This window comes from Streptomyces sp. NPDC056296, assembly GCF_042268605.1.
In the GTDB taxonomy this organism is placed as follows: Bacteria; Actinomycetota; Actinomycetes; order Streptomycetales; family Streptomycetaceae; genus Streptomyces.
The window spans coordinates 1-40,507 of sequence record NZ_JBHJRX010000069.1 but is presented as its reverse complement, the minus strand read 5'-3'; the positions used below and the strand labels follow the sequence as shown (position 1 = coordinate 40,507).

The following is a 40,507-nucleotide window of genomic DNA, read 5'->3' as shown; positions in this document are numbered from 1 at the left end:
GTCCGTCGTCCCCATGGGGAATTACGTGACCGCGGGGGTGGGGAATTACGTGACGCAGAACCCGCCCTGCCTGAGGAATTTCATGATCGCTCACACGCAGGGTCATGGCGTTGCCCGATCCGCGATTCAGTACTCCCCGCGTGCTGGGCGTGTACGACTTTGCGATCCGTCGCGGCCAGACCTACTCCACCGTCTTGACCAGCGTCGAAGACCATCGCGTGGTCGACGTGCTCCCGACCCGTGAAGCCGGGCCGCTGGCAGCTTGGCTGGACTGTCATCCCGGCGTGGAGATCATCTGCCGGGACCGGGCGGGTGCCTACGCCGAGGGCGCGCGGCGCGGTGCACCCGGCGCTTTGCAGGTCGCCGACCGGTTCCATCTGTGGCAGGGCCTCGGCCGCGCCGTGGAGACCTGCGTCGCTGCCCACCGCGACTGTCTGCGCACGCCAGCGCCCAGCGGCACGCTGACAGAGGCCACCCGACCGACGTCAGGGGGATCGCAAGACGACGCGGAGCCCGTCGGCCGGCGGGCCTCGCGAAAGAAGGCCGCACACGCCCTGGTCCACGAGATGCTCGCCCAGGGGCACTCGCGCCGGGCGATCGCCCGGCATCTGGGCTGGGGCCTCAACACCGTCCTCCGTACGCGAACGCCTCACGCTGGCAGGACACCATCCGCGAGAACCGGCCCCGGCCCAGCAGACTCGATCCCTACAAGCCCTACCTCGAACGACGATTCACCGAGGGATGCACCAGCGTCACCCAACTCCACGGCGAACTGGTCGCCGAGCAGGCTCCCGTCACCTACGGCATGGTCCGAGCCCACATTGCCACCTTGCGCAGGGACCCGTCCGCCGCACCGCCACGGCCAGCGACCGTACGGCAGGTGACCGGCTGGCTCACCCGCCACCCCGCCACCCTGAGTGAGGAGGACCGCATCGGCCTCAAGGACCTTTTGACCCGTTGTCCGGAACTGGACACGGCTGCCGCACATGTCCGCGACTTCGGCGAGATGCTCACCGACCGCCTCGGCGCCACGCTCCCTGCCTGGATCGACGCAGTCGAAGCCAGCCGGCTGCCCGGGCTCACTGGCTTCGCGCTCCACCTGCGGCGAGACCTCGACGCTGTGATCGCCGGCCTCACCCTGGACTGGAGCTCGGGCAGCGTCGAGGGAGCCGTGAACCGCATCATTCTGTGGAATCAGAATTGTCAAGCTTGCTGTGCTTTGCCCTGGCGGACGTTGAGGATCGGCAGAAGGTTGGCGCCGGCCGGGACGTCGAGCTGCCGGGGTGTCGGCCCGGCCGGGGTGGGGGTGTCAGCGAGTCTGTCGAGGAGGCGGTCAAGTGCGCTCTGGCCGTCGGTGACGGCTGCTTGCTCATCTTCGGTGAGCGGGATCGAGACGGCCATCCTCTGCAAGTTGCCTTTGGCTTGCAGGAGTTGGGCTTTCGTGGAGTCCTTGGGGGTGTAGAAGTCGCAGCGTGCGCAGGCCATGCGGTGCTGGCACTGCTCGAAGAAGGTATAGGTGCAGTAGCCGTGCCCAAGGTCGTAGTGCTGCCAGGGTTCGCCGGTCGCGGCGGCGCCGGAGGCGACCGCGTCGCGGTCGACCAGGACCTCGATGGTGCGGACGTTCCGCTCGAAGTAGCCCGCTTCGGAGTACGCCTTGGACAGAGTGTTCGGTGTGATCTTCGCGTAGTACTGGGTGGATTGCGGAGACCGGTGTCCGAGCCAGGCTTGCAACTCGAACAGCGTCATCGGTTCCTTGGCGTTGTAGAGCTGGCTGGCGATGGTGGTCCGGGCTCGGTGGCTGGTGATGTTCCCGCGGACGTCGGCGTCCGGGACGCCGGCCTTGCGGCAGAGCATCGGGATGATCGTGTTGTTGATGTAGCTGGTGGAGACGCGGCGGGCGCGGACGGCGAACAGCAGCTCGACGTGCTCGCCGGTGCGGCGGTCGGTGAACTTCGGCTGGTCCGGGCGGACGGCCTGCCAGGCGTCGACGGCCTGGCCGAGGATCGGGTCGACCGGCTTGGCGAAGGCGGTGCCGGTCTTGTGGGTCGGAACGTCGAGCAGGCAGACCGCGTCGCGGGCCAGCACCTGTTGCGAGTCGCCCACGATCGAGTTCCCGTCGTGCTGCCACCGAATGCAGCCGAGTCTCAACCGGGCGATCGCGTTGCTGCGTTGGCCGGAGAACAACCAGGTCAGCGTGACCGCGCGGACCAGTTCGAAGGGGTAAAAGTGCCCGGACCGGGTCTGCGGAAGATCCGCAGGGTCGAGGTTGAGACCGGCCCACAACAACTTGGCCCAGATCTCGTCAGCGATCACCCGCGGGTCGGGGCCGAGGAGGGCGGTGATGCTGCGGGGGATCGCCAGAGCGCGTAGTGGGTCGAAGCGGCGGGGCAGCCACTCCCATTCCTGGCAGTCCCGGAAGAAGGTCCGGAGCGCGGCGATCTGTCCGGCCTTGGTGGGCGCCTCCAGCGGCTTGCCGAGCCGGTCCCTGAGGCCGACCGTGCGCTGGACGTAATCGCCGACTTTCATCCGGTCCAGTGCGGCGATCCAGGTCGCGCAGGTCTGCCGGGTCCAGTCGGTGGGATCGGCGGCATCGGGCTGTTCGGCGGCGATCCACCGGCCAACCCGCAGGAGGGTGGAGCGGACGCTGCCGCGGACGCGCGGAGTGAGGGTGGAGGTGTCGTGCCAGCGGTCGGCCCACTGTTCCCAGATCTTGGCGCCGCCGGTGGCCCGTGCCGAGTGGCGGCCGGTGCTCTGCAGTGGTGGATCACAGAAGCCGAGCTCGGCGACTGCCCGCTGCAGAGCGTGCAGGGTATTCAACTGTGAGCCCTCCAGCAGCCGGTCGCGGCGGACCCGGTCGAACAGCGCAGTGTCCATGTCTTCCAGGTGCGGGCTGTGGTTGAGCAGGAACAGCTGGCAAGCGACCGACGGCAGCAGCGTGTCGTCGTCCTGGCCCAGCTGATAGCCCCAGGTGCGAAGGACCGTGCGGATGCGGGTGATCTCGCTGGTGACGCGGTCGCGTCCGAAGATCCGCCAGGACAGTGTGAGGCGTTGAAAGGCGCCGAGCTGGTGGAACTCGTTGAAGGAGCCGAGGAGGTAGGCGTGCGTCGCGAGGTAGGGGCGGACTTCGTCTCCGGCCCAGGCGGGTGCGTGCTGGCGGAACTCGGCCTGGGTGCGGCCGAGTAGACGAGTCCATTCCTGCGTGGTCCAGCCCCAGTAGGTCCGTCCGGTCTCCGCGCTGTGCGTCAGCAGAAGGGCGATCACGTCGAGCATGGCCCGTCGGCGGTGTGGGGTGGGCGGCGAGTCGAGTGCGGCGTTGACCGCCTCGAGCGGACTCAGCAGCCGTGCGATCACGCGCCAGCCCAGTGCGGCCGGGTCTGATACTGCAGCCGGCGCAGATTACGGACACCGTGTTCGCGAACGGCCCGTGCCTCAGCAGGACGGACCGCGAAGGCCGTGTAGTAACGGTCCGGGACGATCGGCCAGGACCAGCGACCCGCGGCGTCCTCGGTGGCGATGACCAACGACGGTGCGGTCATCGCGACACCTCCGCCGTCGCGCGGGCCGGGGCGGTGAGCATCTGTATTCGCCAGGCATGAATGTGGTCCATGCCGCGGGCCAGCTTCTCGGCCAGGTCCCGGCCGGAGAGGTGGATGTATTGAAGGGTGGTGTCGGTGTGACGGTGTCCGGCAAAGGACGCGATCGCGTGCAACTCCCAGCCCATGCGGGCCAGATCTGTCAGACACAGGTGTCGGGTGGTGTGCGTGGGGAACCGCTCGACACCGGAGTCCAGCGCGAGCTTGCGGACCACCTTCGACCAGGTCCACAGGCTCAGTGGCTGGGCGTGATTGCGCCGCGACTCCGACAGGAACAGCGGCCCGCGGGCCCGGCTGATCCGGGCGCGGTGGGCGAGGTAGTCCGAGAGCAGCACCCCCGTCGGTGCCGAGTAGGGCACCACCCGCTCCAGCCGATTCTTCGTCGTTTCCGCCCGTATCCGCAGCGTGCGGTGGGCCGGATCGACGTCGTCGGTCCGCAGCGAGCACAGTTCCTCACGCCGCAGGGCGGCGTCGCAGGCCAGGGCGAGCATCACACGGTTGCGTACCGGCTCGTGTTTAGCGACCTCCAGGACGCTCAGCCAATGCTGTTCGCCGGGAATCCACGGCAGCTTCGTCAGCCGGGGCACCAGGCCGCGCTGCTGACCACCGTCCCGTCGGCCGGGGGTGTAGCGGCCCCGACCGACCGGGTTGGACTCCCGCAGTCCCTCTTCCATGAGGAAGTCGTAGAACAGACGGACCGGCACGAGCCGCTGCTGAATCGTCGCGTTCGCCAGCCCTGCCCCCGAGTCGATCGAGATCACGTTCGCACCCCGGCGGTGCGGCCGCGAGCTCAACTCCCGTACGTAGAGCGCGACATGGGAACGGTTCGCGGCGACCGGGTCGACATCCTCCCGCTCGCACATCAGCAGGTACTCGGCCAGCCCCCGGCCGTACGCGTCGATCGTGCGCGGTGCACGTCCGAGATCAGTCCAGACCGCCAGCCAGGACGCCGCCTGTTCGTGCCGACCGAGCACCGGCCACTTCTCCGTGAGCACCATCATGCCGTTCAAGCCATCTCCCAAGTCCGTGGTTGCACCGGGGAGACATGATCACCCCCAGCAGATTCCACGTAACTTTTAAGAGGATCAAGAGACAGCTCTACGGCCGAGCCGGCTTCCACCTGCTCCGGAAGATGATTCTGCTGCAGTAGTGCCTCGCAGTGGCTATTCGAGGTGCGACTCCCGATACCTTTCCTCAGGCTGTTCCTCCCAGTGAAAGCGGGCAGCCACGTCCGGCTTGCGCGACTTGCAGGACAGGGACAGGCGGCAGCGATGTCATGCTTTGGCATCGGGCATGCCGCTGGTGACGACGATCGCCGCCACGTCGCCGGTCTTCGTGCGGCCCAACCAGACTACGCCGCCCGACTCGGCCCCGAACGTGACCAGATCGGCTTGCTGCGACTCATCGCGTACCCGTTCGCACTCGTCGGCCAGCTGCTCAGAATCGCGCGGGGCAGGGACCCCGTCTATGAACGTGCGAAACGGTGCGGACAAGGTTGTCCACGCGCCTGCATCGGCGAAGCAGCCGACATTAGCATCGGAGAAGAAGCGGGGCTCCTCGCCCGGCTGAAGCCGGGCGAGGACGTCCTCGACACTCAGGCCCATCTCCCATCCGACGACAGGGTCGTCGCTGATGCACAGGCGCGTCGCGGCGCACTCAACACCGTCGACGTGCTCGCCCATGAACTCGTACGGGCCTGCCGTCCACGCGATCTCTACCCGGTAGACGCCCGGGGGAATGCGCACCGCCAGCTCCCGCGGGGGCGTGGTTGGCAGCCCCCTCTGGTACTCCCAGACCTGGTCGTCGTGCCACGGCGCATCGACGACGAGCCGGCCGCTCGGTACGCGGATCGTCGTCAGCTCCTCGATGCCCGTCACGATTACCGGAGTTGTCGGATCGTCGTACACCGTCCCCAGGTGAGCACCGGGCGTGAAAGCCGCCTCCAAGTACCAGGTGGCCTCAGGCCCGGCTGCCAGCCGCGCGTCCCTGACCCACTCCATGTCTCACTCCCTCCTCGCCACCCGGCCGGGCGGTCAACCGAAAGCTACGTGGGCCCGCTGACATCGGCACTTCTTGCATCGTCGCCTTGCTGGCGGGGTCCCTACTGGGAGGCACACCTGTCTGATTTCGCTGTTCGATCCGCTCGCTTCACTTCACCCGTCCTCTTTGCCCTCGGCGCACTGAACGCTTGGTCCGGTCAGGTGGCGGGCGACTACGGCGTGATTCCACCGGACTGTGCGTTTGCGTCTGTGCGGCGGCCTGTTCGGCAAGGACCTATTGCAACGAAGCTACTGTCGTGACCGTGCAGCCCTCGCGCACGTTGCGGCGCACCCGGGAGCTACAACGCGGCACGTGGCCCGGACGCAGGGGTCTCTGAGTGCCTGGCGACATGCAGCCTTGACTGCCTCACGGATGACGGTCTGCTGTAGCTCGTCGCAGGTGTCGCGACTCCGGCCCTGCGCTCATACCGACTGGCTTCCTGACTGCGGTCAGCCCGGCACGCTGCCGCTCCGCCGGATGCGGCGCGCAACATAGCCGATGATCGCCGGTTAGCCAAACCGGCGATCATCCGGAGTATTGATGTTGTTCGCACCGGCTGCTTGGCGGTGGACCTGGAGCGGACAGGTCCTTCCCGGTGCCCAGTTGTCGTCTATTGCAAACCTGCACCGGACTCGGCCGGCGGCGGGCAAGAAGTGGACCAAGACGGGCGCGGTTCACGACGATCGCGGGCTGAAGAACCGGGAGCCGGAAGAGGTGCGGCCCACGCCGCTGCCGCCGCAGCTTGTCGCCATCTGGCGTGAGGGCATCGACACTTTCGGTACTGCCGATGACGGCAGGCTCTTCTTCAACGAGCGTGGCGGCCTTGTGGGCTCATCCACCTATTCGCGGGTTTGGAGTGAAGCGCGGCAGTTTGGCCTACCTCCCGACCTTGTCAATAGTCCGCTCGCCGATCGCCCCTATGACCTACGCCACTCGGCCCTGTCGACGTGGCTGAACGCGGGGGTGGATCCGACCGAAGTGGCCGCGCGTGCTGGTAACACGGTGGAGGTGCTGCTGGCCCGATACGCCAAGTGCCTACACGGTCGCCACGTCGTGGCCAACAAGAGGATCGACGATCTCTTTCGTGAATACGTGTGATCATGATCACATTGAACGCCCCGAAGCTTTGGCTTCGGGGCGTTTGTTATGTCCCGGTTTTAGCGTTGCGTCACGCAGTGTCCGGTCCCGCGTATGTCCCGCAGCGACTGTCATAGGGCTGCTTTTGCTGGCACTTGGCTGCACATGACAGCAGACCCTCTGATCTGGCGTATGGCCTGATCAGAGGGTCTATTTGGCACCTGAACTGCGGTGCCCCCGGCAGGATTCGAACCTGCGCACACGGCTCCGGAGGCCGTTGCTCTATCCCCTGAGCTACGGGGGCGTGTCGGTCGCGTTCGGTGTTGCTCGCGGCGACGGGTAGAACACTACCAGCTCCCCCGGAGTGGTCTGGAACGGGTTTTCGCGGGTCGTGCCGCCTGCCGGGTGTCAGTCGAGGGGGCGTTGTCCCCCGCACGGGGTGGAAGTGGGGAAAACCCGGACGCGGTGGCCGGTCCGGACCTACTCTCGAGTTGTGCCTAGGGCGTCTGGCCGGGTTCTTGTTGTGGACGACAACAAGGTCATCCGGCAGCTGATCAGGGTCAATCTCGAGCTGGAGGGCTTCGAGGTCGTGACCGCGGCCGATGGTGTCGAGTGTCTTGATGTCGTCCATCAGGTGCGGCCCGACGTCGTCACGCTGGACGTGGTCATGCCCCGGCTGGACGGGCTCAGGACCGCCGCCCGGCTGCGTGCCGATCCGCGTACGCGGGACCTTCCGCTCGCCATCGTCAGTGCCTGTACGCAGTACGAGGTCGAGGCCGGGTTCGATGCCGGGGTCGACGCCTTCCTCTCCAAACCCTTCGAACCCGCCGAGCTCGTCGGGCTCGTACGGCAGTTGGTCGAGCGGAGGGGCGGCGGAGTCGGTGCGGGGAGCAGTGAGGGGGCGGGGTCGTCCTCGGCTTCCCGGCCCGGCGTCCTCGGCTTCGCCGGGGAAAGTGAATCGCCCGCTCAGGCCTAATCACCCCGGGGGGGGCCTACCAGACGCGCCCTCACGAACGGTCCGCTGGCCGCGCCCGCGCGGTTTCCGTCCACATCCCGGGACTGCCACAAACCAGTTCGCCTACCCACCCCCCTCCTCCCATACGCTTGACCCGTGACCCCCGTAGAGCTCTCCCGCACCGTGCTGCACGCGGTGCGTCGCGCTGTCGACGCGGGTGAGCTGAACGTGACCGTTCCGGCGCGGGCCGTGGTCGCTCCGCCGGGGCCCGGAGGGTGCGGGGACTACGCCACCGGCATCGCCCTCCAGCTCGCCCGGCCGGCCGGGCGGCCGCCCCGCCGGGTCGCCGAGGTGCTGCGGCCGTATCTCGTGGATGCCGACGGCATCACGGACGTCGTCCTCACCGGGCCGGGGTTCCTCAACTTCAGCCTCCACGGCACCGCGCCCGCCGACCTCGTCGCGGAGATCCTGCGGCACGGGCCCCGGTACGGGTACGCCGGCGGCCCCGGGGGAGGGAGTGGCCGTGTCGTGCAGCTGCACTGCCCCCATGACCTTCGTGCGGTCGTCGTCGCCGAGGCCGCCGCGCGCATCCTGCGCTCGCAGGGCGCCCTCGTCCGCACCAGCTGCGTCGCTCCGCCCGAGCCCGAGTGGGCCGCCACCCTCGGCGTACGCGTCGACGCGGCCGGTCCGGCACCCGCGGAGTTGCCGGTCAACGTCCGGCCCGTCCCGGCCCCCGCCGACCCGCTCCGCCTCGGTCGTGAAGCCGGTCGCTGGGCCCTGCTGCACCCCGCCGCCCACGACCGGCCCCGGATCGGCGACGAGCACCTCGTCCAGCGCGAGGGCAATCCGCTCTTCCGCGTGCGGTACGCCCACGCACGCACCCGCGCCCTCTCGCGCAACGCCGCCGATCTCGGCTTCGCCGCCGAACCCGGTCCCGTGTCGGGCACGGCGCAGGACGGCACAGCGCAGGACGGCACCGCGCAGGATCTTCTCGTCGCCCTCGCCGACCACCCCCGCGTCCTCGCCGCCGCGGCCGAGCACCGCGCCCCCGACCGGCTCGCCCGGCACCTCGTCACCGTCGCCGACGCCGTGCTGCCCTTCCTGCCCACGGTGCTGCCGCGTGGCGGGGAGAAACCCTCGGCCGCCCACCGCGCCCGGCTGGCCCTCGCCGAAGCCGTCGGGGCGGTGCTGGCCGGCGGCCTGTCCCTCCTCGGTATCGACGCACCCGACCACCTCTGAGAGAGCACAGAAGACGCCATGAGCCGTTCCGCACACCCCGCCGGGCCCCGTCACGCCGACGTCCTCCCCGAGGGGCACTACTCCGCTCCGCCCGCCGACCTCAACGCCCTCGACCCCAAGGTCTGGGCCCAGACCGTCGAGCGGGACGCCGACGGAGTCGTCACCGTCGGCGGGATGGCCGTCACGCGGCTCGCCGAGGAGTACGGCACCCCCGCGTACGTCCTCGACGAGGCCGACTTCCGGGCCCGGGCGCGGGCCTGGCGTACCGCTTTCGGAGCGGACGCCGACGTCTTTTACGCGGGCAAGGCCTTCCTGTCGCGCGCGGTCGTGCGGTGGCTGGACGAGGAGGGGCTGAATCTCGACGTGTGCTCGGGGGGTGAGCTGGCCACCGCGCTCTCCGCCGGGATGCCCGCCGACCGCATCGCTTTCCACGGCAACAACAAGTCGCCGGAGGAGATCGAGCGGGCCGTGCGCGCCGGGGTCGGGCGGATCGTGCTCGACTCCTTCCAGGAGATCGTGCGGGTCGCCCACATCGCCCAGTCCCTCGGGGTCCGGCAGCGGGTGCAGATCCGGATCACCGTGGGCGTCGAGGCGCACACGCACGAGTTCATCGCCACCGCCCACGAGGACCAGAAGTTCGGGATTCCGCTGGCCGGCGGGCAGGCGGCGGAAGCCGTGCGGCGGGCGCTCCAGCTGGACGGGCTCGAGGTCATCGGGATCCACTCGCACATCGGGTCGCAGATCTTCGACATGTCGGGGTTCGAGGTCGCCGCCCACCGGGTGGTCGGGCTGCTCAAGGACATCCGCGACGAGCACGGGGTCGAGCTGCCCGAGATCGACCTCGGTGGCGGGCTCGGGATCGCGTACACGAGTGACGACGACCCCCGTGAGCCGCACGAGATCGCCAAGGCGCTGACCGAGATCGTGACGCGGGAGTGCGACGGCGCGCGGCTGCGTACGCCGCGTATCTCCGTCGAGCCCGGGCGTGCCATCGTCGGTCCCACTGCCTTCACGCTCTACGAGGTCGGCACCGTCAAGCCGCTCGACGGTCTGCGTACGTACGTCTCCGTCGACGGCGGCATGTCGGACAACATCCGCACCGCGCTGTACGACGCCGAGTACAGCGTCGCCCTCGTCTCCCGTGCCTCCGACGCCGAGTCCATGCTCGTGCGTGTCGTCGGCAAGCACTGCGAGAGCGGGGACATCGTGGTCAAGGACGCCTTCCTGCCCGGCGACCTGGCGCCCGGTGACCTCATCGCCGTACCGGCGACCGGGGCGTACTGCCGTTCCATGGCCAGCAACTACAACCACGTGCTGCGTCCGCCCGTCGTCGCCGTACGGGACGGCGAGGCGCGGGTCATCGTGCGGCGGGAGACCGAGGAGGATCTGCTGCGTCTCGACGTCGGATGAGGATGAGGATGAGGATGAGGACGGGGGCGGGGTCGGGGTCCGGTGGCGGTCCATGACGGACCATGGCGGTCCGCCACGGGGACGCAAGATCTTTCGTCTTCCGCCCCTGCGAAAATGAAATAAACGTCTCACGATCCGGACGAAAGGCAGAAAATCCCGTCCGGTGCGTGAGACTGGTCCAACCGTAGACGGTATGAGGAAACGAGGTCGGATGATGCGTACGCGTCCGCTGAAGGTGGCGCTGCTGGGCTGTGGAGTGGTCGGCTCAGAGGTGGCGCGCATCATGACGACGCACGCCGACGACCTCGCCGCCCGGATCGGGGCCCCGGTGGAGCTCGCGGGCGTGGCCGTACGGCGGCCCGACAGGGTGCGGGAGGGGATCGACCCCGACCTCGTCACCACCGACGCCACCGCCCTGGTCAAACGCGGGGACATCGACGTCGTGGTCGAGGTCATCGGCGGGATCGAGCCCGCCCGGACCCTCATCACCACCGCCTTCGAGCACGGTGCTTCCGTCGTCTCCGCCAACAAGGCGCTCCTCGCCCAGGACGGCGCCGCGCTGCACGCGGCGGCGGACGAGAACGGCAAGGACCTGTACTACGAGGCCGCCGTCGCCGGCGCCATCCCGCTGATCCGGCCGCTGCGCGAGTCCCTCGCCGGCGACAAGGTCAACCGGGTGCTCGGCATCGTCAACGGGACGACCAACTTCATTCTCGATGCCATGGACACGACTGGTGCCGGGTATCAGGAGGCGCTCGACGAGGCCACCGCCCTCGGGTACGCGGAGGCCGACCCGACCGCCGACGTCGAAGGGTTCGACGCCGCCGCCAAGGCCGCCATCCTCGCCGGGATCGCCTTCCACACGCGCGTGCGCCTCGACGACGTCTACCGCGAGGGCATGACCGAGGTCACCGCCGCCGACTTCGCCTCCGCCAAGGAGATGGGCTGCACCATCAAGCTGCTCGCCATCTGCGAGCGGGCGGCGGACGGGGGATCGGTCACCGCGCGTGTGCATCCCGCGATGATTCCGCTCAGCCATCCGCTGGCGAACGTGCGCGAGGCGTACAACGCCGTCTTCGTGGAGTCCGAGGCCGCCGGGCAGCTCATGTTCTACGGGCCCGGCGCCGGCGGCTCGCCGACCGCGTCCGCCGTGCTCGGCGACCTCGTCGCCGTCTGCCGCAACCGGATCGGCGGCGCGACCGGACCCGGCGAGTCCGCGTACGCGGCGCTGCCCGTCTCGCCGATGGGCGACGTCGTCACGCGCTACCACATCAGCCTCGACGTGGCCGACAAACCGGGCGTGCTCGCCCAGGTCGCGACCGTGTTCGCGGAGCACGGTGTCTCCATCGACACCGTGCGGCAGTCCGGCAAGGACGGCGAGGCCTCCCTCGTCGTCGTCACCCACCGTGCGTCCGACGCCGCCCTCGGCGGTACGGTCGAGGCGCTGCGCAAGCTCGACACCGTGCGGGGTGTCGCCAGCATCATGCGGGTTGAAGGAGAGTAACCAGCAATGACCCACCAGTGGCGCGGAATCATCGAGGAGTACCGGGACAGGCTGCCCGTCTCCGACAGCACGCCCGTCGTGACGCTCCGCGAGGGCGGCACGCCGCTCGTGCCCGCGCAGGTGCTCTCCGAGCGCACGGGCTGCGAGGTCCACCTCAAGGTGGAGGGTGCGAACCCGACCGGGTCCTTCAAGGACCGCGGTATGACCATGGCCATCAGCAAGGCCAAGGAGGAGGGCGCGCAGGCCGTCATCTGCGCGTCCACCGGCAACACGTCCGCCTCCGCCGCCGCGTACGGGGTGCGGGCCGGGATGGTCTCCGCCGTCCTCGTGCCGCAGGGCAAGATCGCGCTCGGCAAGATGGGCCAGGCCCTCGTGCACGGCGCGAAGATCCTCCAGGTCGACGGCAACTTCGACGACTGCCTCACGCTCGCCCGCGCGCTGAGCGACAACTACCCCGTGGCGCTGGTCAATTCGGTCAACCCGGTGCGCATAGAGGGGCAGAAGACGGCCGCCTTCGAGATCGTGGACATGCTCGGCGACGCCCCCGACATCCACGTCCTCCCGGTGGGCAACGCGGGCAACATCACCGCGTACTGGAAGGGATACAAGGAGTACGCCGCCGACGGGGTGAGCACGAAGGCGCCGCGCATGTGGGGTTTCCAGGCGTCCGGCAGCGCCCCGATCGTGCGCGGCGAGGTCGTCAAGGACCCGTCGACCATCGCCACCGCCATCCGTATCGGCAACCCCGCCTCGTGGGACTTCGCGCTCGCCGCGCGGGACGAGTCCGGCGGCGCCATCGACGAGGTGACGGACCGTGAGATCCTGCGCGCCTACCGGCTGTTGGCCTCCCAGGAGGGCGTCTTCGTGGAGCCCGCGTCCGCCGCGTCGGTGGCCGGTCTGCTGAAGGCCGCCGAACAGGGCAAGGTCGACCCGGGGCAGCGGATCGTGTGCACCGTCACCGGCAACGGGCTCAAGGACCCCGACTGGGCCGTCGCCGGCGCCCCGCAGCCGGTCACCGTCCCGGTCGACGCGGCGACGGCGGCCGAGCGGCTCGGACTGATCTGAGTCCGCGCCACTCCCACCGGCGTACGAGGGCGTAAGCGACGTCCAGCCGGAAAAGTCACTTATGGGGGGTGCACAGGGGGCTTACGACACGCATCGTGCGCCTCCTGTGCGCCCTATGTCGCCACAGAACCTTCCTTCGATAGGCTGTACCCGAACCCGCCTGCCGCATATGCCGCTCAGCCGCGCCGGCAGCGGCGGCCACCGGGGTTCCGTACGTCATCGGATGTCAGTCATCGAATGTCATTCGACAACCCACGCAGCTCAAGGAGAGTCATCAAGCGATGGCCGGTCCAGCGTTCCGCGCCGCCGCCGTCCGGGTGCGCGTCCCCGCCACCAGCGCCAACCTCGGCCCGGGCTTCGACGCCCTCGGGCTCGCGCTGGGCTTGTACGACGACGTGGTCGTCCGGGTGGCCGACTCAGGGCTGCACATCGACATCGCGGGTGAGGGCAGCGAGACGTTGCCGCGCGACGAGAAGCACCTCCTCGTCCGCTCCCTGCGCACCGCCTTCGACCTCCTGGGCGGTCAGCCCCGCGGCCTGGAGATCGTCTGCGCCAACCGCATCCCGCACGGCCGCGGCCTCGGCTCCTCCTCCGCCGCCATCTGCGCCGGCATCGTCGCCGCACGCGCGGTGACCACAGGCGGCGAGGCCCGCCTCGACGACGCCGCGCTGCTCGACCTCGCCACCGAGATCGAGGGCCACCCCGACAACGTGGCGGCCTGTCTGCTCGGCGGTTTCACCCTGTCCTGGATGGAGTCCGGCGCCGCCCGGGCGATCAGGATGGAGCCCTCCGATTCCATCGTTCCGGTGGTTTTCGTGCCCGGAAAGCCGGTACTGACGGAGACCGCGCGCGGCCTGCTCCCGCGCAGCGTCCCGCACGTCGACGCCGCCGCCAACGCCGGCCGCGCCGCACTGCTCGTCGAGGCGCTCACCAGGCGCCCCGAGCTGCTGCTGCCGGCCACCGAGGACCGCCTGCACCAGGAGTACCGCGCCCCGGCGATGCCAGAGAGCGCGGCACTGGTGGAACGGCTGCGCGGCGACGGCATCCCCGCGGTGATCTCGGGAGCCGGGCCCACGGTGATGGCACTGGCCGACGCCGACACGGCCGACAAGGTCGAGGCGCTGGCCGGGACGGACTGGGCGGCCAACCGGCTCAGCCTGGACCAGCAGGGCGCGAGCGTCCTACCGCTGGCAACCACCAGCGACATTTAGACGCGGACGGTTGCCGGATTTCGAGAGGGGGAATGTTTGTTGGATCCGGTAGTGTTAACCTCAAGTCTGCACCCGACCCCACCATGGCGAGGTGCCTCGTGTCCCCGTCCGGGACAGACATTCTTCCGGGAGCCCCCCAAGCCGCATTGTGTGCTGGATGTCGTACGTGATCAGTAGATCAGTACGGCCGACACGGACACTGAGCGGCCCGCCGGGCACGTTTCGGAGCCGGTGCGACCACGCCGCATGACACAGACACTGGGTGCCACGGCTAGGGGAAGCGCCATCACCAGATATCTCTTCCGCCGTTCAGGCGGACCACCGCCCCGGCACGGTTCACACAGCAAGAACCGATGCCGGACAGCACAACCGGTCGCCGAGCCAGACAGGCCGACGTCCGCTCCAGGGAAGGACCCTTCGTGAGCGACACCACCGATCTGATGGGCGCACGTGTCGAGGAGACCGCTGCCGCGCCCTCCACGGACGCCTCCGCGCCTGCCACCGGTGCCGGCTCCCGGCGGCGCCGCGGTACCGGCCTCGAGGGCATGGTGCTGGCCGAGCTGCAGCAGGTCGCATCCGGCCTCGGCATCAGGGGCACCGCGCGGATGCGCAAGAGCCAGCTGATCGAGGTCATCAAGGAGGCGCAGGCCGGGGGCGGAGCCCCCACCAAGGCCGCGCCCGCCGCGGCGGACGCCGACGGCGAGACCAAGCCGAAGCGCCGCAGCACCTCCCGGTCCCGTACGGGCGACGAGGCCCCCGCCGAGAAGGCGGAGAAGGCCGGCAAGGCCGAGAAGAAGGCGGACAAGACGGCCGCCGACAAGGCCGCCGCCCAGCAGCAGATCGACATCCCCGGCCAGCCGTCGCCCAAGGTCGCGCCCTCGGCCGACCAGGCCGGCGCTCCCGCCGACGACGCCCCCTCCGAGCGCCGTCGTCGCCGGGCCACCGCCGACGCGGGCAGCCCGTCCGCCGCCACCGAGACGGTGGCCGTCGAGACGAAGAGCGAGCCGAAGGCCGATTCCTCCGCCCAGCAGCAGTCGCAGGGCCACCAGCAGGGTCAGGGCGACGCCCGCTCCGACGGTGAGGGCGGCGAGGGCCGCCGCCGTGACCGCCGGGACCGCGGCGACCGTGACCGCGACCGTGGTGGTGACCGTGACCGCGGTGACCGCGGACGCGACCGCGACCGCCGGGGCAAGGGCGACGACCAGCAGAACCAGGGCGGCGGTCAGCAGCGCCGGCAGCAGGGCGGCGGGCAGGACCGTCAGCAGCAGCGGGCCGACGAGGACGGGGACGACTTCGAGGGCGGCCGTCGGGGCCGTCGCGGCCGCTACCGGGACCGCCGTGCCCGCCGTGGGCGCGACGACATCCAGCAGGAGCCGCAGATCAACGAGGACGACGTCCTCATCCCGGTCGCCGGCATCCTCGACATCCTCGACAACTACGCGTTCATCCGGACCTCCGGCTACCTGCCCGGTCCGAACGACGTGTACGTCTCCCTCGCCCAGGTCCGCAAGAACGGCCTGCGCAAGGGCGACCACCTCACCGGTGCCGTGCGCCAGCCCAAGGAGGGCGAGCGCCGCGAGAAGTTCAACGCGCTGGTGCGCCTGGACTCCCAGAACGGCATGGCGCCCGAATCCGGGCGCGGACGGCCGGAGTTCAACAAGCTCACGCCGCTGTACCCGCAGGACCGCCTCCGCCTGGAGACGGACCCCGGCGTCCTCACCACCCGCATCATCGACCTCGTCGCGCCCATCGGTAAGGGTCAGCGCGGTCTGATCGTGGCCCCGCCGAAGACCGGCAAGACCATGATCATGCAGGCGATCGCCAACGCGATCACGCACAACAACCCCGAGTGCCACCTGATGGTCGTCCTGGTCGACGAGCGTCCGGAAGAGGTCACCGACATGCAGCGGTCGGTGAAGGGCGAGGTCATCTCCTCGACCTTCGACCGTCCGGCCGAGGACCACACCACGGTCGCCGAGCTCGCCATCGAGCGCGCCAAGCGCCTGGTGGAGCTGGGCCACGACGTGGTCGTCCTGCTCGACTCGATCACGCGTCTGGGCCGTGCGTACAACCTGGCGGCCCCGGCCTCCGGCCGCATCCTGTCCGGTGGTGTCGACTCGACCGCCCTGTACCCGCCGAAGCGCTTCTTCGGTGCGGCCCGCAACATCGAGGACGGCGGCTCGCTGACCATCCTCGCCACCGCGCTGGTGGACACCGGGTCCCGCATGGACGAGGTCATCTTCGAGGAGTTCAAGGGCACCGGCAACGCCGAGCTCAAGCTCGACCGGAAGCTCGCCGACAAGCGCATCTTCCCGGCGGTGGACGTCGACGCGTCCGGCACCCGTAAGGAAGAGATCCTGCTCGGCAGCGAGGAGCTCGCCATCACCTGGAAGCTGCGTCGCGTGCTGCACGCCCTCGACCAGCAGCAGGCGATCGAGCTGCTCCTCGACAAGATGAAGCAGACCAAGTCGAACGCCGAGTTCCTGATGCAGATCCAGAAGACGACTCCGACGCCCGGCAACGGCGACTGAGTCGCAGCCGCCCCACTCCGGCGCGGACCGAAGTCCCGCCCCGTCACACAGGTGACGGGGCGGGACTTCTGCCTTGTAGGATCAGCGCACTGCAGTGGGGGGAACGTATTTTCGGATACGGTGACCTCGCGGTGCTGACGCTGACCGAGGCGCTGCCGTACAAGACGCTCCGGCCGACGTCGAGCGGCGACACCGCCTCCTACGCCAACGGCACCCCGGCGACGGTCTACGGCTGGGGGCGCACCAGCTCCACCAGCCAGGACATCTCGCCGACGTTGAAGAAGGCGACCGTGCCGATGCGTTCGGACGCCGCCTGCTCCTCGTACTGGGGCTCCGACTTCGTGGCCGGTCAGATGGCCTGCGCCGGCGACCCGGCCTCCGGTCAGGACGCCGGTACGGTCTCCCCGTGCAACGGCGACTCCGGCGGCCCGCTCGTGGTCAACGGCCGGATCGCCGGTGTCGTGTCCTGGGGCGTCAAGGACTGCGTCGCGTCGGGTGCCTACGGCGTCTACGCCAAGACCCGCTCCTACGTCGGCGAGGTCAACGCGCGCGTCGACGACACCGACCTCGACTTCGACGGTCTCGCGGACCTCTTCGTCCGCACGCCCGGTGGCAAGGCCTACGAGTACTACTCGCTCGGCAACCGGCGGCCCTACCTGGGCGGCCGCGTCGAGCTGGGCGACTGGAGCGGGCTGAGCCTGGTGCGCCAGGCCGACCTGGACCGCGACTTCCGCCAGGACTACCTGTACCGCACCCCGGACGGCGTGCTGTACACCTTCGCGTTCAACGGCGACGACCGCTACGAGTCGATCCGTGTCGGCGGCGGCTGGAACGCGATGAAGGACATCCGCGTCCCGGGCGACCTGTCCGGTGACGCCCTGCCCGACCTGGTCGCCAAGGACAAGTACGGCGTCCTGTGGCTCTACCCCGGCAAGGGCAACGGAGTGTTCGGCACCCGGGTCCGGATCGGCGGCGGCTGGGCCAAGTACACGATCACCGGCAAGGGCGACTACAACCGCGACGGCAAGTCCGACCTGCTGGCGCGGGACGGCTCCGGCGTTCTGTGGCTGTACCCGGGCACCGGCAAGGCCTCCCCGGCGCTCGGCGCCCGGAGCAGGGTCGGCGGCGGCTGGTCCGTGTACAACGCCTTCGCCACCGCCGGTGACGTCACCGGCGACGGCAGGCCCGACCTGCTGGCCCGGGACAGGTCCGGGGTGCTGTGGATGTACAAGGGCACCGGCGGTACGGGTTCGGCGACGTTCAAGACCCGCAGCAGGGTCGGCGGCGGCTGGGGGGCGTTCAACCTCTTCGGCTGATCACGCCGGGACCGGCCGATTCCGTGCCAGGGGCCGCCTCCGTCCAGGGGGCGGCCCCCGCGCGTTGCGATCTTCACCACATGAGCCGGTGCCGCCACCGTCCGTGGGTACCCGGACGAGCGTCGGCGGATTCCCAGGTCAACGCCGCGAGTACGTACACGCCGAGTACGTTCCGTGACCATTTCCCCACCCGGCCGCCACAGACCGTTGTGCAACCCTGTCCCGAGTTCCGCCGTCTCAGCTACGGAGGGACGATGGTGAGGTACCGGCGGAAAACCGCCGGAGCCGACCGACCCGACCCTGAGCGCAGGGGGTAACCGACCGGACGAACACCCGAGGAGCACATGTCCGCCGAGAGCACGCCGGATCCCGCGATACCCGGCCCCGGGGAGTCCCGCACCGCCGACTCCCGCCGCCGGGGCAAGGGCCGCCGCCGCAGGCCCCGCGCCAAGCGGCGCAAGGCACTCCTCGTCGCGGCCTGGAGCGCCGCGGGCATCGTCGTCCTGGGCGGCACCGGAGCCGGGGTCCTGTTCTTCAAGCTCAACGGCAACCTCACGAGCCTCGACATCGACCAGGCGCTCGGCACCGACCGGCCCGAGAAGGCCGACAACGGCTCCCAGAACATCCTCGTCCTGGGCTCGGACACCCGCTCCGGCGGCAACAAGAAGCTCGGCGGCGGCGCCGACGACGGCACCGCCCGCTCCGACACGGCGATGGTCGTGCACGTCTACAAGGGCCACAAGAAGGCCAGCGTGGTCTCCATCCCGCGCGACACCCTCATCGACCGCCCCGAGTGCACCGACACCGACGGCGGTGAGCACCCCGCCGCCGACGACGTCATGTTCAACTCCGCCTACTCCACCGGTGGCGCCGCCTGCGCCGTGAAGACCGTCGAGTCGATCAGCGGCCTGCGCATGGACCACTACCTGGAGGTCGACTTCAGCGGCTTCCAGAAGCTCATCGACGACCTCGGCGGCGTCGACATCACCACCACCGAGGCGATCAAGGACCCCGACAGCCACCTCGACCTGCCGGCCGGCACCCACACGCTCGACGGCGAGCAGGCCCTCGGCCTGGTCCGCACCCGGCACGGCGTCGGCGACGGCTCCGACCTCGGCCGCATCCAGCTCCAGCAGGCCTTCGTCAAGGCCCTGGTCGACCAGGTCAAGGACATCGGCCTGCTCGGCAACCCCAAGAAGCTGTACGACGTCGCCGACACCGCCACCAAGACCGTCACCACCGACTCCGACCTGGGCTCGGTGAACTCCCTGATGTCCTTCGCGAGCGGCCTCAAGGGCATCGGCCCGGACAGCATGAACATGGTCACCATGCCGGTCGTGTACGACCCGGCGGACCCGAATCGGGTCCTGCTGGAGGAGACCAAGGCGGACCAGGTCTGGAAGGCCCTGAAGAACGACAGGCCGATCCCCGAGAGCGCCACCGAGGGAACGGCGACCGGTGGGGCGAAGGGCGTCGTGAACGCCGCGGAATAGATGACGGCAGCCCCCGGTTTTGGGAGTAGACCCCAGTCCTGGCAGACTGGTACGTCGGCTCCGGTTCACGCTCCCGCATCCCGCGGCGGCGACCCGGCGCCCTCCCGAACAGTAGGAGACACCTTGAAGCGCGACATCCACCCCGAGTACGTCGAGACGCAGGTCAGCTGCACCTGTGGCGCGTCGTTCACCACCCGCAGCACCATCGAGTCCGGCACCGTCCGGGCCGAGGTCTGCTCCGAGTGCCACCCGTTCTACACGGGCAAGCAGAAGATCCTCGACACCGGTGGCCGCGTGGCCCGCTTCGAGGCCCGCTTCGGCAAGGCTTCCGCCGGCTCCAAGAAGTAGCGAGCCCCCAATCGCCGGTCCACGGCCGCGCCCCCAGCCGGGGGAGCGCCGGGACCGGCGTTTTTGGTCGCCCGCCTTCCCCTTCCCAAGCAGTAGCAGGAGCCCAAGATGTTCGAGGCCGTCGAGGAACTCGTCGCCGAGCACGCCGACCTGGAGAAGAAGCTCGCCGACCCGTCGGTCCACTCCGACCAGGCCAACGCGCGCAAGCTGAACAAGCGTTACGCCGAGCTCACCCCGATCGTCGCCACGTACCGCTCCTGGAAGCAGACGGGCGACGACATGGAGACCGCGCGCGAGCTGGCCGCCGACGACCCGGACTTCGCCGCCGAGGTCAAGGAACTGGACAAGCAGCGCGACGAGCTCACCGAGAAGCTCCGCCTCCTGCTCGTCCCGCGCGACCCCAGCGACGACAAGGACGTCATCCTCGAGGTCAAGGCGGGCGCGGGCGGCGACGAGTCGGCGCTCTTCGCCGGGGACCTGCTGCGCATGTACCTGCGCTACGCCGAGCGGGTCGGCTGGAAGACCGAGATCATCGACTCCACCGAGTCCGAGCTGGGCGGCTACAAGGACGTCCAGGTCGCCGTGAAGACCAAGGGCGGCCAGGGCGCCACCGAGCCGGGACAGGGCGTCTGGGCGCGGCTGAAGTACGAGGGCGGGGTGCACCGCGTGCAGCGGGTGCCCGCGACCGAGTCCCAGGGCCGTATCCACACCTCCGCGGCCGGCGTGCTGGTCACGCCCGAGGCCGAGGAGATCGACGTCGAGATCAACCCCAACGACCTGCGCATCGACGTCTACCGGTCCTCCGGCCCCGGCGGCCAGTCCGTCAACACCACCGACTCCGCCGTGCGCATCACGCACATTCCCACCGGAGTCGTCGCCTCCTGCCAGAACGAGAAGAGCCAGCTGCAGAACAAGGAGCAGGCGATGCGTATCCTGCGCTCCAGGCTGCTCGCGGCGGCGCAGGAGGAGGCGGAGAAGGAGGCCGCGGACGCCCGGCGCAGCCAGGTCCGCACCGTCGACCGCTCCGAGAAGATCCGTACGTACAACTTCCCGGAGAACCGCATCTCCGACCACCGCGTCGGCTTCAAGGCGTACAACCTGGACCAGGTCCTGGACGGCGACCTCGACCCGGTCATCCAGGCCTGCGTCGACGCGGACTCGGCGGCCAAGCTCGCCGCCGCGTAGACGCCCCCGCACCACCCGCACCGGACAACAGCTCAGCCCCGGAGGACCAGCGTGCAGCAACATCACGGGGGGCGACCCCCGAACCCCCGCAGAGTGCTGCTCATGGAGGTGGCCCAGGCCACCCAGCGGCTGGCCGACGCCGGCGTGCCCTCGCCGCGCACCGACGCGGAGGAACTCGCCGCGTATCTGCACGGCGTCAAGCGGGGCGAGCTGCACACCGTGCCGGACGCGGACTTCGACGCCCGGTACTGGGAGGTCGTCGCCCGCCGTGAGGCGCGCGAGCCGCTCCAGCACATCACCGGCCGCGCCTACTTCCGCTACCTGGAGCTCCAGGTCGGCCCCGGCGTCTTCGTGCCCCGCCCCGAGACCGAGTCCGTCGTCGGCTGGGCCATAGACGCCGTACGCGCCATGGACGTCGTCGAGCCCTGCATCGTCGACCTGTGCACCGGTTCGGGCGCCATCGCGCTCGCGCTCGCGCAGGAGGTGCCGCGCTCGCGCGTGTACGCCGTGGAGCTGTCCGAGGACGCCCTCAAGTGGACGCGCAGGAACATGGAGGGGTCCAGGGTCGAGCTGCGCCAGGGCGATGCCCTGACGGCCTTCCCGGACCTCGACGGCCAGGTCGACCTGGTCGTCTCCAACCCGCCGTACATCCCGCTCACCGAGTGGGAGTACGTCGCTCCCGAGGCCCGCGACCACGATCCCCAGCTGGCCCTGTTCTCCGGCGAGGACGGCCTCGACCTGATCCGCGGCCTGGAACGCACCGCGCACCGTCTGCTGCGCCCCGGCGGCGTGGTCGTCGTCGAGCACGCCGACACCCAGGGCGGCCAGGTGCCGTGGATCTTCACCGAGGAGCGGGGCTGGGCCGACGCGGCCGACCACCCCGACCTCAACAACCGCCCCCGCTTCGCGACGGCCCGCAAGGCGCTGCCGTGAGCACCGCCCTGACTTCAACCCCGCAGTACGTGTACGAGGAGGCCCGCTAAATGGCACGGCGATACGACACCAACGACGCGACCGACCGTGTGACCGGTCTGCGCGAGGCCGCGTCCGCCGTCCGCCGTGGCGAGCTCGTGGTGCTGCCGACGGACACCGTGTACGGCATCGGCGCCGACGCGTTCACCGGGGAGGCCGTCGCCGACCTGCTGGACGCCAAGGGCCGGGGCCGCAACATGCCCACGCCCGTCCTCATCGGCTCGCCGAACACCCTGCACGGCCTGGTCACCGACTTCTCCGAGCTGGCCTGGGAGCTGGTCGACGCCTTCTGGCCGGGCGCGCTGACGCTGGTCGCCAAGCACCAGCCGTCCCTCCAGTGGGACCTCGGCGACACCCGCGGCACGGTCGCCGTCCGCATGCCGCTGCACCCCGTCGCCATCGAGCTGCTCACCGAGGTCGGCCCCATGGCCGTCTCCTCCGCCAACCTCACCGGCCACCCGGCGCCGGAGGACTGCGACGCCGCCCAGCAGATGCTCGGCGACTCCGTCTCCGTCTACCTCGACGGCGGCCCCACCCCCGGCAACGTCCCGTCGTCCATCGTCGACGTGACCCGCGAGGTGCCCCTGCTGCTGCGCGCGGGCGCGTTGTCGGCCGAGGATCTGCGCAAGGTGGTACCCGACCTCGAGGTGGCGAATTGACGGCCCCTGGGACGGGGCGTGGCATAGGCAACGGGGAACGCGCCGCGGAGATCACGACGACGTTCGTCGGTCTTCCGCGCGACAGCTTCCGCATCCTCCACGTCAGCACCGGCAACGTCTGCCGCTCGCCCATCACCGAGCGGCTGACCCGGCATTTCGTGACGGAGCGGCTCGGCGTGCTGGGCGGCGGCCTCATCGTGGAGAGCGCGGGCACCTGGGGTCACGAGGGCGCGCCCATGGAGGCGAACGCGGAGGCCGTCCTCGCGGACTTCGGCGCGGACGCGGCCGGCTTCACCGGGCGTGAGCTGCTGGACGAGCACGTGATCCGCGCCGACCTGGTGCTGACGGCGACGCGGGACCACCGCGCCCAGGTCATCTCCATGGGCCACTCGGCGGGACTGCGCACCTTCACCCTCAAGGAGTTCACCCGCCTGGTGAACGCCATCGACCCCGCCACGCTGCCCTCCCTGGACGAGGGCGTGGTCGCGCGTGCGCGTGCCCTGGTGCGCGCGGCGGCGGCTCTACGCGGGTGGCTGCTGGCACCGACGGCGGAGGCGGACGAGGTGTACGACCCGTACGGTGCGCCACTGCCGTTCTTCCGGTCGATCGGGGACGAGATACACCAGGCGCTCGATCCCGTGGTGACGGCGCTCACGGGGGTACCCACGAGGACGTGAAGGGCGCGACGGCCGAGCGCACCGCCGGTGCCGGGCCTACATTGGTCGTACGTCACCGTCGACGCACGCCCGGAGCGCATCATGTCGGTCACCCACGACATCCTTGAGGCCGATGACAGCACGCTCGGGGTCCTGCTGCGCCAGGACCCCCAGCTGGCCGAGATCCTGCTCGCCGAGAGCCGCCGGCAGTCGACCACCCTCCAGTTGATCGCCGCCGAGAACTTCACGTCCCCCGCCGTGCTGGTCGCCCTCGGCTCCCCGCTGGCCAACAAGTACGCCGAGGGCTACCCGGGCGCCCGGCACCACGGCGGCTGCGAGATCGTCGACGTCGCCGAGCGGCTCGCCGTCGAGCGCGCCCAGGACCTCTTCGGCGCCGAGCACGCCAACGTGCAGTCCCACTCCGGCTCCTCCGCCGTGCTGGCCGCCTACGCCGCGCTGCTGCGCCCCGGCGACACCGTCCTCGCGCTGGGCCTGCCCTACGGCGGCCACCTCACGCACGGCTCACCGGCGAACTTCTCCGGCCGCTGGTTCGACTTCGTCGGCTACGGGGTGGACGCGGAGACCGGCCTGATCGACTACGACCAGGTGCGCACCCTGGCCCGCACCCACCGCCCCAAGGCGATCGTGTGCGGCTCGATCGCCTACCCCCGCCACCCCGACTACGCGACCTTCCGCGACATCGCCGACGAGGTGGGCGCCTACCTCGTCGCGGACGCCGCCCACCCGATCGGTCTGGTCGCCGGGGGAGCGGCGCCCAGCCCGGTGCCGTACGCCGACGTCGTCTGCGCCACCACGCACAAGGTGCTGCGCGGGCCGCGCGGCGGCATGATCCTGTGCGGGAGCGAACTGGCCGAGCGGGTCGACCGGGCCGTCTTCCCGTTCACCCAGGGCGGCGCCCAGATGCACACCATCGCCGCCAAGGCGGTCGCGTTCGGCGAGGCGGCAACCCCGGCCTTCGCCACGTACGCCCATCAGGTGATCGCCAACGCCCGCACCCTCGCCGCCCACCTGGCCGCCGAGGGACTGGTCGTCACCACCGGCGGCACCGACACCCACCTGATCACCGCCGACCCCGCCCCGCTGGGCGTCGACGGGAGAACAGCGCGGGGCCGGCTCGCGGCGGCCGGGATCGTCCTGGACTGCTGCGCCCTGCCGCACGCCGACGCCCGCGGACTGCGCCTGGGCACGGCGGCCCTCACGACGCAGGGCATGGGGGAGCGGGAGATGCGGGCGGTGGCCACCCTGCTCGCGGAGGTGCTCCGGGGCGGCACGGACGCCGCCGCGGCACGGGACGACGTACGGGATCTGGTCACGGAATTCCCGCCCTATCCGGACTGAGCCGGGGTAGGCGCACGCACATGCACAGCCACACGTGCAACCATCGTCGCTACCCGGAAGTCCCCAACCATATGCGCGCATCGCTAGGGTGGTGGGCCGGGAATGGCCAGCGAGACCTGTGGGGAAGCCCGTGCGTGAATACCTGCTGACGCTCTGCGTCACGGCCGCGGTGACGTATCTGCTGACAGGGCCGGTACGCAAGTTCGCGATCGTGGCGGGGGCGATGCCGGAGATCCGGGCACGTGACGTGCACCGGGAGCCCACTCCGCGCCTCGGCGGGATCGCGATGTTCTTCGGACTGTGCGCGGGCCTGCTGGTCGCCGACCACCTCACCAACCTCAGTGAGGTCTTCGAGAACTCGAACGAGCCGCGGGCCCTGCTCTCCGGCGCGGCCGTGATCTGGCTGATCGGCGTCCTGGACGACAAGTTCGAGATCGACGCCCTGATCAAGCTCGGCGGGCAGATGATCGCCGCCGGCGTGATGGTGGTGCAGGGCCTGACCATTCTGTGGATTCCCCTCCCGGGCGTCGGCAACGTGGCGCTGACCCAGTGGCAGGGCACCCTGCTGACGGTGGCGCTGGTCGTCATCACCATCAACGCGGTCAACTTCGTGGACGGCCTCGACGGTCTCGCGGCCGGCATGGTGTGCATCGCGGCGGCGGCGTTCTTCATGTACGCCTACCGGATCTGGTACTCGTACGGCATCGAGGCGGCGGCGCCCGCCTCACTGTTCGCGGCCATCCTGATGGGCATGTGCCTGGGCTTCCTGCCGCACAACATGCACCCCGCCCGGATCTTCATGGGCGACTCGGGGTCGATGCTGATCGGCCTGGTGCTGGCGGCGGGCGCGATCTCGGTGACGGGGCAGGTGGACCCGGACGCGATGCGGCTGTTCTCCGGGTCCGAGCGCAACACCGTGCACCAGATGGTGCCCGTCTACATCCCGCTGCTGATGCCGCTGACCATCATCGCCATCCCGGCCGCCGACCTGATCCTGGCGATCGTCCGGCGCACCTGGCGCGGCCAGTCGCCGTTCGCCGCGGACCGGGGGCATCTGCACCACCGGCTGCTGGAGATCGGCCACTCGCACAGCCGCGCGGTGCTGATCATGTACTTCTTCTCGGCGCTGATCGCGTTCGGGGCGCTCGCCTACTCCGTGAACGCCGCGTCCATGTGGATCGTGCTGAGCGTCGTCTTCCTCAGCGCGATCGGCCTGGTCCTGCTCCTGCTGCCGCGCTTCACCCCGCGCGCCCCGCGCTGGGCGGAGCGCTTCGTGCCGCCCCGGTACCGCCGCCGCAGGGCGGTAGCGGTCGTCGAGGCCGAGCCCACCGTGGCCGAAGCAGAGACGGACGAGGCACACGAGCGTGTTCCCGTCGCCGCGGGCGTCAACGGGGCTACCGCCATCGGCCCCCGCTCGCGCGCAAGGTAAGAATCTGACTAGAGCATTGCCAAGTCGTGGGGGAGCGAAGTACCCCATTACCAGACAAGTGGGTGTCGTAATTGCTCAGACGCGCACTGTCACTCTCATGTGTGACAGTAAGCACACCCGCAGGTAAAGAGCTCATCAAATAGTTTGTGATACGGTTCACGAGAACCCCCGGGTAGAGCCTAAGGACCGTAGTGCGACGGTCTCTTGGGCGCGAAGACCCCGTTCGGCCCGGGACTACGCTCGTCCATGACGACACCTGCCCCCTGTGTGTGAAAGCGGAGTTGCCGCCATGCCGTCCAATGACGTCCGGATCCTGCTTCAGGCTGCCGTGCCCACGGCTGCCGTCGGCGCGGTAGCCGCCGTCGTCAGTGCCGTGGTCGCCGGCGGCAAGGGCGCGGTGGGTGCCGTCGTCGCGACAGCGGTGGCGATGCTCTTCATGGGGATCGGTCTCTACGTCCTGCAGCGCACCGCCAAATCGCTTCCGCACCTTTTCCAGGCGATGGGCCTGATGCTCTACGCGGCACAGATCCTGCTGCTGTTCGTCTTCCTCGCCGCGTTCAAGAACACGACGTTGTTCAACCCCCGGTCCTTCGCGATCACCCTGGTCGTCGTCACACTCGCGTGGATCGCCGCGCAGACGCGCGCCCACATGAAGGCCAAGATTCTCTACGTCGAACCCGACTCGTCGAGCGAAAAGCCCGAAAAGACGGGCCACTCGTCGTGAGGGGTAGGGCCGGGATAAAGAGGCATGTGAAGTCCTGCTATCGTCCGGTGCCAACTGCGGCATCGCGGGCGCGGGCATCCCAGCTGACGCCTGCACCATCGCGAGGCGAGATGCCCCACAGCCGCCCCCACACCCGTAACACCAGTCCCGTGCCGAACTGCGGCCCCGCGCCGCGCCGACACAACGAGGTTGCCGTACCCATGCGCCACGATGAAGGAGCCCGCGGTGAGTGCTGACCCGACGCAGGTGCTCGCCTTCGAGACCGACTGCCACATTTTCGACGGATGTGGCTTCCCGGCTCCCGGCCTGCACTCGTTCCTCTTCGAGCCGCTCTGGGGCAACGCAGACGGCAACGGCCTGTACTTCAACAAGCCGATGCTGCTGGCGCTGCTCGGGTCGATCGTCATCGTGGGCTTCTTCTGGGCGGCGTTCGGCAAGCCGAAGGTCGTCCCGGGCAAGCTCCAGATGGTCGCCGAGGCCGGTTACGACTTCATCCGCCGCGGTGTGGTCTACGAGACCATCGGCAAGAAGGAAGGAGAGAAGTACGTTCCGCTGATCGTCACTCTCTTCTTCTTCGTCTGGATGATGAACCTCTGGTCGATCATTCCGGTCGCCCAGTTCCCGGTGACCTCGATCATCGCCTACCCGATGGTCCTGGCTCTGATCGTCTACGTGTTGTGGGTCTCGCTCACCTTTAAGCGCCACGGATTCGTCGGCTTCTTCAAGAACGTCACCGGCTACGACAAGTCGCTCGGCGCGGTGCTGCCGCTGTCGATGACCATCGAGTTCTTCTCGAACCTGCTGGTCCGCCCCTTCACGCACGCCGTCCGGCTCTTCGCGAACATGTTCGCGGGCCACACGCTGCTGCTCCTCTTCACGATCGCCAGCTGGTACCTGCTGAACGGCATCGGCATCGCCTACGCGGGCGTCTCGTTCGTGATGACGATCATCATGACGGCCTTCGAGCTCTTCATCCAGGCCGTGCAGGCGTACGTGTTCGTGCTGCTGACCTGCACCTACATCCAGGGCGCGCTCGCCGAGCACCACTGAGCCCGTCCCGCCTCGTACCCCCCAGCCGTCCGGTGGCCAACCCCCACCGGTCCGTAAAGAAAAGGAAGAACTGGCATGTCCCAGACCCTTGCTGCCGTCGAAGGTTCGCTCAGCTCCGTCGGTTACGGCCTGGCCGCCATTGGCCCCGGCGTCGGCGTCGGCATCATCTTCGGTAACGGCACCCAGGCCCTCGCCCGTCAGCCCGAGGCGGCCGGCCTCATCCGCGCCAACCAGATCCTGGGCTTCGCCTTCTGTGAGGCGCTCGCCCTGATCGGTCTCGTCATGCCGTTCGTCTACTAAGACGAGCACTGACGACCGACCCTTTCGACGAAAGGCACTGATGTGAACTCCGCCCTGGTTTTCCTGGCGGCTGAGGGTGAGAAGGAGAATCCCCTCATTCCGCCGTGGCCGGAAGTTGTCATCGGCCTCATCGCTTTCGTCATCGTCTTCGGCTTCCTCGCCAAGAAGCTGCTCCCGAACATCAACAAGGTTCTGGAAGAGCGTCGCGAGGCCATCGAGGGCGGTATCGAGAAGGCCGAGGCCGCGCAGACCGAGGCCCAGAGCGTCCTTGAGCAGTACAAGGCCCAGCTCGCCGAGGCCCGGCACGAGGCCGCGCGCCTGCGCCAGGAGGCGCAGGAGCAGGGCGCCACGCTCATCGCCGAGATGCGCGCGGAAGGCCAGCGGCAGCGTGAGGAGATCATCGCCGCCGGTCACGCCCAGATCCAGGCCGACCGCAAGGCCGCCGCGTCCGCGCTGCGCCAGGACGTCGGACAGCTGGCCACTCAGCTGGCCGGCAAGCTCGTCGGCGAGTCCCTCGAGGACCACGCCCGGCAGAGCCGCGTCATCGACCGCTTCCTGGACGAGCTGGACGACAAGGCGACGACGGCAGAGGCGTCCCGATGAGTGGGATGCACGGAGCGAGCCGCGAGGCCCTTGCCGCCGCACGTGAGCGTCTCGACGCGCTGACGGACTCCACGTCCGTGGACGCCGGCTCGCTCGCCGACGAGCTGGCCGCCGTCACCGCGCTGCTCCACCGCGAGGTGTCGCTGCGTCGGGTCCTGACCGACCCGGCGCAGGCCGGCGAGGCCAAGGCCGAGCTCGCCCAGCGCCTCCTCGGCACCCAGGTCAGCGGTCCCGCCGCCGACCTGGTGGCCGGCATGGTGCGCTCCCGCTGGTCGCAGTCGCGCGACCTGGTGGACGCGCTGGAGGAGCTGGCGGACACCGCCGACCTCACCGCCGCGCAGAAGGCGGGCAGGCTCGACAACGTCGAGGACGAGCTCTTCCGGTTCGGCCGGATCGTCTCCTCGAACACCGAGCTGCGCGCCGCGCTGACCAACCGCTCGGCCACCACCTCGGCCAAGGGCGAGCTGCTGCGCAGCCTGCTCGGCGGCCGGGCGGACGTGACCACCGAGCGTCTGGTGACGCGCCTTGTCACCGTGCCGCGGGGACGTAGCCTGGAGTCGGGACTCGAATCCCTGTCCAGGCTCGCCGCCGACCGGCGGGACCGGATGGTCGCCGTCGTCACCTCGGCGGTGCCGCTGAGCGACACGCAGAAGCAGCGCCTCGGCGCGGCCCTCGCGAAGGTCTACGGCCGCCCGATGCACCTCAACCTCGACGTGGACCCCGAGGTCCTCGGCGGGATCCGGGTGCAGGTCGGCGACGAGGTCATCAACGGCTCCATCGCGGACCGCCTGGAGGACGCCGGCCGCCGACTGGCGAGCTGACGCCCCCGAGACAACAGCACAACAAGCAGTACGTACTTACGACGGCCCTGGTTGGGCCGTGCAGAGGATTCACCTCTTTTTGGGGGGAGTCCCCGACTCGTGGAATACCCCCCAAGTGAAACTTCGGGCCCAACAAGGAGAGCAGGGAACTCAGATGGCGGAGCTCACGATCCGGCCGGAGGAGATCCGGGACGCGCTGGAGAACTTCGTCCAGTCGTACAAGCCGGACGCGGCCTCGCGCGAGGAAGTCGGTACGGTCACCCTTGCCGGCGACGGCATCGCGAAGGTCGAGGGTCTCCCCTCGGCCATGGCCAACGAACTGCTGAAGTTCGAGGACGGCACCCTCGGCCTCGCCCTCAACCTCGAGGAGCGCGAGATCGGTTGCGTCGTCCTCGGTGAGTTCAGCGGTATCGAGGAGGGCCAGCCGGTCACCCGTACCGGCGAGGTCCTGTCGGTCGCCGTGGGCGAGGGCTACCTCGGCCGCGTCGTCGACCCCCTCGGCAACCCGATCGACGGCCTCGGCGAGATCGAGACGGAGGGCCGCCGCGCCCTCGAACTGCAGGCCCCCACGGTCATGCAGCGCAAGTCGGTGCACGAGCCGATGGAAACGGGCTACAAGGCCGTCGACGCCATGACCCCGATCGGCCGCGGTCAGCGTCAGCTGGTCATCGGCGACCGCCAGACCGGCAAGACCGCGCTGGCCGTCGACACGATCATCAACCAGCGTGACAACTGGCGCACCGGCGACCCGAGCAAGCAGGTCCGCTGCATCTACGTCGCCATCGGCCAGAAGGGCTCGACGATCGCGTCGGTCCGCGGCGCGCTGGAGGAGAACGGCGCGCTGGAGTACACGACCATCGTGGCCGCCCCGGCGTCCGACCCGGCCGGCTTCAAGTACCTGGCGCCGTACACCGGCTCGGCCATCGGCCAGCAGTGGATGTACGAGGGCAAGCACGTCCTGATCATCTTCGACGACCTGTCGAAGCAGGCCGACGCCTACCGCGCCGTGTCGCTGCTGCTGCGCCGTCCGCCGGGCCGCGAGGCCTACCCCGGTGACGTCTTCTACCTGCACTCCCGTCTGCTGGAGCGCTGCGCGAAGCTCTCCGACGCCGAGGGCGCCGGCTCGATGACGGGTCTGCCGATCGTCGAGACCAAGGCCAACGACGTGTCGGCGTTCATCCCGACCAACGTCATCTCCATCACCGACGGCCAGTGCTTCCTGGAGTCCGACCTGTTCAACGCCGGTCAGCGCCCGGCCCTGAACGTCGGTATCTCGGTCTCCCGCGTCGGTGGCTCCGCCCAGCACAAGGCCATGCGGCAGGTCTCCGGCCGACTGCGCGTGGACCTCGCCCAGTTCCGTGAGCTGGAGGCGTTCGCCGCCTTCGGTTCCGACCTGGACGCCGCGTCGAAGTCGCAGCTGGAGCGCGGTCAGCGCATGGTCGAGCTGCTGAAGCAGAACCAGTACCAGCCGATGGCCACCGAGGACCAGGTCGTCTCCGTCTGGGCCGGCACCACCGGCAAGATGGACGAGGTGCCGGTCGCCGACATCCGCCGCTTCGAGAAGGAGCTCCTCGAGTACCTGCACCGCCAGGAGCAGGGCCTGATGACCTCCATCCGCGAGGGCGCCAAGATGTCCGACGACACCTTGCAGGCCATCGCCGAGGCGATCACCGCGTTCAAGAAGCAGTTCGAGACCTCGGACGGCAAGCTGCTCGGCGAGGACGCCCCGTCCGTCGCCAAGTGACGTAAGGAAGGGACCTGACTCATGGGAGCCCAGCTCCGGGTCTACAAGCGTCGCATCCGATCCGTCACCGCGACCAAGAAGATCACCAAGGCGATGGAGATGATCGCCGCCTCGCGCGTCGTCAAGGCGCAGCGCAAGGTGGCGGCCTCCACGCCGTACGCGCAGGAACTGACCCGCGCGGTCACGGCGGTCGGTACCGGTTCGAACACCAAGCACCCGCTGACCACGGAGGCGGACAACCCGACCCGTGCCGCGGTCCTGCTCCTCACGAGCGACCGCGGTCTGGCCGGCGCCTTCAACTCCAACGCCATCAAGGCGGCGGAGCAGCTGACCGAGCGCCTCGAGCGTGAGGGCAGGCAGGTCGACACGTACATCGTCGGCCGGCGCGGTCTCGCCCACTACAACTTCCGCGAGCGCAAGGTCGCGGAGTCGTTCGCGGGCTTCACCGACGAGCCCTCGTACGCGGACGCCAAGAAGGTCGCGGCGCCGCTGATCGAGGCCATCGAGAAGGAGACGGCGGAAGGCGGCGTGGACGAGCTCCACATCGTCTACACCGAGTTCGTCTCGATGATGACGCAGACGGCGGTCGACTCCCGGCTGCTGCCGCTGAGTCTCGACGAGGTGGCTCAGGAGTCCGCGGCGAAGGACGAGATCCTTCCGCTGTACGACTTCGAGCCGTCGGCGGAGGACGTCCTCGACGCCCTGCTGCCGCGCTACGTCGAGAGCCGCGTCTACAACGCGCTGCTGCAGTCGGCCGCTTCCAAGCACGCCGCCACGCGGCGCGCGATGAAGTCGGCCACCGACAACGCGGGCGAGCTGATCAACACGCTCTCCCGTCTTGCCAACGCGGCCCGCCAGGCCGAAATCACCCAGGAAATCAGCGAGATCGTCGGTGGCGCCAGTGCCCTGGCCGACGCGAACGCGGGGAGTGACAACTAATGACCACCACTGTTGAGACCGCGACGGCCACGGGCCGCGTCGCCCGGGTCATCGGCCCGGTCGTCGACGTGGAGTTCCCCGTCGACGCGATGCCGGAGATCTACAACGCCCTCCACGTCGAGGTCGCCGACCCGGCGCAGGCGGGCGAGCTGAAGACGCTGACCCTGGAGGTCGCCCAGCACCTGGGTGACGGCCTGGTCCGCACCATCTCGATGCAGCCCACCGACGGTCTGGTCCGCCAGGCCGCGGTGACCGACACGGGTTCGGCCATCTCCGTCCCCGTCGGCGACTTCACCAAGGGCAAGGTGTTCAACACCCTCGGTGAGGTGCTGAACGTCGACGAGCAGTACACCGGTGAGCGCTGGCCGATCCACCGCAAGGCGCCCAACTTCGACGAGCTCGAGTCGAAGACCGAGATGTTCGAGACCGGCGTCAAGGTCATCGACCTGCTGACCCCGTACGTCAAGGGCGGCAAGATCGGTCTGTTCGGCGGTGCCGGCGTCGGCAAGACGGTGCTCATCCAGGAGATGATCTACCGCGTCGCCAACAACCACGACGGTGTCTCCGTGTTCGCCGGTGTCGGTGAGCGCACCCGTGAGGGCAACGACCTCATCGACGAGATGAGCGAGTCCGGCGTCATCGACAAGACCGCGCTGGTCTTCGGTCAGATGGACGAGCCGCCGGGCACCCGTCTGCGCGTCGCGCTGGCCGGCCTGACCATGGCCGAGTACTTCCGTGACGTCCAGAAGCAGGACGTGCTGTTCTTCATCGACAACATCTTCCGCTTCACCCAGGCGGGCTCCGAGGTGTCGACCCTGCTCGGCCGCATGCCCTCCGCGGTGGGCTACCAGCCGAACCTGGCCGACGAGATGGGTCTCCTCCAGGAGCGCATCACCTCGACCCGTGGTCACTCGATCACCTCGATGCAGGCGATCTACGTCCCCGCGGACGACCTGACCGACCCGGCCCCGGCCACCACCTTCGCCCACCTCGACGCGACGACGGTTCTGTCCCGTCCGATCTCCGAGAAGGGCATCTACCCGGCCGTGGACCCGCTGGACTCGACGTCCCGCATCCTCGACCCGCGGTACATCGCGGCGGACCACTACCAGGCCGCGATGCGCGTGAAGAACATCCTGCAGAAGTACAAGGACCTGCAGGACATCATCGCGATCCTCGGTATCGACGAGCTCGGCGAGGAGGACAAGCTCGTCGTCCACCGTGCCCGTCGCGTGGAGCGCTTCCTGTCCCAGAACACCCACGTCGCCAAGCAGTTCACCGGCGTCGACGGGTCGGACGTCCCGCTGGAGGAGTCGATCGCGGCCTTCAACGCGATCTGCGACGGCGAGTACGACCACTTCCCGGAGCAGGCGTTCTTCATGTGCGGTGGCATCGAGGACCTGAAGAACAACGCCAAGGAGCTCGGCGTCTCCTGAGTCTCGTGCTCATCGTGAGCCCCAGGGCTCACACCGGAGGGGGCGGGCGCGTCCCGCCCCCTCCGTCACGCCTATTAGACTTGTAACCAACACCCGGCTCTCCGGCCGGGTGGTGACCCGAGGAGCCACCTTGGCTGCTGATCTGCACGTCGCGCTGGTCGCGGCCGACCGAGAGGTCTGGTCCGGCGAGGCCACCCTGGTCGTCGCGCGCACCACGTCCGGCGACATCGGCGTCATGCCCGGTCACCAGCCGCTGCTCGGTGTGCTGGAGTCGGGCCCGGTGACCATTCGTACGAGTGACGGTGGGACGGTCGTCGCCGCGGTGCACGGCGGTTTCATCTCGTTCGCGGACAACAAACTGTCGCTGCTGGCCGAGATCGCCGAGCTGTCGGACGAGATCGATGTCCAGCGCGCGGAGCGGGAGCTCGAGCGCGCGAAGGCGGAGGGCGACGCCCACGCCGAGCGTCGCGCGGACGTCCGACTGCGCGCGGCGGCGGGACGCTGATCCACAGCACTGTGCGATAGCGTCGTGCTATGACGTCACTCAGCCGCGGCTGGGACCGGAGCCATCCGGACCCGGCCGCGGCTGAGGCAGATCCGGGTGTTTTTTCCGTTCCGTTACCTAGGAGACGAGGAGGTCGGTGTCGATGGCCCTCGCTCTGACTGTGTGCGGAATTGTCGTCGCCCTGGTGGTGATCGGGCTCTTCGTCTTCGGTCTGCGCCGCCGGCTGATCCAGCGATCGGGCGGCACCTTCGACTGCTCCCTGCGCTGGGACGCCCCCAAGGAGGGCGACGGAGGCGGCAAGGGCTGGTCCTACGGAGTGGCCCGCTACAACGGCGACCGGGTCGAGTGGTACCGCGTCTTCTCGTACTCCCCCCGCCCGCGCCGCGTCCTGGAACGCTCCGCGATCGAGGTGGCCGGCCGCCGCGTCCCGGACGGCGAGGAGGAACTGGCGCTGCTCTCGGACGCCGTCGTGCTCGCCTGTCTCCATCGGGGCACGCGGCTCGAACTGGCGATGAGCGAAGACGCGCTGACCGGATTTCTCGCGTGGCTTGAGGCAGCCCCGCCCGGTCAGCGCGTCAATGTCGCTTAGGCCCTTGGGCCCTTGAGCCTTGGGCCCGTAGGGATTACTTCAGACCGCTGTCGATGGCGCTCACCAGCTCGCCGTTCGCGGTGTCGCCGCTGAACTCCCAGAAGAAGGCGCCGCCCAGCTTCTGCTGCTCGGCCCAGTCCATCTTGGACTTGACGGTGGCCGGGGTGTCGTAGGACCACCAGTTGCTGCCGCAGTGCGCGTACGCGGTGCCGGCGACGGTGCCGGTGGCCGGGCAGCTGTTCTTGAGGACCTTGTAGTCCTCGATGCCCGCCTCGTACGTGCCGGTCGCCGGGCCGGTCGCCGTGCCGCCGGGCGCGGACTGTGTGACGCCGGTCCAGCCGCGGCCGTAGAAGCCGATGCCGAGGAGCAGCTTGTCGGCCGGGACACCCGCGGCCTTGAACTTCGCGATCGCCTCGGCGGAGTTGAAGCCCTGCTGCGGGATGCCGTCGTACGAGGTCAGCGGCGAGTGCGGAGCGGTCGGGCCGTTCTTCGCCCAGGCGCCGAAGAAGTCGTACGTCATCACATTGTACCAGTCGATGTACTGCGCGGCGGCGCCGTAGTCGGCCGCTTCGATCTTGCCGCCGTCGGAGGCGTCGGCGGTGACGGCGGCGGTGACCAGGTCGTCGCCGAACTCGGCGCGCATGGCCTTCATCATGGTGCTGAAGGCGTTCGGTGCGCTGGTCGTGTCACAGCTGAGACCGCAGGCGTTCGGGTACTCCCAGTCCAGGTCGATGCCGTCGAAGACGTCGGCCCAGCGCGGGTCCTCGACCAGGTCGTGGCAGGACTTCGCGAAGGCGGCCGGGTTCTTCACCGCGTCGGGGAATCCGCCGGACCAGGTCCAGCCGCCGAAGGAGAACAGCACCTTGATGTGCGGGTACTGGGCCTTCAGCTTGCGCAGCTGGTTGAAGTTGCCGCGCAGCGGCTGGTCCCAGGTGTCGGCGACGCCGTCGACGGACTGGTCGGCGGTGTACGCCTTGTCGTAGTCGGCGTAGGCGTCGCCGATGGTGCACTTGCCGCCCTGGACGTTGCCGAAGGCGTAGTTGATGTGCGTGATCTTCTCGGCGGAGCCGGAGGTGACCAGGTTCTTCACGTGGTAGTTGCGCCCGTAGACGCCCCAGTTGGTGAAGTAGCCGAGCTTGACCTCTTCGCCCGGCTGCGGGTCGGGGCCGCCGCCGTCGCCGGTGGTGGTGACCTTCACCGCGCCGCTGACCGGACCGGTCTGGTCGGCGGTGTCACGGGCCTGGACGGTGTAGGAGTAGTCGGTGCCGGCACTCAGGCCGGTGTTCGTGTAGGTGGTGCCGGTGACCGTGGCGACCTTGGCGCCGTCGCGCAGGACGTCGTAGTTCTTGATGCCCTTGTCGTCGGTCGCCGCCGACCAGGACAGTTTCACCGAGGTGTCGGTGATGCCCGAGGCGGTGGGTGTCCCGGGCGCGGAGGGTGCCTCGTCGCCGGGGACGGAGGAGCCGTCGCAGCTGCCGCCGTTGAGCTTGCAGTTGGACGGGGAGCCGGGGCCGCTGCCGTTGAAGCCGAAGGAGACCGACGCCCCGGGGGCGAGGGTGCCGTTCCAGCCGACGTTCTTGGCGGTCCAGTGGTCACCGGAGTTGGTGACCGTGGCGTCCCAGGCGGAGGTGACCTTGGTGCCGGAGGGGAAGTCCCACTCGACGTTCCAGGAGTTGATGGTCGTGGTGCCGGTGTTCTTCACGGTCCACTTGCCGCCGAAGCCGGTGCCCCAGTCCGAGGTCTTGGCGAAGGTGGCCGTCGCGCTGGTGGCCGCCTGGGCGGGACTCGCGAGGCCGACCAATCCGGCGAGGGGAAGCGCCAGGGCCGCGACGAGCGCCGCGGCTTTGTGTCTGAAGCGCATGCTGCGCCTCCTTATGTGGGGTTGTGTCGTGGGCATGACTGAGCCTCATGCCCGCAGTGCCGCGAGAATAGAAAGGTCTGGACCATAGGTCAATAGGTCTGGACCAGTGCTACGGCCTGTAGTTGAGTGGGGAACTAGATCCCCAACTCCTGCGCGAGCACCGCCGCTTGCACCCGGCTGCGCAGCGCCAGCTTCCCCAGCAGGCGGCTGACGTGCGTCTTCACCGTGGCTTCCGCCATGTCCAGCCGCTCGGCGATCGCCGCGTTGGACAGCCCCTCGCCGAGACAGGACAGCACCTCGCGCTCGCGCCGGGTGAGGTCCTCGAGCACCGACGGATCGGCGGTCGGCTCCCGGACCGGCTTCGCGGCGAACTCGGCGATCAACCGCCGGGTGACGGCCGGGGCGACGATCCCCTCGCCGCCCGCCACCGTGCGCACGGCCGCGAGGAGGTCCTTCGCCTCCGTGTTCTTCAGCAGGAACCCGGAGGCCCCCGCCCGCAGCGCCCCGAAGACGTACTCGTCCAGATCGAAGGTGGTCAGTACGAGCACGTCGGCGAGCTGCTCCGCGACCACCCGCCGGGTCGCCGACACCCCGTCCAGCCGGGGCATCTGAACGTCCATCAACACCACGTCCGGCCGCAGCTCCCGGGCCAGCGCCACCGCCTGCTCGCCGTCCGCCGCCTCCCCGACCACCTCGATGTCCGGGGCGCTGCCCAGGATCAGCACCAGTCCGGCGCGTACGGCGGACTGGTCCTCGGCGACGAGGACGCGGATCATGCGAGGTCTCCTTCGGTCAGGGGGAGGGTGGCGCGTACGGTCCAGATCTTGCCGCCCGTCGAGCCGGGGTCCGCCACCGGCCCGGCCTCGAACGTGCCGTGCAGCAGCGCGGCCCGCTCCCGCATGCCGACGAGACCGGCACCCGAGCCGGGCGCGCGCGGGGCCTCCCGGTCGCCGTACGAGCTGGTCACCCGGACGTACAGGACGTCGTCGTGCCGGGTGAGCACGACACGTACCGTCCCCTCCGAGGCGTGCTTGAGCGCGTTGGTGAGCGACTCCTGCACGATCCGGTACGCGGCCAGCTCGACCGGCGCGGGAAGTCCCTCGCCGGACACCGTCTCGAGGGTGACGTCGAGGCCGTTGGCGCGGGCGCCGTCCACCAGCGCGCCGAGGCCGTCGAGCGTGGGGGCGGCGGCCGGCTCGGTGTCCCCGCCGTCGTCCCGCAGGATGCCGATCAGGCGTCGCATCTCGGCCAGTCCCTCGACGCTGTTCTCACGGATGACGCCGAGCGCCTGCCGGGTGGTGGCCGGGTCGTCCAGGGAGAGCGCGGCCGTGGAGTGGATGGCGATCGCGGAGAGGTGGTTGGCGACCATGTCGTGCAGCTCGCGGGCCATCCGGGCGCGCTCGGCGGTCACCGCCTGCACGCGGTCCATCTCCGCGAGCAACGCGGTCTGTTCGGCGCGCAGCAGGGCGGCTTCGGCGGCTTCGCGGTGGTTGCGCACGATCAGTCCGGTGGAGGCGGGCCCGAAGGACACGACACCGACGACGACACCGATGAGCAACGCCTCGGGTACCTGCCACACGGCGAACGGCACGACGGTCGCGGCCACGGTGAGCAGCCCGGTGATCCACGGGATGCGGCGGGCGGAGGAGGGCGGTCCGTACAGGACGGCGGCGTACATCAGGTCGGAGTACATGATCAGCATGACCAGGCTGCCCTGCGTGACCGTGTCCCCGATCAGCGCTGCGGTACCGATCAGCAGCCCCGTGCGCGGCGCGGCCCGGCGCAGCAGCTCGCAGCCCGCCATGACGACGAGGGGGACCAGCAGCGGCCAGCGGCCGTCGAACAGCACGATCGGTTCGCCGGCGGGCCGCACACCCAGGCCGATGCCCCACAGGAGCAGCCCGCCGAGCAGACCGGCCGACGCGGCGTACACGTCGAAGCGGCGCGGGCGGGGGAGTCGTACGGCCATGCCACCATCCAACACGCCCCGCGCCCCGCCCGCCTGATCCCGGGGGACGGTCCGGCACTGCATCTTTCGATGTACCGGAGGTTCGTCACCGGCGACGACGAACGAGGCGGATTCCGACGGGAGCCTGGAAGGGTGAACGAAGGGAGCACGTCATGGTCGTCGCGTTGATCATCGCCTGTGAGGTCGGCTTCTGGGTGCTGCTGGCGCTCGGACTCGCCGCCCGCTACCTGTTGAAATGGCGCCGCACCAGCGTCTTCCTGCTGCTGTGCGAGCCCGTCCTGGAACTGGTGCTGTTCGCCGCGACGGCGATCGACCTCAAAAACGGTGCCGAGCCGGGCTGGGAGCACGGCCTGGCGGCGCTGTACATCGGCTACACGGTCGCGTACGGCCACTACACGATCCGCTGGCTCGACGGCCACGCCGCCCACCGCCTGGGCGGCGGCCCACCCCCGGTGAAGCCCCCGCGCTACGGCAGGGCGCGGGCCGCCCACGAGGGCCGGCTGTGGCTGCGCACCCTGCTGGGCGCCGCCGTGGCCTGCGCGCTGCTCCAGGGCGCGGTCTGGTACGTCGGTGACGGAGACGTGTCGTCGCTGCGGGCCTTCCAGTGGGTGGCGATCCGGGTCGCCGCCATCCACGGGCTGGTGGCGCTCGGGTACCTGATCTGGCCGAAGAAGGACCCGGTGACCGAGGTCGGCGAGAGCGCCCCCGAAGGGGCGCGGGGAACTGCGCGATCAGCCACGACGAAGCGGTAGACGACCGACGGCCGTCACCCCACACCCCGCGGAGCGCTCAGCGCTCCCCGCCCGGCACCCACAGCACGTCCCCCACCTCCTTGTTGGCCACCCGGGCCAGGATGAAGAGCAGGTCCGAGAGGCGGTTCAGGTAGGTCGCGGTGAGCGGGTTCATCGACTCGCCGTGGACCTCCAGCGCCGCCCACGTGGAGCGCTCGGCCCGCCGGACCACCGTGCACGCCTGGTGCAGCAGGGCCGCGCCGGGCGTGCCGCCGGGCAGGATGAAGGAGCGGAGCTTCTCCACCTCGGCCAGGAAGCGGTCGCAGTCCGCCTCCAGCTTGTCGACGTAGAACTGCTCGACCCTCAGGGGCGGGAACTCCGGGTTCTCCACCACCGGCGTCGACAGGTCCGCGCCCACGTCGAACAGGTCGTTCTGGACGCGGACGAGGACCTTGACGACCTCCTCGTGCAGGCCGCCGAGGGCGATCGCCGTGCCGATCACCGCGTTCGCCTCGTTGGCGTCGGCGTACGCGGAGATCCTGAGGTCGGTCTTGGGGACCCGGCTCATGTCACCGAGGGCGGTGGTGCCCTGGTCGCCGGTCCGGGTGTAGATGCGCGTCAGGTTGACCATGGGGCCAGCGTAGTTACGCTCCGGCGGTACGGACCACGCGTGTGCCCACCGTCACGGCCGGCGCGGTGCAGGCGAGGGCGACCAGGACGCCGTACGGCATGTGCCCCGTCGCGTAGTCGCCGATGACGCGCGCCCTGAGGGCGGGTCAGGTCAATCGGCCGTACGGATCTCCCGCGACGTCCTGCTGCTGGACGAAATGGAGGAGCTGTTGAGCGAGAAGGTGCTCAACTACGCCGTACGGGGAGCGGGCTGACATCCGAATGGCAGCCCTCGGTGTGATGTCCGTCATCTGAGACGTGACGCGCGTTACTAACCGGTCACACAGCCCCTCACGCCCGCTAATCTCCGGCCGAGAGAAGAGAAACAGCGCGTATCAGGGGAGTCGCACAGTGGCACGGAAGCTCGCCGTCATCGGAGCCGGTCTCATGGGGTCCGGAATCGCCCAGGTCTCCGCCCAGGCGGGCTGGGACGTCGTCCTGCGCGATGTCACCGACGAGGCGCTGCGGCGCGGCACCGACGGCATCAGGGCCTCGTACGACAAGTTCGTCGCCAAGGGGAAGCT

General features: G+C 69.6%; 37 protein-coding genes, 1 tRNA gene and 3 pseudogenes. 31 read left to right on the top strand and 10 right to left on the bottom strand.

Annotated features, from left to right (window positions below):
- Positions 1-104: 104 nt before the first annotated feature.
- Positions 105-884 carry a transposase gene (locus ACFCZF_RS35475; protein WP_376675137.1) on the top strand — a complete coding sequence of 260 codons (780 nt, stop codon included), beginning with the start codon at positions 105-107 and terminating at the stop codon, positions 882-884.
- A 319-nt stretch (positions 885-1,203) separates the two neighbouring features.
- On the opposite strand, the gene ACFCZF_RS35470 is transcribed toward ACFCZF_RS35475, so the two are convergent.
- The 4 genes from ACFCZF_RS35470 to ACFCZF_RS35455 form a co-directional block, all read right to left on the bottom strand.
- Entirely contained in the window at positions 1,204-3,351 is a 2,148-nt protein-coding gene (locus ACFCZF_RS35470; protein ID WP_376675136.1) for a tyrosine-type recombinase/integrase, read from the bottom strand.
- The gene (locus ACFCZF_RS35465; RefSeq protein WP_376675135.1) at positions 3,348-3,536 is read right to left on the bottom strand and encodes a hypothetical protein; all 189 of its coding nucleotides are present in this window, start codon (positions 3,534-3,536) and stop codon (positions 3,348-3,350) included. Before ACFCZF_RS35465 ends, ACFCZF_RS35470 begins: the two co-directional genes overlap by 4 nt.
- Complete coding sequence (locus ACFCZF_RS35460; RefSeq protein WP_376675141.1) at positions 3,533-4,594, bottom strand: tyrosine-type recombinase/integrase; 1,062 nt, start codon at positions 4,592-4,594, stop codon at positions 3,533-3,535. Before ACFCZF_RS35460 ends, ACFCZF_RS35465 begins: the two co-directional genes overlap by 4 nt.
- Before the next feature lie 273 nt (positions 4,595-4,867).
- Positions 4,868-5,593: a DUF4241 domain-containing protein gene (locus ACFCZF_RS35455; RefSeq protein ID WP_375914454.1), complete on the bottom strand. Its 726-nt coding sequence runs from the start codon at positions 5,591-5,593 to the stop codon at positions 4,868-4,870.
- 661 nt (positions 5,594-6,254) lie between these two features.
- Here ACFCZF_RS35455 and ACFCZF_RS35450 point away from each other — a divergent pair.
- A pseudogene (locus ACFCZF_RS35450) lies at positions 6,255-6,731 on the top strand (site-specific integrase); the annotation flags it as partial.
- Positions 6,732-6,942: 211 nt separating this feature from the next.
- Here the strand turns inward: ACFCZF_RS35450 and ACFCZF_RS35445 are convergent.
- Positions 6,943-7,014, bottom strand: a tRNA-Arg gene (locus tag ACFCZF_RS35445).
- A gap of 189 nt (positions 7,015-7,203) precedes the next feature.
- On the opposite strand from ACFCZF_RS35445, the gene ACFCZF_RS35440 reads away from it, so the two are divergent.
- The 26 genes from ACFCZF_RS35440 (at position 7,204) to ACFCZF_RS35315 (ending at position 34,753) form a co-directional block, all read left to right on the top strand.
- Positions 7,204-7,686, top strand: coding sequence for a response regulator (locus tag ACFCZF_RS35440; RefSeq protein WP_376675134.1), 483 nt, complete (start codon positions 7,204-7,206; stop codon positions 7,684-7,686).
- Between the two features lie 135 nt (positions 7,687-7,821).
- Positions 7,822-8,904: an ArgS-related anticodon-binding protein NrtL gene (nrtL, locus tag ACFCZF_RS35435; protein WP_376675133.1), complete on the top strand. Its 1,083-nt coding sequence runs from the start codon at positions 7,822-7,824 to the stop codon at positions 8,902-8,904.
- 18 nt (positions 8,905-8,922) lie between these two features.
- Positions 8,923-10,314, top strand: a complete 1,392-nt coding sequence (gene lysA, locus ACFCZF_RS35430) for a diaminopimelate decarboxylase (RefSeq protein WP_375914462.1) — start codon at positions 8,923-8,925, stop codon at positions 10,312-10,314.
- A 211-nt stretch (positions 10,315-10,525) separates the two neighbouring features.
- Positions 10,526-11,818 (top strand): homoserine dehydrogenase, encoded by a 1,293-nt coding sequence (locus ACFCZF_RS35425; protein ID WP_375914465.1) that lies wholly within the window; start codon positions 10,526-10,528, stop codon positions 11,816-11,818.
- A gap of 6 nt (positions 11,819-11,824) precedes the next feature.
- Positions 11,825-12,883, top strand: a complete 1,059-nt coding sequence (thrC, locus tag ACFCZF_RS35420; protein WP_375914468.1) for a threonine synthase — start codon at positions 11,825-11,827, stop codon at positions 12,881-12,883.
- Positions 12,884-13,164: 281 nt separating this feature from the next.
- Positions 13,165-14,094 (top strand): homoserine kinase, encoded by a 930-nt coding sequence (thrB, locus tag ACFCZF_RS35415; protein ID WP_376675132.1) that lies wholly within the window; start codon positions 13,165-13,167, stop codon positions 14,092-14,094.
- A gap of 419 nt (positions 14,095-14,513) precedes the next feature.
- Positions 14,514-16,625: a transcription termination factor Rho gene (rho, locus tag ACFCZF_RS35410; protein ID WP_376675131.1), complete on the top strand. Its 2,112-nt coding sequence runs from the start codon at positions 14,514-14,516 to the stop codon at positions 16,623-16,625.
- Positions 16,622-17,941, top strand: coding sequence for a trypsin-like serine protease (locus ACFCZF_RS35405; protein WP_376675140.1), 1,320 nt, complete (start codon positions 16,622-16,624; stop codon positions 17,939-17,941). The genes rho and ACFCZF_RS35405 overlap by 4 nt, the downstream gene beginning before the upstream one ends.
- 344 nt (positions 17,942-18,285) lie before the next feature.
- Positions 18,286-19,434 carry an LCP family protein gene (locus ACFCZF_RS35400; protein ID WP_376675130.1) on the top strand — a complete coding sequence of 383 codons (1,149 nt, stop codon included), beginning with the start codon at positions 18,286-18,288 and terminating at the stop codon, positions 19,432-19,434.
- A 123-nt stretch (positions 19,435-19,557) separates the two neighbouring features.
- Entirely contained in the window at positions 19,558-19,782 is a 225-nt protein-coding gene (gene rpmE, locus ACFCZF_RS35395) for a 50S ribosomal protein L31 (protein WP_064729851.1), read from the top strand.
- A 108-nt stretch (positions 19,783-19,890) separates the two neighbouring features.
- On the top strand, positions 19,891-20,967 hold the full coding sequence (gene prfA, locus ACFCZF_RS35390) for a peptide chain release factor 1 (protein ID WP_375914483.1): 1,077 nt from the start codon (positions 19,891-19,893) through the stop codon (positions 20,965-20,967).
- Positions 20,968-21,069: 102 nt separating this feature from the next.
- A complete protein-coding gene (gene prmC / locus ACFCZF_RS35385) occupies positions 21,070-21,900 on the top strand; it encodes a peptide chain release factor N(5)-glutamine methyltransferase (RefSeq protein WP_376675129.1) in 831 nt (276 codons plus the stop codon).
- A 50-nt stretch (positions 21,901-21,950) separates the two neighbouring features.
- The gene (locus ACFCZF_RS35380; protein ID WP_375914486.1) at positions 21,951-22,598 is read left to right on the top strand and encodes an L-threonylcarbamoyladenylate synthase; all 648 of its coding nucleotides are present in this window, start codon (positions 21,951-21,953) and stop codon (positions 22,596-22,598) included.
- Positions 22,595-23,275, top strand: coding sequence for a protein-tyrosine-phosphatase (locus tag ACFCZF_RS35375; RefSeq protein ID WP_375914489.1), 681 nt, complete (start codon positions 22,595-22,597; stop codon positions 23,273-23,275). The genes ACFCZF_RS35380 and ACFCZF_RS35375 overlap by 4 nt, the downstream gene beginning before the upstream one ends.
- Positions 23,276-23,356: 81 nt before the next feature.
- A complete protein-coding gene (gene glyA, locus ACFCZF_RS35370) occupies positions 23,357-24,613 on the top strand; it encodes a serine hydroxymethyltransferase (RefSeq protein ID WP_376675128.1) in 1,257 nt (418 codons plus the stop codon).
- A 130-nt stretch (positions 24,614-24,743) separates the two neighbouring features.
- Positions 24,744-26,042 (top strand): MraY family glycosyltransferase, encoded by a 1,299-nt coding sequence (locus ACFCZF_RS35365; RefSeq protein WP_376675127.1) that lies wholly within the window; start codon positions 24,744-24,746, stop codon positions 26,040-26,042.
- Between the two features lie 289 nt (positions 26,043-26,331).
- Positions 26,332-26,766 (top strand): hypothetical protein, encoded by a 435-nt coding sequence (locus ACFCZF_RS35360; protein WP_376675126.1) that lies wholly within the window; start codon positions 26,332-26,334, stop codon positions 26,764-26,766.
- Between the two features lie 210 nt (positions 26,767-26,976).
- The gene (gene atpB, locus ACFCZF_RS35355) at positions 26,977-27,816 is read left to right on the top strand and encodes a F0F1 ATP synthase subunit A (RefSeq protein WP_376675125.1); all 840 of its coding nucleotides are present in this window, start codon (positions 26,977-26,979) and stop codon (positions 27,814-27,816) included.
- A gap of 75 nt (positions 27,817-27,891) precedes the next feature.
- A complete protein-coding gene (atpE, locus tag ACFCZF_RS35350) occupies positions 27,892-28,116 on the top strand; it encodes an ATP synthase F0 subunit C (protein ID WP_030545783.1) in 225 nt (74 codons plus the stop codon).
- Positions 28,117-28,158: 42 nt separating this feature from the next.
- On the top strand, positions 28,159-28,719 hold the full coding sequence (locus ACFCZF_RS35345; RefSeq protein WP_376675124.1) for a F0F1 ATP synthase subunit B: 561 nt from the start codon (positions 28,159-28,161) through the stop codon (positions 28,717-28,719).
- A gap of 5 nt (positions 28,720-28,724) precedes the next feature.
- Entirely contained in the window at positions 28,725-29,540 is an 816-nt protein-coding gene (locus ACFCZF_RS35340; protein ID WP_376675139.1) for a F0F1 ATP synthase subunit delta, read from the top strand.
- A gap of 154 nt (positions 29,541-29,694) precedes the next feature.
- Positions 29,695-31,284 (top strand): F0F1 ATP synthase subunit alpha, encoded by a 1,590-nt coding sequence (gene atpA, locus ACFCZF_RS35335; protein ID WP_376675123.1) that lies wholly within the window; start codon positions 29,695-29,697, stop codon positions 31,282-31,284.
- Between the two features lie 21 nt (positions 31,285-31,305).
- On the top strand, positions 31,306-32,223 hold the full coding sequence (locus ACFCZF_RS35330; RefSeq protein WP_376675122.1) for a F0F1 ATP synthase subunit gamma: 918 nt from the start codon (positions 31,306-31,308) through the stop codon (positions 32,221-32,223).
- Complete coding sequence (gene atpD / locus ACFCZF_RS35325; protein ID WP_375914515.1) at positions 32,223-33,659, top strand: F0F1 ATP synthase subunit beta; 1,437 nt, start codon at positions 32,223-32,225, stop codon at positions 33,657-33,659. Before ACFCZF_RS35330 ends, atpD begins: the two co-directional genes overlap by 1 nt.
- 130 nt (positions 33,660-33,789) lie before the next feature.
- Positions 33,790-34,164, top strand: a complete 375-nt coding sequence (locus ACFCZF_RS35320) for a F0F1 ATP synthase subunit epsilon (protein WP_064729863.1) — start codon at positions 33,790-33,792, stop codon at positions 34,162-34,164.
- A gap of 142 nt (positions 34,165-34,306) precedes the next feature.
- Positions 34,307-34,753, top strand: coding sequence for a DUF2550 domain-containing protein (locus ACFCZF_RS35315; protein WP_375914518.1), 447 nt, complete (start codon positions 34,307-34,309; stop codon positions 34,751-34,753).
- A gap of 34 nt (positions 34,754-34,787) precedes the next feature.
- On the opposite strand, the gene ACFCZF_RS35310 is transcribed toward ACFCZF_RS35315, so the two are convergent.
- The 3 genes from ACFCZF_RS35310 to ACFCZF_RS35300 all read right to left on the bottom strand — a co-directional run bounded on the left by ACFCZF_RS35310 (position 34,788) and on the right by ACFCZF_RS35300 (position 38,583).
- On the bottom strand, positions 34,788-36,614 hold the full coding sequence (locus tag ACFCZF_RS35310; RefSeq protein ID WP_376675121.1) for a glycosyl hydrolase family 18 protein: 1,827 nt from the start codon (positions 36,612-36,614) through the stop codon (positions 34,788-34,790).
- A gap of 134 nt (positions 36,615-36,748) precedes the next feature.
- Positions 36,749-37,390 carry a response regulator gene (locus tag ACFCZF_RS35305; protein ID WP_376675120.1) on the bottom strand — a complete coding sequence of 214 codons (642 nt, stop codon included), beginning with the start codon at positions 37,388-37,390 and terminating at the stop codon, positions 36,749-36,751.
- Positions 37,387-38,583: a sensor histidine kinase gene (locus ACFCZF_RS35300; protein WP_376675119.1), complete on the bottom strand. Its 1,197-nt coding sequence runs from the start codon at positions 38,581-38,583 to the stop codon at positions 37,387-37,389. Before ACFCZF_RS35300 ends, ACFCZF_RS35305 begins: the two co-directional genes overlap by 4 nt.
- 152 nt (positions 38,584-38,735) lie before the next feature.
- On the opposite strand from ACFCZF_RS35300, the gene ACFCZF_RS35295 reads away from it, so the two are divergent.
- Positions 38,736-39,335, top strand: coding sequence for a hypothetical protein (locus ACFCZF_RS35295; protein WP_376675118.1), 600 nt, complete (start codon positions 38,736-38,738; stop codon positions 39,333-39,335).
- A gap of 37 nt (positions 39,336-39,372) precedes the next feature.
- On the opposite strand, the gene ACFCZF_RS35290 is transcribed toward ACFCZF_RS35295, so the two are convergent.
- Both ACFCZF_RS35290 and ACFCZF_RS35285 read right to left on the bottom strand, forming a co-directional pair.
- Complete coding sequence (locus ACFCZF_RS35290; protein WP_210960441.1) at positions 39,373-39,945, bottom strand: cob(I)yrinic acid a,c-diamide adenosyltransferase; 573 nt, start codon at positions 39,943-39,945, stop codon at positions 39,373-39,375.
- A 13-nt stretch (positions 39,946-39,958) separates the two neighbouring features.
- Positions 39,959-40,066 (bottom strand): annotated as a pseudogene (locus ACFCZF_RS35285) (ABC transporter permease); the annotation flags it as partial.
- Positions 40,067-40,114: 48 nt separating this feature from the next.
- Between ACFCZF_RS35285 and ACFCZF_RS35280 the strand changes: the two are divergent.
- Both ACFCZF_RS35280 and ACFCZF_RS35275 read left to right on the top strand, forming a co-directional pair.
- Positions 40,115-40,198 (top strand): annotated as a pseudogene (locus ACFCZF_RS35280) (TetR/AcrR family transcriptional regulator); the annotation flags it as partial.
- 88 nt (positions 40,199-40,286) lie between these two features.
- On the top strand, positions 40,287-40,507 hold a 221-nt coding region (locus ACFCZF_RS35275; protein WP_376675138.1), incomplete at its 3' end, for a 3-hydroxyacyl-CoA dehydrogenase NAD-binding domain-containing protein.

Excerpts from the sequence above, each read along its gene's own strand:
- ACFCZF_RS35475 (WP_376675137.1), top strand. The coding sequence starts at position 105 with ATGGCGTTGCCCGATCCGCGATTCAGTACTCCCCGCGTGCTGGGCGTG.
- ACFCZF_RS35465 (WP_376675135.1), bottom strand. The coding sequence starts at position 3,536 with ATGACCGCACCGTCGTTGGTCATCGCCACCGAGGACGCCGCGGGTCGC.
- ACFCZF_RS35460 (WP_376675141.1), bottom strand. The coding sequence starts at position 4,594 with ATGATGGTGCTCACGGAGAAGTGGCCGGTGCTCGGTCGGCACGAACAG.
- ACFCZF_RS35455 (WP_375914454.1), bottom strand. The coding sequence starts at position 5,593 with ATGGAGTGGGTCAGGGACGCGCGGCTGGCAGCCGGGCCTGAGGCCACC.
- lysA (WP_375914462.1), top strand. The coding sequence starts at position 8,923 with ATGAGCCGTTCCGCACACCCCGCCGGGCCCCGTCACGCCGACGTCCTC.
- ACFCZF_RS35425 (WP_375914465.1), top strand. The coding sequence starts at position 10,526 with ATGATGCGTACGCGTCCGCTGAAGGTGGCGCTGCTGGGCTGTGGAGTG.
- thrC (WP_375914468.1), top strand. The coding sequence starts at position 11,825 with ATGACCCACCAGTGGCGCGGAATCATCGAGGAGTACCGGGACAGGCTG.
- thrB (WP_376675132.1), top strand. The coding sequence starts at position 13,165 with ATGGCCGGTCCAGCGTTCCGCGCCGCCGCCGTCCGGGTGCGCGTCCCC.
- ACFCZF_RS35400 (WP_376675130.1), top strand. The coding sequence starts at position 18,286 with ATGTCCGCCGAGAGCACGCCGGATCCCGCGATACCCGGCCCCGGGGAG.
- prfA (WP_375914483.1), top strand. The coding sequence starts at position 19,891 with ATGTTCGAGGCCGTCGAGGAACTCGTCGCCGAGCACGCCGACCTGGAG.
- prmC (WP_376675129.1), top strand. The coding sequence starts at position 21,070 with ATGGAGGTGGCCCAGGCCACCCAGCGGCTGGCCGACGCCGGCGTGCCC.
- ACFCZF_RS35380 (WP_375914486.1), top strand. The coding sequence starts at position 21,951 with ATGGCACGGCGATACGACACCAACGACGCGACCGACCGTGTGACCGGT.
- glyA (WP_376675128.1), top strand. The coding sequence starts at position 23,357 with ATGTCGGTCACCCACGACATCCTTGAGGCCGATGACAGCACGCTCGGG.
- ACFCZF_RS35360 (WP_376675126.1), top strand. The coding sequence starts at position 26,332 with ATGCCGTCCAATGACGTCCGGATCCTGCTTCAGGCTGCCGTGCCCACG.
- atpB (WP_376675125.1), top strand. The coding sequence starts at position 26,977 with ATGAAGGAGCCCGCGGTGAGTGCTGACCCGACGCAGGTGCTCGCCTTC.
- atpE (WP_030545783.1), top strand. The coding sequence starts at position 27,892 with ATGTCCCAGACCCTTGCTGCCGTCGAAGGTTCGCTCAGCTCCGTCGGT.
- ACFCZF_RS35340 (WP_376675139.1), top strand. The coding sequence starts at position 28,725 with ATGCACGGAGCGAGCCGCGAGGCCCTTGCCGCCGCACGTGAGCGTCTC.
- atpA (WP_376675123.1), top strand. The coding sequence starts at position 29,695 with ATGGCGGAGCTCACGATCCGGCCGGAGGAGATCCGGGACGCGCTGGAG.
- ACFCZF_RS35330 (WP_376675122.1), top strand. The coding sequence starts at position 31,306 with ATGGGAGCCCAGCTCCGGGTCTACAAGCGTCGCATCCGATCCGTCACC.
- atpD (WP_375914515.1), top strand. The coding sequence starts at position 32,223 with ATGACCACCACTGTTGAGACCGCGACGGCCACGGGCCGCGTCGCCCGG.
- ACFCZF_RS35315 (WP_375914518.1), top strand. The coding sequence starts at position 34,307 with ATGGCCCTCGCTCTGACTGTGTGCGGAATTGTCGTCGCCCTGGTGGTG.
- ACFCZF_RS35310 (WP_376675121.1), bottom strand. The coding sequence starts at position 36,614 with ATGCGCTTCAGACACAAAGCCGCGGCGCTCGTCGCGGCCCTGGCGCTT.
- ACFCZF_RS35305 (WP_376675120.1), bottom strand. The coding sequence starts at position 37,390 with ATGATCCGCGTCCTCGTCGCCGAGGACCAGTCCGCCGTACGCGCCGGA.
- ACFCZF_RS35300 (WP_376675119.1), bottom strand. The coding sequence starts at position 38,583 with ATGGCCGTACGACTCCCCCGCCCGCGCCGCTTCGACGTGTACGCCGCG.
- ACFCZF_RS35295 (WP_376675118.1), top strand. The coding sequence starts at position 38,736 with ATGGTCGTCGCGTTGATCATCGCCTGTGAGGTCGGCTTCTGGGTGCTG.
- ACFCZF_RS35290 (WP_210960441.1), bottom strand. The coding sequence starts at position 39,945 with ATGGTCAACCTGACGCGCATCTACACCCGGACCGGCGACCAGGGCACC.